General features: G+C 56.9%; 45 protein-coding genes (2 of these 45 running past the window's edge). 24 read left to right on the top strand and 21 right to left on the bottom strand.

The window, feature by feature from the left end; translation table 11 throughout:
* Window positions 1-963, top strand: partial view of a cyclopropane fatty acyl phospholipid synthase gene (gene cfa / locus ACHZBF_RS03315; RefSeq protein ID WP_051301914.1) — the 3' portion only. The gene continues 234 nt to the left of window position 1, outside the view; 963 of the gene's 1,197 nt are visible here — the last part of the coding sequence; its start codon lies beyond the left edge, outside the window; its stop codon occupies window positions 961-963.
* 63 nt (window positions 964-1,026) lie between these two features.
* On the opposite strand, the gene ACHZBF_RS03320 is transcribed toward cfa, so the two are convergent.
* The 3 genes from ACHZBF_RS03320 to ACHZBF_RS03330 form a co-directional block, all read right to left on the bottom strand.
* On the bottom strand, window positions 1,027-1,701 hold the full coding sequence (locus tag ACHZBF_RS03320) for a VOC family protein (RefSeq protein WP_321527675.1): 675 nt from the start codon (window positions 1,699-1,701) through the stop codon (window positions 1,027-1,029).
* Window positions 1,702-1,920: 219 nt separating this feature from the next.
* Complete coding sequence (locus ACHZBF_RS03325; RefSeq protein WP_029132783.1) at window positions 1,921-2,502, bottom strand: beta-class carbonic anhydrase; 582 nt, start codon at window positions 2,500-2,502, stop codon at window positions 1,921-1,923.
* Window positions 2,503-2,895: 393 nt separating this feature from the next.
* Window positions 2,896-3,480, bottom strand: coding sequence for an RBBP9/YdeN family alpha/beta hydrolase (locus tag ACHZBF_RS03330; RefSeq protein WP_321527676.1), 585 nt, complete (start codon window positions 3,478-3,480; stop codon window positions 2,896-2,898).
* Between the two features lie 524 nt (window positions 3,481-4,004).
* On the opposite strand from ACHZBF_RS03330, the gene pckA reads away from it, so the two are divergent.
* Window positions 4,005-5,630, top strand: coding sequence for a phosphoenolpyruvate carboxykinase (ATP) (pckA, locus tag ACHZBF_RS03335; protein WP_321527677.1), 1,626 nt, complete (start codon window positions 4,005-4,007; stop codon window positions 5,628-5,630).
* Window positions 5,631-6,101: 471 nt separating this feature from the next.
* Here the strand turns inward: pckA and ACHZBF_RS03340 are convergent, their stop codons facing one another.
* The 3 genes from ACHZBF_RS03340 to ACHZBF_RS03350 form a co-directional block, all read right to left on the bottom strand.
* On the bottom strand, window positions 6,102-6,692 hold the full coding sequence (locus ACHZBF_RS03340) for a PEP-CTERM sorting domain-containing protein (RefSeq protein ID WP_084609870.1): 591 nt from the start codon (window positions 6,690-6,692) through the stop codon (window positions 6,102-6,104).
* A 379-nt stretch (window positions 6,693-7,071) separates the two neighbouring features.
* Complete coding sequence (locus tag ACHZBF_RS03345; RefSeq protein ID WP_321527678.1) at window positions 7,072-9,249, bottom strand: malate synthase G; 2,178 nt, start codon at window positions 9,247-9,249, stop codon at window positions 7,072-7,074.
* Between the two features lie 170 nt (window positions 9,250-9,419).
* Window positions 9,420-10,652 carry an MFS transporter gene (locus ACHZBF_RS03350; protein ID WP_321527679.1) on the bottom strand — a complete coding sequence of 411 codons (1,233 nt, stop codon included), beginning with the start codon at window positions 10,650-10,652 and terminating at the stop codon, window positions 9,420-9,422.
* 233 nt (window positions 10,653-10,885) lie between these two features.
* Between ACHZBF_RS03350 and ACHZBF_RS03355 the strand changes: the two genes are divergently transcribed.
* Together ACHZBF_RS03355 and ACHZBF_RS03360 are read left to right on the top strand one after the other, a co-directional pair.
* Window positions 10,886-11,503 carry a LysE family translocator gene (locus ACHZBF_RS03355; protein WP_321527680.1) on the top strand — a complete coding sequence of 206 codons (618 nt, stop codon included), beginning with the start codon at window positions 10,886-10,888 and terminating at the stop codon, window positions 11,501-11,503.
* A 47-nt stretch (window positions 11,504-11,550) separates the two neighbouring features.
* Window positions 11,551-12,483: a DMT family transporter gene (locus ACHZBF_RS03360; RefSeq protein ID WP_029132777.1), complete on the top strand. Its 933-nt coding sequence runs from the start codon at window positions 11,551-11,553 to the stop codon at window positions 12,481-12,483.
* 66 nt (window positions 12,484-12,549) lie between these two features.
* Here the strand turns inward: ACHZBF_RS03360 and ACHZBF_RS03365 are convergent, their stop codons facing one another.
* Window positions 12,550-13,512, bottom strand: coding sequence for a YbgA family protein (locus ACHZBF_RS03365; protein ID WP_321527681.1), 963 nt, complete (start codon window positions 13,510-13,512; stop codon window positions 12,550-12,552).
* Between the two features lie 77 nt (window positions 13,513-13,589).
* On the bottom strand, window positions 13,590-14,453 hold the full coding sequence (locus tag ACHZBF_RS03370) for a TIGR01777 family oxidoreductase (protein WP_321527682.1): 864 nt from the start codon (window positions 14,451-14,453) through the stop codon (window positions 13,590-13,592).
* A gap of 177 nt (window positions 14,454-14,630) precedes the next feature.
* On the opposite strand from ACHZBF_RS03370, the gene ACHZBF_RS03375 reads away from it, so the two are divergent.
* Complete coding sequence (locus ACHZBF_RS03375; RefSeq protein WP_273437155.1) at window positions 14,631-15,563, top strand: DMT family transporter; 933 nt, start codon at window positions 14,631-14,633, stop codon at window positions 15,561-15,563.
* 14 nt (window positions 15,564-15,577) lie between these two features.
* Here ACHZBF_RS03375 and ACHZBF_RS03380 read toward each other — a convergent pair whose 3' ends face one another.
* The gene (locus ACHZBF_RS03380) at window positions 15,578-16,465 is read right to left on the bottom strand and encodes a DMT family transporter (protein ID WP_321527683.1); all 888 of its coding nucleotides are present in this window, start codon (window positions 16,463-16,465) and stop codon (window positions 15,578-15,580) included.
* 189 nt (window positions 16,466-16,654) lie between these two features.
* Here ACHZBF_RS03380 and ACHZBF_RS03385 point away from each other — a divergent pair, with 189 nt between their 5' ends.
* The 4 genes from ACHZBF_RS03385 to ACHZBF_RS03400 are packed head-to-tail and all read left to right on the top strand — an operon-like array spanning window position 16,655 to window position 19,706.
* Complete coding sequence (locus ACHZBF_RS03385; RefSeq protein WP_037374833.1) at window positions 16,655-17,443, top strand: ATP-binding cassette domain-containing protein; 789 nt, start codon at window positions 16,655-16,657, stop codon at window positions 17,441-17,443.
* A gap of 57 nt (window positions 17,444-17,500) precedes the next feature.
* Window positions 17,501-18,277, top strand: a complete 777-nt coding sequence (locus tag ACHZBF_RS03390) for an ABC transporter substrate-binding protein (protein ID WP_029132772.1) — start codon at window positions 17,501-17,503, stop codon at window positions 18,275-18,277.
* Between the two features lie 53 nt (window positions 18,278-18,330).
* On the top strand, window positions 18,331-19,023 hold the full coding sequence (locus tag ACHZBF_RS03395; RefSeq protein ID WP_029132771.1) for an ABC transporter permease: 693 nt from the start codon (window positions 18,331-18,333) through the stop codon (window positions 19,021-19,023).
* The gene (locus ACHZBF_RS03400; RefSeq protein WP_029132770.1) at window positions 19,023-19,706 is read left to right on the top strand and encodes an ABC transporter permease; all 684 of its coding nucleotides are present in this window, start codon (window positions 19,023-19,025) and stop codon (window positions 19,704-19,706) included. Before ACHZBF_RS03395 ends, ACHZBF_RS03400 begins: the two co-directional genes overlap by 1 nt.
* A 25-nt stretch (window positions 19,707-19,731) precedes the next feature.
* Here ACHZBF_RS03400 and ACHZBF_RS03405 read toward each other — a convergent pair whose 3' ends face one another.
* From ACHZBF_RS03405 to aceE, 7 genes are all read right to left on the bottom strand, one after another.
* Complete coding sequence (locus ACHZBF_RS03405; RefSeq protein WP_321527684.1) at window positions 19,732-20,505, bottom strand: TSUP family transporter; 774 nt, start codon at window positions 20,503-20,505, stop codon at window positions 19,732-19,734.
* Window positions 20,506-20,780: 275 nt separating this feature from the next.
* Window positions 20,781-20,921: a hypothetical protein gene (locus tag ACHZBF_RS03410; RefSeq protein ID WP_321527685.1), complete on the bottom strand. Its 141-nt coding sequence runs from the start codon at window positions 20,919-20,921 to the stop codon at window positions 20,781-20,783.
* Between the two features lie 76 nt (window positions 20,922-20,997).
* Window positions 20,998-21,507, bottom strand: a complete 510-nt coding sequence (locus ACHZBF_RS03415) for a c-type cytochrome (protein WP_321527686.1) — start codon at window positions 21,505-21,507, stop codon at window positions 20,998-21,000.
* A gap of 176 nt (window positions 21,508-21,683) precedes the next feature.
* Complete coding sequence (lipA, locus tag ACHZBF_RS03420; RefSeq protein ID WP_321527687.1) at window positions 21,684-22,646, bottom strand: lipoyl synthase; 963 nt, start codon at window positions 22,644-22,646, stop codon at window positions 21,684-21,686.
* A 17-nt stretch (window positions 22,647-22,663) separates the two neighbouring features.
* The gene (gene lpdA / locus ACHZBF_RS03425; RefSeq protein ID WP_321527688.1) at window positions 22,664-24,748 is read right to left on the bottom strand and encodes a dihydrolipoyl dehydrogenase; all 2,085 of its coding nucleotides are present in this window, start codon (window positions 24,746-24,748) and stop codon (window positions 22,664-22,666) included.
* A 34-nt stretch (window positions 24,749-24,782) separates the two neighbouring features.
* Entirely contained in the window at window positions 24,783-26,102 is a 1,320-nt protein-coding gene (aceF, locus tag ACHZBF_RS03430) for a dihydrolipoyllysine-residue acetyltransferase (protein ID WP_321527689.1), read from the bottom strand.
* A gap of 28 nt (window positions 26,103-26,130) precedes the next feature.
* On the bottom strand, window positions 26,131-28,818 hold the full coding sequence (gene aceE, locus ACHZBF_RS03435; protein ID WP_321527690.1) for a pyruvate dehydrogenase (acetyl-transferring), homodimeric type: 2,688 nt from the start codon (window positions 28,816-28,818) through the stop codon (window positions 26,131-26,133).
* Between the two features lie 453 nt (window positions 28,819-29,271).
* On the opposite strand from aceE, the gene ACHZBF_RS03440 reads away from it, so the two are divergent.
* Entirely contained in the window at window positions 29,272-29,982 is a 711-nt protein-coding gene (locus ACHZBF_RS03440; protein WP_051301911.1) for a GntR family transcriptional regulator, read from the top strand.
* Between the two features lie 2 nt (window positions 29,983-29,984).
* On the opposite strand, the gene ACHZBF_RS03445 is transcribed toward ACHZBF_RS03440, so the two are convergent.
* Together ACHZBF_RS03445 and ACHZBF_RS03450 are read right to left on the bottom strand one after the other, a co-directional pair.
* Window positions 29,985-32,981, bottom strand: a complete 2,997-nt coding sequence (locus ACHZBF_RS03445) for an ATP-binding protein (protein WP_321527691.1) — start codon at window positions 32,979-32,981, stop codon at window positions 29,985-29,987.
* A 123-nt stretch (window positions 32,982-33,104) separates the two neighbouring features.
* Complete coding sequence (locus ACHZBF_RS03450) at window positions 33,105-34,064, bottom strand: diguanylate cyclase (RefSeq protein WP_037374828.1); 960 nt, start codon at window positions 34,062-34,064, stop codon at window positions 33,105-33,107.
* A gap of 395 nt (window positions 34,065-34,459) precedes the next feature.
* On the opposite strand from ACHZBF_RS03450, the gene ACHZBF_RS03455 reads away from it, so the two are divergent.
* The 7 genes from ACHZBF_RS03455 (at window position 34,460) to ACHZBF_RS03485 (ending at window position 44,834) form a co-directional block, all read left to right on the top strand.
* Window positions 34,460-35,695, top strand: coding sequence for an efflux RND transporter periplasmic adaptor subunit (locus tag ACHZBF_RS03455; RefSeq protein WP_321527692.1), 1,236 nt, complete (start codon window positions 34,460-34,462; stop codon window positions 35,693-35,695).
* Window positions 35,696-35,704: 9 nt separating this feature from the next.
* Window positions 35,705-38,806, top strand: a complete 3,102-nt coding sequence (locus tag ACHZBF_RS03460) for an efflux RND transporter permease subunit (protein ID WP_321527693.1) — start codon at window positions 35,705-35,707, stop codon at window positions 38,804-38,806.
* Window positions 38,803-39,948: an exonuclease SbcCD subunit D gene (locus tag ACHZBF_RS03465; RefSeq protein ID WP_321527694.1), complete on the top strand. Its 1,146-nt coding sequence runs from the start codon at window positions 38,803-38,805 to the stop codon at window positions 39,946-39,948. The genes ACHZBF_RS03460 and ACHZBF_RS03465 overlap by 4 nt, the downstream gene beginning before the upstream one ends.
* Window position 39,949: 1 nt before the next feature.
* Window positions 39,950-43,006 carry an SMC family ATPase gene (locus ACHZBF_RS03470; RefSeq protein ID WP_321527695.1) on the top strand — a complete coding sequence of 1,019 codons (3,057 nt, stop codon included), beginning with the start codon at window positions 39,950-39,952 and terminating at the stop codon, window positions 43,004-43,006.
* A 142-nt stretch (window positions 43,007-43,148) separates the two neighbouring features.
* Complete coding sequence (locus ACHZBF_RS03475) at window positions 43,149-43,487, top strand: hypothetical protein (protein WP_273437177.1); 339 nt, start codon at window positions 43,149-43,151, stop codon at window positions 43,485-43,487.
* A gap of 200 nt (window positions 43,488-43,687) precedes the next feature.
* Window positions 43,688-44,017 carry a glucosamine--fructose-6-phosphate aminotransferase gene (locus tag ACHZBF_RS03480; protein WP_273437179.1) on the top strand — a complete coding sequence of 110 codons (330 nt, stop codon included), beginning with the start codon at window positions 43,688-43,690 and terminating at the stop codon, window positions 44,015-44,017.
* Between the two features lie 115 nt (window positions 44,018-44,132).
* Window positions 44,133-44,834, top strand: a complete 702-nt coding sequence (locus ACHZBF_RS03485; protein ID WP_321527696.1) for an MgtC/SapB family protein — start codon at window positions 44,133-44,135, stop codon at window positions 44,832-44,834.
* 846 nt (window positions 44,835-45,680) lie between these two features.
* On the opposite strand, the gene ACHZBF_RS03490 is transcribed toward ACHZBF_RS03485, so the two are convergent.
* Window positions 45,681-46,652: a calcium/sodium antiporter gene (locus ACHZBF_RS03490; RefSeq protein ID WP_321527697.1), complete on the bottom strand. Its 972-nt coding sequence runs from the start codon at window positions 46,650-46,652 to the stop codon at window positions 45,681-45,683.
* Window positions 46,653-46,811: 159 nt separating this feature from the next.
* On the opposite strand from ACHZBF_RS03490, the gene ACHZBF_RS03495 reads away from it, so the two are divergent.
* Complete coding sequence (locus ACHZBF_RS03495) at window positions 46,812-47,483, top strand: cysteine hydrolase family protein (RefSeq protein WP_321527698.1); 672 nt, start codon at window positions 46,812-46,814, stop codon at window positions 47,481-47,483.
* A gap of 243 nt (window positions 47,484-47,726) precedes the next feature.
* The gene (locus tag ACHZBF_RS03500) at window positions 47,727-48,452 is read left to right on the top strand and encodes a DUF169 domain-containing protein (RefSeq protein WP_321527699.1); all 726 of its coding nucleotides are present in this window, start codon (window positions 47,727-47,729) and stop codon (window positions 48,450-48,452) included.
* Here ACHZBF_RS03500 and ACHZBF_RS03505 read toward each other — a convergent pair whose 3' ends face one another.
* Window positions 48,453-48,836, bottom strand: coding sequence for an EF-hand domain-containing protein (locus ACHZBF_RS03505; protein ID WP_321527700.1), 384 nt, complete (start codon window positions 48,834-48,836; stop codon window positions 48,453-48,455).
* Between the two features lie 10 nt (window positions 48,837-48,846).
* Window positions 48,847-50,040: a hydrogenase small subunit gene (locus ACHZBF_RS03510; protein WP_321527701.1), complete on the bottom strand. Its 1,194-nt coding sequence runs from the start codon at window positions 50,038-50,040 to the stop codon at window positions 48,847-48,849.
* Between the two features lie 534 nt (window positions 50,041-50,574).
* Here ACHZBF_RS03510 and ACHZBF_RS03515 point away from each other — a divergent pair.
* The 5 genes from ACHZBF_RS03515 to ACHZBF_RS03535 form a co-directional block, all read left to right on the top strand.
* On the top strand, window positions 50,575-52,203 hold the full coding sequence (locus ACHZBF_RS03515) for a methyl-accepting chemotaxis protein (RefSeq protein WP_321527702.1): 1,629 nt from the start codon (window positions 50,575-50,577) through the stop codon (window positions 52,201-52,203).
* Between the two features lie 280 nt (window positions 52,204-52,483).
* Window positions 52,484-55,051, top strand: a complete 2,568-nt coding sequence (locus tag ACHZBF_RS03520) for an acyl-CoA dehydrogenase (RefSeq protein ID WP_321527703.1) — start codon at window positions 52,484-52,486, stop codon at window positions 55,049-55,051.
* A 178-nt stretch (window positions 55,052-55,229) separates the two neighbouring features.
* Window positions 55,230-55,769: a DUF3750 domain-containing protein gene (locus ACHZBF_RS03525; protein WP_029132751.1), complete on the top strand. Its 540-nt coding sequence runs from the start codon at window positions 55,230-55,232 to the stop codon at window positions 55,767-55,769.
* Between the two features lie 260 nt (window positions 55,770-56,029).
* Complete coding sequence (locus tag ACHZBF_RS03530; protein ID WP_029132750.1) at window positions 56,030-56,446, top strand: rubrerythrin family protein; 417 nt, start codon at window positions 56,030-56,032, stop codon at window positions 56,444-56,446.
* Window positions 56,447-56,527: 81 nt separating this feature from the next.
* Window positions 56,528-57,671 carry the 5' portion of a heterodisulfide reductase-related iron-sulfur binding cluster gene (locus ACHZBF_RS03535; protein WP_029132749.1) on the top strand. It continues 188 nt past the right edge of the window, so only the first 1,144 of its 1,332 coding nucleotides appear in the window; the start codon lies at window positions 56,528-56,530; the stop codon falls past the right edge of the window.

Genomic DNA, 57,671 nt, shown 5'->3' on the forward strand with positions numbered 1-57,671 from the left:
CTGTGGACTTCGCAACGACTCGATGAAACCATCAGCCGGTTGCTCTCGAGGGATGTGGAGCAGCGGGTCAACCGTCGCACCCGGCTACGCTGGCTCTCGGCCCTGCTGAAGAATATCCTGTTCAACCGTCAGTCACGCCGACGCGCATTCCAGGTTGGTGAGCGGCATTATGATATCGGCAATGATGTTTATACCGCCATGCTTGATCCAACCATGAGCTATAGCTGCGGTTACTGGGCCCGGGCGGATAATCTGCAACAGGCGCAACGGGCCAAACTGGACCTCATCTGTCGCAAACTGAATCTGCGACCCGGATTGCGCCTGTTGGATGTCGGCTTTGGTTGGGGTGGTTTGGCCCGGCATGCTGCTGAACATTACGGTGTGACGGTTGACGGCATCACCGTCTCCCGCGAGCAGTTGATCCTGGCGCGGGAACGCTGCCGTGGCCTGCCGGTGCGTCTTGAACTGATGGATTACCGGGATCTCAAGGGATGCTATGACCGGGTGGTATCGGTTGGTATGTTCGAGCATGTTGGACCGAAGAATTACACGGCCTATTTCGAAACCATCAACCGCGTGCTCAATGACCAGGGTATTTTTCTGCTACACACCATCGGCGAGCACGCTGACAGCACCGTCACCGATCCCTGGATCGACAAGTACATTTTCCCGAATGGAAAAATTCCGTCGCCGCAACGTCTTGCTACGGCCTTCCAACCGTACTTCGTGCTGGAGGATTGGCATAATTTTGGCGGGGACTATGATCGCACCCTGATGGCGTGGTGGAAACGATTTGATGCCGCCTGGCCGTCGTTGAGGGCGCGCTATGACGCCTGTTTTTACCGCATGTGGAAATACTATCTGCACAGTTGTGCCGGTTTTTTCCGCTCCCGTCAGGGGCACCTGTGGCAACTGGTTCTCACCAAGCGCAAGCGTCCCGCAACCTATCGTTCACTGCGTTGAGGGGCAGCAGGGCTTTATCAGTTTGTACATGACAGAGTCTGTTCCGCGAAGTGACCGCCGAGTTTATTCCGTACTCCAGAATCCAGCGTGGCTTCTCAATACACGCGGGCCGGAGGGTGTTTCAATATGGGCTTCCAGAAACGCCTGGCTGTTTTTGGGGAGTGGATGTATTCGTGCCAGATCCGCGGCGCCGATGGACTCCAGAATAGAATCCAGCCATGCCGGATAAGGGTGATAGATATCCAGGCCCTGAAACCGGCACCCCGCATCCGCCATCTGTTTGGCCGGGTGTGAATCGACCTGCCAATCAATAATGTAGGGTAACATTCCACCCGCCAGAAGACGTCCGTCGTCCGGCAGTCCAAAATACCAGCTCAGTTTGCCTCGGCTGATTAAGGTGGCCTCGCCAAACGCACCCCGGGTTTTCTGCAGCAACTTGTTGATATTTTCCGTATTGACGACCCAGGACAACAAGGCGGGGCGGTTATACAGCGACTGTCGGACATGGGGGTCATCCAGACCGTACCAGCGGGGTCTGTTCGGCGGTTCCCTGTTGGGATTTAAGGCAATGACTTCGAGAAACAGTTCATCGCCAAGCCGCATCAGGTGATTGTGGGTGCCCATCGTATCGTGTGCACCGCCGTAGGGGATATCAACGCCCAACTGTTCTTTAACATAGGCGGCTCCCTGTTCAAGATTCGACGCACCTATGACGAGATGGTCTATTCGCGTGCCCATGAGCTGTCCCAATGCCGTTTCTTGCATTCATCATTGATCATGCTTCGCGCGCTGCAGGTATCCATCCCGGTCAGAATATCCACCCTTAACAAAACCCTGGCAATGACGCCTTGTTTTATTACCATTGTGGTATCGCCCGGTTGACCGGATTCAACAGTTGCGGAAAGCTGCCGGAAGAACCGAGCAACTTCCCGCAGGGGCATAATAAAGGAGGGGGCCTTAACTGGCCTTGCCCGCAGTGGTTGCCTCAGGGACTTCCATCAATTTTCCGGTTTTGCAATCGTAGATATAACCGTAGATCGGGATATCCGAGGGTACCATGGGGCTGCTCCTGATACGCTGTACATCCTCCACCACGCTCTTTGCATTGTCACTGATAGTCAGCCAGTTGATGTACTTGCCATCGGTGGTTCCGCCGCCCGCATTGCTGTCATGCCAGCCGCTCGCATCGATGCTGGCGGATTTCAGGCTGCGTGACAGCAGATCCCCCATGATCTCATTGGTAAATGTCTCCATACCGCAGTCAGTGTGGTGGATGACAAACCACTCCCGGGTCCCAAGCAGTTTATAGGAGATCACCAGGGAGCGAATCGCATCATCGCTGGCCCTGCCGCCTGCGTTACGGATGACATGGGCATCGCCCTCGGACAGGCCGGCATATTTTGCCGGGTCCAGCCGGGCATCCATACAAGTCAATATGGCAAACTTACGCCCGGGCGGCATGGGCAACTCTCCCTTGTCGCCAAAGTTCGCGACATAAGCAGCATTAGCTGATATCACCTCTTTAACGGTTTTACTCATTTTCCCGCTCCTCCGGTTAACCGCATCCTGTTCCGTCAGGTTCCCCAGCGGTGGTATCCGGAACCTGAAGGCCAACCCGGGGCAGGCTGCAACTGGCTGAATGCCAACGTCCAACTTGCCGGCCCCTTTGTATGGTTCGTATATATAGGTCGTTAGTGAACTGGTTCCACTCCATGATCGTGGGAAATGGAAGGTCAGTACCAACAACCATCAGTATAGGAACAATTGACGCCGGGTGGTGAAGGGAGTTTCGGCGGGAATTGAGAAAGGCAACGGGTGCGGGTCGGGTTGTCTGCAAGGCGTTATCTGAAATAGATCTTGATGAGGTGTGGAAATTGCTGTCCGACTAGCCGGTACAAAGGAGACATACAACTCTGTCGCCGAAGGTTTGGTTTAGTCGGCGGTCTCCTGTACAGGGTGATGTCGGGCTGCCGTCGCACCCAGTTCATCCAGCCACTTCAGACCCTCTTCCCATTCACCCAGTCCTGATTCGTGATTGATGTGGCCGTAGTCGCCGAGGGTTTCTATACGAGCGCCGAGCTGCTCGGCGAACAATCGTCCGCGTTTCAGGGCGCAGTAGGGGTCGTCGCTGCTTAAAACCGCGATGGAAGGGAAAGGCAGCGGGCTGAGTCTTGGGTTGGCGAAGCCCTGGATGGCATCCGGGAGATCGGGTCGCTGGACGTCGGGGATGGCGACCAGCAGGGCGCCGATGATCCTGTCACCGGGGTGTTCACTGGCCCATTCAGCCACGGTGATGGTGCCCAGGCTGTGGGCGATCAGGATAATCGGTCCCTCGGTGGCGGTGATTTCCCGGTCCAGCGCGGCGATCCAGTCATCATGCTCGGGGAAGTCCCAGCTGGCGGGTTGGGTGCGGCGGCTGTTGGGTAGTCGCCGTTGCCAGCAGGTCTGCCAGTGCTCTGCGCCGGAGTTGCCATAGCCGGGAACAATAATGTGGTGAATAGTGCTGTCAGTTGTCATGGTTGGGTTGGATCACAAAGCCGTTCAAGGTGTGTGACCGAGTATAGGCCGCCGGGAAATGACGGAAAAGAATGGTTGGCTATGTCGTCAGTCTATTCTGTTATGACGGTTCAAGTCTTGTTCTGAGTACAAGCCTGTAACATAATGACCTTATAAGCATAATTTATTATTAGAGTTTTACTTTCTATTAAGGCCAGCCAGTCCTGCACTAACAGATGAGACATTCCCGTCACCCGGCAAGGGTGGAAGGAGCGGCTATTCTTGTTTAAGTGGTACCGAAATTAGGGGCTGGGACTGAATGAAACATCCAGGTAACTGAGGTTCAGCGTGGTGGTGAGTTTTATCTGATTGTATTAACAGTGATTTATACATTAACAACTGTAACGCAAGTTGACGGGTGGATGCTTCAGCAGCTCGATTGGGGTACTTGCGACAGCGGGAGCTTCAGTGCAGTGGGGTGCTGCAACTCCGCGTGGAATATGTACCCGATTTCCCAATATTAAGATATAGCTTCAGGAGATAGTATGGATATGGCGATCAGCGACCTTTCAGTCAAAGTGGATCTCAGTCAGTACGGCATCACCGACGTGGCGGAGATCGTGCACAACCCCTCCTATGAGCTGTTGTTCGAGGAGGAGACGCGTCCGGACCTCGAAGGGTACGAGCGGGGTGTGGTTACCGAACTGGGTGCTGTAAACGTCAATACAGGAATCTTTACCGGTCGTTCTCCGAAAGACAAGTACATCGTCAGTGACGCCATGACTGGCGATGTCCTCTGGTGGTCACATCAGGGCAAGAATGACAATAAGATGCTCTCGCAGGAAACGTGGGGGGAGTTGAAGACCCTGGTGACCAAGCAACTCTCGAACAAGCGGTTATTCGTGGTGGATGCCTTCTGCGGGGCCAATGTGAATACCCGACTTGGTGTACGCATTATTACCGAGGTGGCGTGGCAAGCGCATTTCGTGAAGAACATGTTCATCCGCCCCAGCGAGGAGGAGCTAAAGAACTTCAAACCTGATTTCGTGGTGCTGAATGGAGCCAAGACAACCAATCCCAATTGGGAACGTCAGGGTCTCAACAGCGAGAACTTTGTAGCCTTCAATATGACCGAAAAGATGCAGCTGATCGGGGGTACCTGGTACGGCGGCGAGATGAAAAAGGGTATGTTCTCGGTGATGAACTTCCTGCTGCCGCTGCGTGGTATCGCCTCCATGCACTGTTCCGCCAATGTGGGTGAGAAGGGAGATGTGGCCATCTTCTTCGGTCTCTCCGGAACCGGCAAGACCACCCTGTCGGCCGACCCGAAAAGGGCGTTAATCGGTGACGATGAACACGGCTGGGATGATGACGGCATCTTCAACTTCGAGGGTGGCTGTTATGCCAAGACCATCAACCTGAGCGAGGAGAACGAACCGGACATCTACCATGCCATCAAGCGCGATGCCCTGCTGGAGAATGTCACTGTCGATGAGAGCGGCAAGATCGATTTCAGCGACGGCTCAAGGACCGAGAATACCCGGGTCAGTTACCCGATCTATCACATCGAGAATATTGTCAAACCGGTCTCCAAGGCGGGCCATGCCAAGAAGGTGATCTTCCTGACCGCTGATGCCTTCGGTGTGCTGCCCCCGGTCTCCAGGTTGACCCCGGATCAGACCGAATATCACTTCCTGTCGGGATTCACCGCCAAACTGGCGGGTACCGAGCGCGGCATTACAGAGCCGACCCCGACTTTCTCCGCCTGTTTTGGTGCGGCCTTCCTGAAACTGCACCCCACCAAGTACGCCAGGGAGCTGGTCAAGCGCATGCAGGCGGTGGGAGCGACCGCCTATCTGGTGAATACCGGCTGGAACGGTTCCGGCAAGCGCATCTCCATCAAGGACACTCGCGTCATTATCGATGCGATTCTGGATGGCTCGATTGAGCATGCAGCGAGCAAAACCATCCCTGTGTTCAATCTGCAAGTGCCGACCGAACTCCCCGGCTGTGATAGCGGCATTCTGGATCCCCGCAAAACCTACAGTGATGTGGAGGAGTGGAACCGCAAGGCACAGGATCTTGCCTACCTGTTCGCCGAAAACTTCGGCCGCTATACCGATACCGCCGAGGGCAAACGCCTGGTGGCTGCCGGTCCGCAGATCGACTGATTCGAGGATACGCAGGTGGAGACGGGCATTGTCTATCCGCACTCGTTGCCACTATGGCTAGGGATCGCCGGATAATCGTTGGGTATTTTGATTTGTGCCTCACGGCGGTTGGGGGCTGGCATCTTTATCCAGGGGTTCTGTTTGCACCGATTTCCCGATCCCGAAAGAGGCCGGTTGCGCTTGTGGCTCGGCCGGATAGGGAGAATGCATATGCAGCCACTTCTTCAGTACGGGCCGCTGCCCGGAGCCTGCCATCCGCCGATACTGCGCGAACAGCCTGTTGATGTTTCCCCGATTGCTCCTGGGGTTTAGGGGGCAGGCGAGTTCTATCCGTGTTCGGTACTGATCACAAGGCAGTATCTGAGTTACGGATTTGTTCACCCTTTAACGTGCGGATGCCGCCTGACAAGACAACCGGTCAGGATTCTCCCTGGCGGGTTGTCTTGTCAGTTGATCTATCGTTCTCCTGCTTTATGCGGAAAGATTGCTGCGACGCCGTTTCTGGTAACCCATACCCACGAGGCCAAGACCTATTAGTGCCAGAGTGGCCGGGACCGGGACTGATTCGTAACTAATCGAAACGGTGACCAGATCCCCATCGCCGAAGGTCGATACGTCATCACCAAACAGCACGCCGACGGATATGCTGTTGTCAATAAGAAGGGTCTCCATTGCGACTTGGCTCAGGTTGAATGGCAGTGAAAAATCGCAGTTGTTGAAGTTGCCCGAATTGTCCACAGCACCGGCAATGGGAGTTGAGCCGTTGTTGGAAGGTCCACCGCAGCTGTAGAAGCCCTGTGACAGGCCATCAAAGATGACCTCAAAATTTTCATCCTCTGCTGGGAAGGCGCCGCTGAGATCGAGACCCAACGTACCCTGGCCCTGCGCGGGAGCAATAGAGATGATCCCGGGGCCGCTGGTTGCCGGCAGTGCGTTGAAGTTGAAAATCATGTCCTGACCATCGGCAGTCAGGGCCTGTGTCTGTGTGATCAGGAGAGCGTGTGACGCAAACGAAGTCATTGAGAGTGCTGTAGCCGCAGCTAAGAGGAGCGTTTTTTTCATGGTTTTGATCTTCCTTGCTTGAGTTAGAAAGTTATTATTGTGCTTGCGGCTAATGAAGATTCCTTAAACCACTACACTAACACAGCAGTTAAGCAATTAATGCGCCATTTATTTTTAGTTGGTATTAACTTTTTAATAAACAAAGTGTTATATGGTGTTTTGTGCAATCGGCACAAGCGTGAATCGACTCGGCTGTAAAATCTTGTGACACTTTCCAGGAGCAAGACAGGCGAAGGCGCGGTCTGTTGAAAATCAACGTAAGTCAGATCAATTCTACTGAAAAGTGTTTGGCGGGCGATCAAGCAACGAACAACACCGGTGCAGCCCAAGACATACACCGGTGTACCTTCTCACGACTGACGAAGGTCAGTCGGGTCGTTTAGCGCTGACCGTACTTCGTCTTGGCCTCTCGCCGCCGTGCGTGCAGTACCGGCTCGGTGTAGCCGCTGGGCTGTTCGCAACCCTTGAACACCAGATCACAGGCGGCGGCAAAGGCGACTCCGTCAAAATCGGGTGCCATGTTGCGGTAGTTCGGATCACCGGCATTCTGCCGGTCCACCACGGCGGCCATGCGTTTCAGGGTCTCCATCACCTGCTCTTTCGAGCAGATGCCGTGGCGCAGCCAGTTGGCGATGTGCTGGCTGGAAATGCGCAGGGTGGCGCGGTCCTCCATCAGGCCGACGTCGTTGATGTCGGGCACCTTGGAGCAGCCCACGCCCTGGTCGATCCAGCGCACGACGTAACCGAGGATACCCTGGGAGTTGTTGTCCAGCTCTTGCTGGATCTCCTCGGCGCTGTAGGTTTGATCCCCCATCAGCGGAATATCCAGGATCTCATCCAGGCTGGCCATTTTACGCTTCGCCAGTTCATTCTGGCGCTCCGCCACGTTCACCTTGTGATAGTGGATGGCGTGCAGGGTGGCGGCAGTAGGCGAGGGGACCCAGGCGGTGTTGGCGCCGGCCATGGGATGGGCGATCTTGGCCTGCAGCATGCTGGCCATCTGGTCGGGGATGGGCCACATACCCTTGCCGATCTGCGCCTTGCCGCGCAGGCCGCAGCGCAGACCGTTGTCCACGTTCCAGTCCTCGTAGGCCTTGATCCAGGGGAGCTGTTTCATTGCTTCCTTGCGCGCCACCGGGCCGGCCTCCATGCTGGTGTGGATCTCATCACCGGTGCGATCCAGGAAGCCGGTGTTGATGAACACCACTCGTTCTTTGGCCGCCTGGATGCAGGCTTTCAGGTTGACCGTGGTGCGACGCTCCTCATCCATGATGCCGACCTTCATGGTGTTGCGTGACAGTCCCAGGGCATCCTCAATGCGGCTGAACAGCTCGCAGGTAAAGGCGACCTCTTCCGGTCCGTGCATTTTCGGCTTCACGATGTAGATACTGCCGCTGCGACTATTGCGGTATTTGCCGTTGCCCTTCAGGTCATGCAGTGCGATCAATGCGGTCATCATGCCGTCCAGGATGCCTTCGGGGATCTCGTCGCCGTTGCGGTCGAGGATTGCCTCGTTGGTCATCAGGTGGCCGACATTGCGGATGAACAGCAGGCTGCGACCCGGCAGGGTCAGACTGCCGCCAGCCGGGGTGGTATAGGTGCGGTCCGGATTCAGGTGACGGGTGATCGTCTTGCCGCCCTTCTCCATTTCGGCAGTCAGGTCTCCCATGAACAGGCCCAGCATGTTGCGGTAGACCACGGCCTTGTCTTCCGCATCCACGGCGGTGACCGAATCCTCACAGTCCTGGATGGTGGTGATGGCCGCTTCCAGGACCAGGTCCTTGATGCCTGCGGCATCCTCCATGCCGATCATGGATTGACGATCGATCTGGATCTCGATATGCAGACCATTGTTTTTCAGCAGGATGGCGCTGGGCGCCTCGGCGTCACCGTTGAAGCCCACCAGCTTTTCCGGCTGGGCCAGCCCGGTACGGCTGTCATCACTCAGGGTCACCGACAGTTTTCCGGTAATGATCTGGTATTCAGTGGCGTCCTTGTGGCTGCCACTCGCCAGTGGTACCACCTCATCCAGCAGATTGCGTGCGGTTTCGATCACCTTGGCGCCGCGGGTTGGATTGTAGCCGGCGGTAATTGCCAGGTCGCCGCTCTGATCGATAGCATCGGTGCCGTAGAGGGCATCGTACAGGCTGCCCCAGCGGGCGTTGGTGGCATTCAGGGCATAGCGTGCGTTGTTGATGGGCACCACCAACTGGGGACCGGCCATCTGGGCGATTTCCGGATCGACATTTTCGGTCTCGATAGTGAAGTCGGCGACCTCCGGGAGCAGATAGCCGATTTCGATCAGAAACGCCTTGTAGGCCGCGGCATCCAGAGGTTGGCCAGCCCGCTGCCGATGCCATTGGTCGATCCGGGCCTGCAGTTCCTCGCGCCTGGCCAGCAGGGCACGGTTTTTCGGGGTCAGGTCGTTAACAATCTTCTCCAGTTCACTCCAGAAGGTTGCGCTGCTGACACCGCTTTCCGGTGCGATCTTGTTCTCTACTAACTCTTTGATCACGTTGGCGATTTGCAGGCCGCCGATCTGTGTGCGTGCTGTCATGTAATGCCCTTGTTGCAGTTAATCAATACGGATGCCGTCACTCATGCCCGCAGTGCGGAGTGCCCACACTGTATTTTGTAAACAAATTCGCCGGTTCAGGAGATAACGGTAAATAATCAGTCTATCAAAATCGTGTATGGAATGTACCCCATGAAAATATGGAATTATTTTCAGTTACTCTCTGGCGCCAGCCGGGCCAGTGGGCGTTCGTTGATCGGCAGATGGATAATGGCCGCCAGCAGTCCCAGTACCACGCCGGCCCACCACACCGCGTTGTAGGTACCCGTGGTGTCATACAGACGCCCACCGAGCCAGACACCGAGGAAACTGCCCACCTGGTGGCTGAAGAAGACAATGCCGAACAGGGTGGCCATGTAGCGCACGCCGAACACCTGGGCCACGATGCCGGAGGTAAGAGGGACGGTGGAGAGCCAGAGTATGCCCATGGCGGCGGCGAACAAATAGATGGTCAGGGCGGTTTTTGGCGCCAGCAGCATCGCGGTGATGACAATCGCCCGGCTGAAGTAGATGAACGCGAGCCCGCCTTTCTTGCTCCAACGGGTGCCGACAGCACCGGAGAGAAAAGAGCCGGCGATATTGAACAGGCCGATGAGGGCCAGCGCATAGGCGCCCACCTCCGGTGCCAGCCCCAGATCCTTCACGTAGGAGGGGAAGTGGACCGTGATGAAGGCGACATGAAAGCCGCAGACGAAGAAACCGGTGGTGAGCAACACGAACCCGCGGTGTCCCGCCGCCTCCCGCAGTGCCTCGCCGAGCGACTGATCGAACGCCGGTTCACCCTGATGAGTATGGCTGTCGGGCAGTGCCAGGGCCAGTGGAATAATCAACAACGCCGTGGCGGCCAGGATCAGCAGGGCCGACTGCCAGCCAAAGGCGGCAATGAACTGCTGGCCGAGCGGGGAGAAGACCACCTGTCCCAATGATCCGGCGGCGGTGCCGAGTCCCAGCACCAGGGTGCGCCGTTCCGGCCCCACCACCTTGGCCATGGCGGCCAGGGCGATGGAGAAGGCAGAGAAGGCGATACCGAGCCCGGTCAGCACGCCACCAAACAGATGCAGCCCCATAGTGCTGCCGGTGGTGGCCATGCCCCAGACGCCGAAGCCGTAGAGCAGGGCACCGAAGGAGAGCACTCTCATCGGGCCGTAGCGGTCGGCCATCGCCCCGGCTACCGGCACACCGATGCCCCAGAGCAGGTTCTGGATCGCCATGGCGATGGCGAAGGTCTCCCGGCTCCAGCCGTGGGCCAGGGTCATTGGCTCCAGAAACAGACCGAATACCGAGCGGATGCCGAAGCCGATCATGGCGATCAGGCAGCCGGCGACGATGACCAGTAGTGGTGTGCGCCAGCTGTGCGTATTCGGGCCTGGAGTGAGATCGCGCATGGTGGATGCCTTTCGGGATCGACGGATTCGACATAGTACATGATCCAGTCGGAATAAATAACAGAGCCCGGCGAGGGTTAATTTCATCTGCAACTGAAAATGCCAGTGTCGGATCAGGCGTCAGTAATACGCAGCTGTGGCGCTGAGTAGATTGTCATTTTGGCGACTGTTCTGGCCAAGCAAATGGGTTATGATTCGGCAAGTCAAGTTGCTGGGGTAGCGGTAAAAAAATCATGTCGGCGGAAAGTGCTCTGGCTTTTTTTGTGGCCATCTTCATCTTCTCCATCACCCCGGGCCCGGGGGTGTTTGCCATTCTGGCACGTGCCATGACCGAGGGTGCGGGAGCCTGCGTCACGCTGTCACTGGGGATGGCGATCAGCGACATCATCTACCTGGTATTCGCCTGCTATGGTCTGGCGGCCATCGCCGAACACTGGGGCGGGCTGTTTACCGTGATACGCATACTGGGTGCCGCTTATCTGCTCTATCTCGGTTGGCAGATGTGGCGTGCCCGCCCCACTCTGGCAACGGAAGCCGCAACCCTGAAATCGAGCGATCAGCTCAAGAGTTTCATCCAGGGCTTTCTGATCTCCGCCTCCAACCCGAAGGTGATTCTGTTCTACATCGCTTTTCTACCGACCTTTATGGATCTGTCCGTGTTAACTGCGCAGGATATTGTGCTCGTGTCGCTGATCGCCCTGGTCGGACTGATGCTGGGCCTGATGCTGATCGCAGTCTCCGCCTCCTGGGCACGTAGAAAGTTTCGTTCCGAGAGGGCCATGCGTGGTCTCAACCGAGTGGCCGGTTCCATTATGATGGCGGCCGGCACATATCTTGGTTTGCGTCACTGATCCACCCTTTCGTCAACCAATCTCCATTCAAAACCGGAGCTTGATGCATGCCTGATCGCAAGACCCATCTTGACTTGCTGGCGATGGCCATTCTGCTGGTACTCTGCGCCAGTTGGGGACTGCAACAAGTGGCGGTCAAGCTGGCTGGCGTCGGTGTATCGCCGTTTTTTCAGGCCGGTATCCGTTCGTTGGGTGCAACGGTCCTGCTGCTGGCCTGGATGTGGCTGCGCCGTATCCCGATCCTGCAACGGGACGGCTCCGCCGGGTGGGGTGTGCTGGCCGGACTGTTGTTTGGTGGCGAGTTTCTGCTGATCTTCTGGGGACTGGAGTTTACCAACGCCTCGCGGGCCGTGATTTTTCTCTATCTCTCACCCTTTGTCGTGGCGATTGGCGCCCACTATTTTGTCGAGGGTGAGCGGCTGCGCTGGGTTCAGGTGATCGGCCTGATGGGGGCCTTTGCCGGAATCCTGCTGGCCTTTGGTGAATCATTCACCTTTCCATCAAGGGAGATGCTGATCGGTGATAGCATGCTGGTGGCGGCCGCAATCCTCTGGGGATCAACCACGGTGGTAATCAAGGCTTCGGTGCTGCGCAGTCTGGCGCCGAGCAAGGTTCTGCTCTATCAACTCGGTGTTTCCGCCATCCTGCTGTTGGGTGCCGCCTGGGTCGTGGATGAGCCGGGTATTACACAAATGACTCCGTTGATTCTGGGCAGCCTGCTGTTCCAGGCAGTCTGGGTTGCCTTTGTCACCTATCTGGCCTGGTTCTGGTTGGTCAGGCACTATCCGGCCGGACGCCTTTCCGCCTTCACCTTTCTGACCCCCCTGTTCGGCGTGCTGGCGGGGCACTGGATACTGGATGAACCGCTCTCCCTGGTGTTGCTGGTGGCGCTGCTGTTTGTCGGACTGGGGATCTATCTGGTGAACCGGCCGCAGCCCGGCAGGACAGAATTACCAGCGGGAGTTGAGGAAAAGCTCTAGTCGCGATTGTGTAAGGTCCGCGCTCCGTGCGCATCTCCACAACGATGCGCTGTGATTGCCATCTGTTCAAAGTTGATTTCGAAGCCCCAGCTTCTGTGGATGAGGCTGCAGATAGACCTGGCGGGAGATGTAAGGATCGGGATGCAGCCGGAAATAGTGCCGGAACAGGGTGATTGGCACCACCAGCGGTATCTCGCCCTGCCGGTAGCGCTCAATGCTCTCCCCCAGTTCCTGCTTGTCATGAGTGTCGATGTTGCGCTTCAGGTAACCCATGATGTGTTGCAGTACATTGGTGTGACCCTTGCGGTTGACCGGCCGCTGTAGCGCGCTCATCAGCTCGCTGAAGTAGTCCTGGCTGATACGCCTCAGTGCATTTTTCGGTACATTCGACAACAACCGCCCCATGCGTTTGTAAGCCGCCTGGGAGTGGGCCATCACCAGGTATTTATGCCGGGCATGGAAGTCGATCAGCCGGGCCGGCGTCAGCCCTTCGTCGGTGAGCTGCTGCCAGTGGTGATAGACGAATACCCGGTTGATGAAATTCTCCCGCAACACCGGGTCGTTGAGGCGGCCTTCATCCTCCACCGGCAGGTTAGGCAGATGGCTCATCAGCGTGTGGGCAAAGATGCCGGAACCCTGACGCTGGGCACTACCGCCCTGTTCCGGATACACCTTGACCCGTTTCATGCCGCAGCTGGGTGAGTCCTTCTTCAGTATGTAGCCGCTGATGCCGTCCAGGTTGGCGAGCGCTTTTGTCGAGTATGTCCGGAGCTGACGAGTCACATCCACGTCCGGATTGTCCACGCCGACGGCACGGGGATTGTCCGGGTCGCCCACCAGTCGGATGGGAGGGCGGGGCGTTGGCATGCCGCTGCCCATCTCTGGGCAGACCGGAATAAATCGCATGTATTTTGAGAGCTCACCGGTGATGAAACGGTCCCGTTTGTGGCCGCCGTCATAGCGTACATTCTCCCCCAGCAGGCAACTGCTGATGCCGATGGTGACCGGGCTGAAAGGTTTATCTGTCATGAAGGGGGATTGGCTCCTCTACTTTAATATTTAATAGGCACGCAGCGCTTTGCCCCATCTTACTGGCGAACTTTATATTATGGGGCGCTGGTGATCTTCGCCAGCGCCTTGGGCAGGGTATCATATTGAAAATGGAATCCCGCCTCGGGCAGACGTTCCGCGATCAGGTACTGTCCCGACGCCAGGGCTTCGGCACCTTTGCCAAAGAGCAGCTTCAGGGCAAACAGAGGCACGGGGAGCAGGACGGGACGGTGCAGTTGCTGGCCGAGTGCGCGGGCGAACCGCAGATTGGTGGTGGAATCAGGCGCGCTGAGGTGATAGATGCCGGTCATCTCCGGATGCGACAGCGCATAGCTGTAGGCGCGAATCAGATCATCGATGTGTATCCATGAAAATGGCTGGCTGCCATCGCCGATCGGGCCGCCCAGGCCCAGTCTAAATGGCAGCAGCAGCTGTTTCATCATGCCCCCATCCCGACCCAGTACCAGGCTCAAACGGAAGATCAGGGTGCGAACACCAACGGCTTCCGCCTGCCGGGCGGCCTGCTCCCAGTCGCGGGTAAGCCGGCCGAAAAAGCCGCCGGCATTGGGTGCATCGGATTCCTTGTAGCGTCCCTTGCTGTCAAAAGCGCCCATGGCGGAGGTGGAAATGAACAGCCCCGGACGCTGCTCCATCCGGGTCATCGCTTCCACCAGTGCGCGGGTGGTGAGCACACGGCTGTCATACAGCGCCTGCATGTACTTTTCGCTCCAGCGGCGACTGATATTTTCCCCCGCCAGATTGATTACCGCATCGCAGTTCTGGAGTTGACTGGCCAATCGTGCGCTGTCTGTGCGAACGTCGGCGCGTCCCAGTTGGACCAGCTGATGATCTTCACGGTTGAGTGCCCGGCAGAGGTGGCTGCCGATAAAGCCGGTGGCTCCGGTGATGGCGATTTTCATGGCGGTTCCTGATAACAGGGATATCTCTGTCAGTCTGCTTTAAGCATAGCCCAGCGCAGACGGCTTTGATCCGGCCGGACGCGTTGCGGTAATAGCCATGGCAAAATCCATTTTATTAATCTGCCGCAGACGCGTATAAGTCAACCTTTATCAGCACGCGCGAAGCTACGCCCAATCATGCTCACACACTCCGTCAGTCTCTATTTCGCCGCCGTCTTCATCTGGGGCTCCACCTGGTATGCCATCAAGTTTCAGCTGGGCACGGTTCCGGCAGAGCTTTCGGTGGCCTACCGCTTTGCCCTGGCGGCACTGATCCTCTTTGTCTGGTGCTGGGTACGCGGGCTGCCGCTCCGTTTTGACCGGCGAGAACACCTCTGGATGGCGCTGCAGGGATTCATGTTGTTCTGCCTCAACTACGTGATTTTCTACTGGGCCACGGCGGAACTGACCAGTGGTCTGATCGCTGTGATCTTCTCCACCATTGTGCTGATGAATATCCTCAATAGCGCGTTGTTCTTCCGCAAACCGATAGACGCCTCGATGGTGGTCGGTGCCCTCATCGGACTGATTGGAATCACCCTGGTGTTCTGGCCGGAGGTTGCCAATCTGCAGCACAATAGTGGCGCCCTGAAGGGGCTGCTTCTTAGTCTGCTGGGGACCTTTATCGCCTCATTGGGCAACATGATTTCGGCCAGAAACCAGCAGCAGCGCCTACCGGTAATTCAGAGCAACGCCTTCGGCATGGCCTATGGGGCGCTGATTCTGTTTCTGTATGCCGCGTTTCAGGGGGTGGGGCTCACCTACGATTGGTCTATCCCCTATAACCTTTCGCTGCTCTACCTGGCCCTGTTCGGTTCCGTACTCGCCTTCGGCAGCTATCTTACCCTGCTGGGACGGATCGGCCCGGAAAAGGCCGCCTATGCCACGGTGCTGTTCCCCCTGGTGGCACTGGGTATCTCGACGCTGTTTGAAAACTATCACTGGAGCCTGGTGGCGGCCGGCGGCGTGGCCCTGGTGTTGGCGGGGAATGTGCTGATCATTATGCCGAAACGGTTGCTGCTGCGCCTGGTTTCACCGCGCCGCATCGACCCGACGGAGGGGCATCCCTGACTCCGGCGCCCTGTTTACACCGCTTCCGGAGGGGGCTTTCTGTGCATCGCCGGCAATTGGGATATCAACATACCCACCAGCATGATCGCGCAGCCCAACAGTCCACGCGGCCCGAGGGATTCGTCCAGCAACAGCCAGCCTCCCAGCGCCGCAAAAACCGATTCCAGGCTGAGGATAATGGCGGCATGGGCCGCCGGTGCATGGCGTTGCGCCACCACCTGCAGGGTATAGGCGACGCCCACTGACAGAACACCGGCATAGGCGATGGGAATCCAGACGGTTGTGATGGCCTGTATTTCAAACCGTTCCCAGATCAGTGCCGAGCCAAGGCTGAGCAGGGTGCAGACTAGAAATTGCCCCAGCGCCAGACGAATGGCATCGATCCGACGGCACAGCCAGCCGATCAACAGAACATGCCCCGCCCAGAACAGGGCCCCGATCAGCTCCAGCAGATCTCCAAAAGCCAGTGTCAGGTCGTCCGTCATACTCAGAATGAATAATCCGATAACCGCAAGAGTGGCGCCGAACCAGGTATAGGGTGCTGTTTTTTGTCTCCAAAACAGTGCAATGATTGGTACCAGGACGATATAGAGGCCGGTGATAAATCCGGCGTTGCCGGCCGTAGTGTAGATGAGTCCAATCTGTTGCAGTGATGAGCCGCCAAACAGCAGTATGCCCGCGGCCAGGCTGCCGCCCAGCAGGGGAAGCAGGGGTTGATGGCGATCCGGCCTGCGCAACCAGACCAGTGGCAATAGTGACAGGCAACCGAGGGCGAAACGGGCCGTGTTAAATACAAAGGGGCCGATGTGTTCCATGCCGGCGCGCTGGGCTACAAAGGCCAGTCCCCAGATAATAGCGGTGACCAGCAGCAGGCCATCGGCTTGCCAGGTATTTGATTTCATCAGGAGGACTCGCGAAAGCAGTGGTGAGCAGTCTGCCTGGCAGATGCTTACAGTAGCAACAATTCTACAGTTTATAGTGGCTTTGTTCTATAATCCCGGCGAAGTGGATCTGCATGACTGCTCACAAGTTGTATCCGTGTCATCCAGTGATACTGAGTAATTACCGTTAACCAGACCCCGGACTTGTTGATGCCTGATGTGACAGCTGGTAATAATGACCCTGTTATGGTGGTCAAGGATCTCCACAAGCGTTTTTCCAGTCTGGAAGTTCTCAAGGGCATCACGCTGTCTGCTGACGAGGGTGATGTGATCTCGCTGATCGGCTCCAGCGGTTCCGGAAAAAGCACGCTCCTTCGGTGTATAAACCTTCTGGAAATACCCGATGCCGGCTCGGTCTACATTCATGGTGAGCTGATTCAGATGACCCGGAACCGCCGTGGTGAGCCGCTGGCTTCGGATCCGAGACAGGTCGATCGTATCCGTTCACGTCTGGGGATGGTATTTCAGAACTTCAATCTCTGGAGTCACATGAGCGTGCTGGAAAACGTCATGGAGGCCCCGGTGCACGTCCTTAAGGTGCCGAAAAAGGAAGCCAGGGAGCGGGCCATTGCGATGCTGGAGAAGGTCGGCATCGGAAATAAACTGAACGACTACCCGGCACAGCTCTCCGGTGGTCAGCAGCAGCGGGCGGCGATTGCACGGGCACTGGCCGTGGAGCCGGAATTGATGTTGTTTGATGAACCCACATCCGCACTGGACCCGGAAATGGTCGGGGAAGTGTTGCGGGTCATGCGCCAGTTGGCCGAAGAGGGGCGCACCATGCTGGTGGTAACCCATGAGATGGGGTTCGCCCGGGAGGTCTCTTCAAAAGTCCTGTTTTTACACCAGGGTCAGATCGAAGAGCAGGGCACCCCCGGCCAGGTATTCAACAACCCGGAATCGGAACGTTGCCGTCAATTTCTCACAAGTCATCTCTGAAGATTATCGCCGAGTGATACCACACACGACACAGTCAACCCTAAACAAGGAACGCTTATGAAACCGATCAGCATGCGCGCAATACTTCTCACCCTGCTTCTCTGTACCAGCGGATGGGCGACAGCCGATTCGATGAAGATCCGCATGGGTACCGAGGGAGCCTATCCCCCATTCAATCTTATTGATAAGAATGGCGAATTGGCCGGGTTTGATATCGAAATCGGTAATGCCCTCTGCGAGGCGATGAAGGCAGATTGTGAGTGGGTGACCTCGGATTGGGATGGCATCATTCCCGCCCTGCTGGCGAAAAAATTCGACACCATTATCGCCTCCATGTCGATTACCAACGAGCGCAAGGAGAAAGTCGCGTTCACCGATAAATACTACACCACCCCGGTCCGGTTCGCCCGTGCCAAGGGAACCGACTTCGAGATCTCGGAGAAGGCTCTGGAAGGCAAAATCGTTGGCGTGCAGGGCTCAACCGTCGCCGAGAACTTTTTACGGGGCCGCTTTGGTGAGATTGTAGAGGTGCGCGCCTACGGAACCCAGGATGAGGCCAATCTGGATCTGCTCTCCGGTCGCGTTGATCTGCTGCTGGCCGATTCTTTCGTGCTGGGTGAGTTTCTGAAATCCGAGAGTGGCCAGCCGGCTGAGTTTGTCGGACCCGGCTTCACGGACAAAAAATATCTGGGTGAAGGGATTGGTATCGCCGTGAGAAAGGAAGATACGGCCCTGTTGGAGAAGCTCAACCAGGCGATCAAACAGATTCGTGCAGATGGCACTTACGCCCGGATCAATGCCAAATACTTCGATTTCGATGTGTATGGTGAATAACGCCGGATTGACAGGCGGTTACCGGACCGGTCGAACCCATTCCCGGCGGGCGCATGTTTGATCTGAAAGGCTATGGCGGCATGCTGCTGGACGGGCTCTGGCTAACCGTGGCGGTGGGGCTCAGTTCAATGCTGCTGGCCGTGTTGCTCGGCCTGTTGGGGTCCTGGGGCAAGCTCTCCCGAAACCGACTGGCCAACTTTATCGCTGACACCTATACCACTGTGGTGCGCGGCATTCCGGAGTTGATCCTGCTGCTGTTGGTCTACTTTGGCGTGCCCACCCTGCTGCAGGATATTGCCAAACGATTGGGTCATGATATCCGCATAGACCTGGACCCGTTTCTGGCCGGGACTCTGGCAATTGGCTTCATTTATGGGGCGTTCAGTACCGAGGTGTTCAGAGGGGCGTTTATCTCCATTCCGTCAGGACAGTTGGAGGCGGCCAGGGCAATGGGGATGAGCCGGATACTCACCTTCCGGCGTATCCTGCTACCGCAGGCGATGCGATTTGCCCTGCCGGGACTGGGCAATGTCTGGATGGTGTTGCTGAAGGCGACCGCCCTGATATCGATCATTCAACTTGATGAGCTGATGCGCAAGACCAAGATCGCCGCCAATGCAACGCACCAGCCATTCACTTTCTACCTGCTCGCGTCCATTATCTTTCTTGGCCTGACCGTCGTCTCCATGCTACTGCAACACAGAGCGGAAAAGTGGGCGAATCGGGGCATCGCCGGGAAGCCGTGATGGATCTGCAAGTGGTCTGGGAAAATCTGCCGAAGCTGCTTCAGGGAGCACAACTGACCCTGGAGATTACCGTCACCAGTCTGTTGATCGGCCTGCTGATCGCAGTACCCGTGGCGCTGATGCGGTTGTCCAAGCACGCCGTATTCTGGATGCCGGCCTATGCCTATATCCTCTACTTTCGCGGTACCCCCCTGCTGGTGCAGTTGTTTCTGATCTATTATGGGAGTGGGCAATTTCGCGCCGAGTTGAGTGATCTGGGATTGTGGGGTTTCTTTCGCGATGCCTATTTCTGCGGCGTCCTGGCTCTGACCCTGAATACCGGTGCCTACACGGCTGAGATACTGCGCGGTGCGATTCAGGCGGTGCCGTCAGGCGATATCGAAGCGGCCCGCGCCTGCGGCATGGGTAGGGCCTTGATGTATCGCCGAATCATCCTTCCCAAGGCGATGCGACTCGCCTGGCCCATGTATGGCAACGAGGTGGTGTTTCTGATGCAGGCGACCTCCCTTGTCAGTGTGATCACCCTGCTCGATCTGACCGGGGTAGCCGGACGCATCATTTCCAAAACCTTTGCCGTTTATGAGATCTATATCGCCACGGCCTTGCTCTACCTGGTCATAACCTACGTTATTGTATTCCTGTTCAAGAGGATTGAGCGGCGGCTTAATCGCCATCTGGCGTGAAGGCCGGCCCGACAACCGGTTCCCGCTACTGACTTAAAAGCAGTTTCACCGCCATGGCGATGGTTGCGAGGATGATTGCCGGTCGCACCAGCGCCGCGCCACGGCGGATCACCATGCTGGAGCCCAGGCGTGCGCCGATAATCTGTCCCAACGCCATGACGATGGCGGCACTCCAGATCACCTGACCACTCCACAGAAAAATCACCAGCGACGTAGTGTTGGTCATCAGCACCAGGGGTTTGGTGTTGGCGGTAGCGCGGCGCATGTTGTAACCCAGCAGGCTGGTGAATGCGAAGGCAAAAAAAGAGCCAATGCCGGGGCCGAAAAATCCACCGTAGAAACCGATGCCGCCACCCACTGTCCAGTTGAACTTGCCCTGGCTGATCCTTGGATGTGAATCGTGATCATCCACCCGGGGTGAGAACCAGAAGTACAGTGCAATGCCGATCAGTAGGAAGGGAATAAGCCGTTGCAGAAAATCGGCGCTCATGTTCTGCACCGCAAAGGTGCCGACCGCCGCCCCCACACCGGCGCACAGCAGGGCCGGATAGAGCCGGGAAAAATCGATATGTCCCTTACGGAAATAGTTGATGGTGGAGGAGAGGGTGCCGAACACACTCTGGAATTTGTTGGTGGCCAGGGCGTTGATCGGCGGAATGCCGACGGAGAGCAGCACCGGCAGGGCGATCAGGCCGCCGGCACCGGCGATTGAACTGACGAATCCGGCGCTGAATCCGACCAGGGCCAGCAGTGCCAGCAGTTGTAATGAGAGTTCGATGATGCTGTCCCCGAATGGCAAATAGCCGCGAATAATTCCAGGTGATTTCGCAGGATGTGGTGACTTGGATGAACTGCATCGGTGGCGACTGATGCGCATCGTCCTGCTGGGTGGCTATTCTGACAACACACCGACCGTGGAGCAACCGCAATAGGTCGGGAATGTTTCGGAGTGGGGGTCGGAGTCAAACCGGCCAGGCATGTATTAAGCGGATCCCGAACGTAGGCGGATTGAATCCGGCCCCGGCATGTCCTGCGGCGGGCACCGCCTGCCCTATGGCTTGAATTGCGAGGGGGCTACTGATTCAAGGATTCAAAATAATCCTGTACCTGTTCGTCATCCAGATCATCCAGGTCGTCCAGATCGATATAACTGTAGTCGAACTCGTCATGTTCGAAACAGGCTTCGGAAAAGCCGATAGCGAGTTTGTCATTCATTGTCCTGTCTCCTGTAGTTGCCGTTTCAGGGCACAGGCTAGTCGACGAATGCGTCAGCTTGATGACAGAGTCAGGACTACTCTTTTTTCTGCCCGGTAATCATCCACAGCATCTGCAGTAACAGAGTATTGTCGAGGCGCGACTGCTGGCAGGTTTCGAGCTGCTTCTCTTCGTGACAGATCTTGTCGAACAGCAGGACGGATTGCCCGTCATACTCGACAAACAGCAGCCGGCTGCGGTCAACCACGTAGGCGACGGCGGCGGAAACGTCACGCTCGGTAAGATCCTCAAGCCCGCCTTTTGGAGGCATCTTCCCATGTCCGTTAATTGCGTGGCTGATCAGGGTCGCCAGCGGAGTCTTCAGACGTTCCTCCCAGTCATTCACGGATCCCAGCTGGGGGGCGCCGGAGTCGGGTTCGCCATGGCATTTGATGCACTCACCGGAAAAAACTGCCCGTCCCAGACCGAGGTTGTATTGCTGCGGCTGGGTCTTTTCCGGACCCGGATCGACAGCCGCCGCACTGCAGGCCATCAGGGTGCCGAACAGGGCAAACAGCAGTTGTTGTGTAAAACCGAAGCGGTGCATGGTATTTGATTCCGATGTTGGAAAAGAGTCCGTGACTGAAGCCGGTGAGCTGTCCAGCCGTCTTGGTTTAATGCTACATCCAACTATAGTCGGCCGCCTTGATTCAGGTCGCTAAAACCGCTGAACCGTTTCTGATTGGAGACAGCTGTCTCTATCTGCTGAACAATCGACAGGCGTTATTCGACCAGTCCGGCGGCCTGAATGTCTGCGTGATAGGAGGAGCGTACAAAAGGCCCGCTCGCCACGTGGGAGAAGCCGAGCGATTCACCGAACGTCTTCAACTGTTCGAACTCCGCCGGGGTGACATAGCGACTGACCGGCAGATGGTGCGGGCTGGGTTGCAGGTACTGACCCAGGGTCAGCAGTTCACAGCCGTGCAGACGCAGATCCTGCATCACTTGTCGGATCTCTTCCAGGGTTTCTCCCAGTCCCAGCATCAGGCCGGACTTGGTCGGTATCCCGGGGTTGTCCTGCTTGAACCGCTGCAACAGATCGAGTGACCACTGGTAATCGGCACCCGGGCGTACCGATTTGTAGAGTCGTGGCACGGTTTCCAGGTTGTGGTTGAGCACGTCCGGCGGGGTGGCGCCGAGCATCTCCAGGGCCTGTTCCATACGGCCGCGGAAATCCGGCACCAGGATCTCCACCTTGATACCGGGATTGGCCGCGCGTACTGCCTGGATACAGGCGGCGTAGTGACCGGCACCGCCATCCATCAGATCATCCCGGTCCACCGAGGTGATCACCACATAGCGCAGACGCATCTTGCGGACCGCGCCGGCGAGGCGCGCCGGTTCGTCCTGATCGAGGGCCAGCGGCCGGCCGTGCGCCACATCGCAAAAGGGACAGCGGCGGGTGCAGATGTCCCCCATGATCATGAAAGTGGCGGTGCCGTGGTGAAAGCACTCCGCCAGGTTGGGGCAGGCCGCCTCCTGACAGACCGTGTGCAGACCGGTCTCCGCCACCAGCGCCTCGACCCGGCGCCGCTGCGCCGGGTCGGGCAGCTTGATGCGCAGCCACTCCGGCTTCGGCAGCGGTGCGGCGGCAGGCACCACCTTGATCGGGATGCGCGATACCTTGTCGGCATCGCGCAGCTTCTCGCCCGCCACCACTTTGCGTTTTACACTGGAGTCTGTCATTTGGCTGGCCTTGTCCGTTACTTCTTGCGTTTCGGGATAAACAGATCGGTGATGGTGCCTTCAAACGCCTCGGCCGCCATCGCCACCGTCTCCGACAGGGTCGGGTGCGGGTGCACCGTCAGTCCGATGTCGGAAGCATCACAACCCATCTCGATCGCCAGACAGACCTCGGCAATCAGATCCCCGGCGTTGGGGCCGACAATGCCGGCGCCGATCACCTGTCCGCTCTCCTCGTCGAAGATCATCTTGGTGAGTCCTTCATCCCGTCCCAGGGAGAGGGAGCGACCGCTGGCCGCCCAGGGGAAGGCTCCTTTGCCGAACTTGATCCCTTCGGCCTTGGCCTCCGCCTCGGTCTTGCCGACCCAGGCAATCTCGGGATCGGTGTAGGCGACCGATGGGATGACCCAGGCGTCGAAGAAAGTGCTGAGTCCGGCGCACACCTCGGCCGCCACCTTGCCTTCATGCACTGCCTTGTGCGCCAGCATCGGCTGACCCACCACATCGCCAATGGCGAAGATGTGCGGCACATTGGTGCGCTGCTGCTTGTCCACATGGATAAAGCCGTGATCATCCACCGCCACGCCGGCGTTCCGGGCGTCGATCTTGTTGCCGTTGGGTGAACGGCCCACCGCCACCAGGATCGCGTCATAGAGCTGGGGTTCAAGGGCCTTGGCACCCTCGAAAGTGACGCGCAGCCCCTCTTTCAGGGCCTCCACCCGGGTTACGCGGGTCTGGGTGAGTATGGACTCGTACTGCTTCTCCAGCTTTTTGTGCAGCGGCTTGACGATGTCCTTGTCGGCACCGGTGATCAGGCTGTCAAGCATCTCCACGACGGTGATTTTACTGCCCAGGGCGTGATAGACGGTGGCCATCTCCAGGCCGATGATGCCGCCGCCGATCACCAGCATGCGCTTGGGAATCTCCCTCAACGCCAGGGCACCGGTGGAGTCGATGATGCGCGGATCATCCGGCAGGAACGGCAGTTTCACCGGTGCCGAACCGGCGGCGATGATGCACTGGGTGAAACCGACCGTGGTGCTGTTGCCCTCTGCATCGGTCACTTCGATATTGCTCTGGTCAATGAACTTGCCGTAGCCGTTCACTACCTGCACCTTGCGCTGTTTGGCCAGTCCCATCAGGCCACCGGTGAGGCGGGTAACCACACCGTTCTTCCAGTCGCGCAGGGCATCCAGATCCACTTCCGGTTCAATGAACTTGAGACCGTGTTTGCGAAAATCGCGCGACTCCTCCAGCACCTTGGCGGCATGCAGCAGCGCCTTGGAGGGAATGCATCCTACATTCAGACAGACCCCGCCCAGGCTGCTGTGACGTTCGATCAGGATCACCTTCTTGCCCAGGTCGGCGGCACGGAAGGCGGCGGTATAACCGCCGGGACCCGCGCCCAGCACCACCACGTCGGCCTGGATATCGGCATTGCCGATATAGGCTGTCGGCTCCTGGCTGGCGGCTACCTTCGGGGCGGCCGGTGGCGGACTGGCAGCCGTCGATGCGGCCTTGGCCCCGGCGGCGCCGGGACTCGCTACCTCCAGGGTGAGCACCAGGTCACCCTGGGATACCTGCTCGCCCACCTTGACATGCACCGAGTGGACCGTACCACTGCTGGGGGAGGGGACCTCCATGGAGGCCTTGTCGCTCTCCAGCGTGAGCATCGGCGTCTCGACATTGATCTTGTCGCCTGGCATCACCAGCACTTCAATGACATCCACGTCCTGGAAGTCTCCGATATCGGGGACGTACACATCCTGCAACACGGTTTTGCCGGCATCACCCGGTGCCGCACCGCTTTTGGCGCTGCCCTGTACCAGTGGGTGCGGTTCCTCTGCCGCCACCTTGGGTTCAACCGCTTTATCCAGGCTCAGGATCAGGCTACCCCTGGATACCTTGTCACCCAGCTTGACGAGAATTTCCTGCACCGTACCCGATAGCGGTGAGGGGATCTCCATGGAGGCCTTGTCGCTCTCCAGGGTAATCAGGGGGTCGTCAATATTGATTGCATCACCCACCGACACCAGGATCTCGATAATCTCCACATCTTCGAACTCCCCGATATCGGGGACGTGAATCTGTTCTATGTTGCTCATGGTCTTATTCCGTTTGTTTTGGTGTTGGGGATGTTCAGAGCAGCAACCGCCGCACGTCGTTCATCAGCACGCCGAGGTGACGCACGAAGTGCGCGGCCTGGGCGCCGTCGATAACCCGATGATCGTAGGAGAGTGACATCGGCTGCATCAGGCGGGGGATGAACTCACTACCGTTCCAGACCGGCTTCATCTGTGAACGGGTGAGACCGAGAATGGCTACCTCCGGCGCGTTGACGATCGGGGTAAAGGCAGTGCCGCCGATGCCGCCAAGGCTGGAGATGGTAAAGGTGGCACCCTGCATGTCGCCGGGTTTCAACTTCTTGTCCCGTGCCTTGGCGCTCATCTCCATCAGCTCGGCAGAAATCTCGAAGATGCTCTTCTGGTCCACATCCCGGATCACCGGCACCACCAGCCCGTTCGGTGTATCGACTGCCACGCCAATATTGATGTACTTCTTCAGGATCAGGTTTTCGCCGCTGCCATCCAGGGATGAGTTGAAGGTCGGATAGGCCTTCAGGGTGGCGGCACACGCCTTCATGAAGAAACTCAACAGGGTGACCCGCACGCCCTGTTTCTCGGTCTCCGCCTTGAGTGATTTGCGGAACGCCTCCACTTCGGTGATATCGGTCTCGTCGTGGTGGGTGACGTGGGGGACGTTCAGCCAGGCACGACTCAGATTGATGCCGGTGAGTCGCTTGATTTTGCTTAGCGGTTGGAACTCCACCTCGCCGAACCTGGAGAAGTCCTGCTCCGGAATGGCGGGAATGCCGGACCCGGCCGCTGCGGCGGCTGCCGGCCTGGGCTCTTCAAATTGTCCGCTGGCCAGTGCCTGCAGTACCCGCTGACCCGCATTGGAGAGATCTTCCTGGGTGATACGGCCCTTGCGGCCGGTACCCTGCAGGGTATTCAGATCAATGCCCTTTTCGCGGGCGATACGCCGTACCGACGGGCTGGCATGGGTGCGCTCGAATGAGACATGGCGCAAATCGGCGGCGGGTTCGGTGACCGGGGCGGCGCTGCCGGGTGCCGGCTTCGCTGCAACCGGAGCGGCTGTGGGCGCCGGGGCCGCTGCCGGAGCCGGTTCTGCCGCCGCTGGTTTGTCTGCCGCTGCGGCGCCTTCAACCTCCAGCAACAGGATCAGACTCCCTTCGGAGACCTTATCTCCCAGGGATACTTTCAGCTCCTTCACCACGCCGGCATCGGAGGAGGGGATCTCCATGGAGGCCTTGTCACTCTCCAGGGTAATCAGCGGGTCATCCACGGCGATGGTGTCACCGGGGGCTACCAGGATCTCGATCAATTCAACGTCGCTGAAGTCACCGATATCCGGTACAAGAATTTCTTTAATAGTCACGTCTGTTTCTCCTTGTTCTGTGCGCGGCTTAAACGGTTACCGGATTGGGTTTGTCGGCGTCGATGCCGTACTGCTTGATCGCCTGACTCACCAGCTTGACCGGTATGACGCCTTCATCAGCCAGTGCCTTTAGGGCGGTGACGGCGACATAATAGCGGTCCACCTCGAAGTGGCGGCGCAGGCCTTCACGGCTGTCGGAACGACCGAATCCATCGGTGCCCAGAACATGATAGCGGGCGGGCACGAAGGGGCGGATCTGCTCGGCAAAGGCCTTCATATAGTCACTGGCGGCGATCACCGGACCCTCGCGGTCCTTCAGGCACGCCTCCACGTGGCTGACCCGTGCGGTCTGTTCCGGATGCAGACGGTTCCAGCGCTCCACATCCTGCCCGTCGCGGCACAGTTCATTGAAACTGGTGGCGCTCCAGATGTCGGCCGAGATGTTGAAGTCGTTCTTCAGCAGTTCCGCACCGGCGATCACCTCGTTGAGGATAGTGCCGCAGCCCAGTAATTGTACCCGTGGGTTTTTCTTCTTGCCCTTCTTCTCCACTTCGCTGCTTTGCAGGTGGTAGAGCCCCTTGAGAATGCCTTCCTCGGCGCCTTCCGGCATGTCGGGGTGGCTGTAGTTCTCGTTCATGGTGGTCAGGTAGTAGAAGACGTTTTCCTGCTCCTGGAACATGCGCCGCATGCCTTCATGCACAATCACCGCCACTTCGTAGTGGTAGGTGGGGTCGTAGGAGACGCAGTTGGGGATGAAGCTGGCGAACAGCTGGCTGTGGCCATCCTGATGCTGCAGTCCCTCGCCATTGAGCGTGGTGCGACCGGCGGTGCCGCCCACCAGGAAGCCGCGTGCCTGCAGGTCGCCGGCGGCCCAGGCCAGGTCGCCGACACGCTGGAAACCAAACATGGAGTAGTAGATATAGAACGGAATCATGGTGACGCCGTGGCTGCTGTAGGCGCTGGAGGCGGCAATCCAGGACGACATAGCGCCGGCCTCGTTAATGCCCTCCTGCAGCAGCTGGCCCTTTTTATCCTCGCGGTAGGGCATGATGTCGCCGGAGTCCATGGGCGTGTAGAGCTGTCCCTCCGGGGCGTAGATGCCCATCTGGCGGAACATGCCCTCCATACCGAAGGTGCGCGCCTCGTCCGGTACGATTGGGACCAGGCGCGGACCGATCTCCTTGTTGCGGGAGATGGCGACCATGGCCCTTACCAGCGCCATGGTGGTGGACATGGTGCGCTGTCCCGTGCCTTTTAGCAGCAGGTCGAACATGGAGAGATCGGGAATGGTCAGGACATCACCCTGGGTGCGCCGTTCCGGCAGGTAGCCGCCCAATTTCTGGCGGTGGTTGTGCAGGTACTGCATCTCCGGGCTGCCATCGGCCGGTTTCAGGAAGTTGGCCTCCAGGACATCCTCTTCGGAGATATCGAGATCGAGTCGGGCGCGGAATTTCTTTAGCTGATCATTACCCAGCTTCTTCTGCTGGTGGGAGATGTTCTGTCCTTCGCCGGCCTCACCCATGCCGTAACCCTTGACGGTCTTGGCCAGAATCAGGGTCGGTTGGCCCTCGGTATTGACCGCCTCGGAGTAGGCGGCGAACACCTTCTGTGGATCGTGGCCACCACGGATCAGGTCGTGGTAGATCTGGTCGTCGGTCATGTGCTCCACCATCTTCTTCAGCTCGGGGTATTTGCCGAAGAAGTACTCACGCACATAGGCACCGTCCTTCGCCTTGAAGCTCTGGTACTCGCCATCCACACACTCTTCCATGCGTTTGCGCAGCAGACCGTTGTGGTCCTGTGCCAGCAGTTTGTCCCAGGCTGCACCCCAGATCACCTTGATCACATTCCAGCCGGTGCCGCGGAAGTTGCCTTCCAGCTCCTGGATGATCTTGCCGTTGCCGCGTACCGGGCCGTCCAGTCGCTGCAGATTACAGTTGATCACAAAGATCAGGTTGTCCAGCTTTTCGCGCACGGCGAGCGCGATGGCGCCCTGCGCCTCCGGCTCGTCGGTCTCGCCGTCACCCAGGAATACCCACACCTTGCGATTGGATTTGGGAATCAGGCCACGATTCTCCAGATATTTCATGAAGCGTGCCTGGTAGATCGCCATGATCGGTCCCAGGCCCATGGAAACGGTAGGGAATTGCCAGAAGTTCTTCATCAACCAGGGATGGGGGTAGGAGGGGATGCCCTTGCCGCCGGTCTCCATTCGGTAGTTGTCCAACTGCTCTTCGCTGATGCGGCCTTCCAGGAAGGCGCGGGCGTAGATGCCCGGTGCCGCATGGCCCTGGAAGTAGATCAGATCGCCGCCGTGCGCATCACTGGCGGCACGCCAGAAGTGGTTGAAGCCGGTCTCGTAGAGCACGGCGGAGGACTGGAAGCTGGCGATGTGCCCACCCGGGGCGGCCGGCTTGCGGTTGGCCCGCACCACCATGGCCATGGCGTTCCAGCGGACGATGTCACGCAGCCTGGCTTCAACTGCGGGGTCTCCCGGCAGGCTCGGCTCGCGGCTGACCGGGATTGAGTTTAGATAAGGGGTTCGGGAGCAGTCGGGTGGCTCGACGCCTGCGGCCGTGGCCTTGTCGATGGTACGTTTGATCAGGAATTTCGCACGTTCCGTGCCTTCCCGCTCCAGTACCACATCGATTGCTTCCATCCACTCCAGGGTCTCCTGGGGGTCCACGTCCCGGTATTCACTTGAACGATCGCTCATTTGATCTCTTCCTCGACTGGTTTAGTGCTGTGCTCGGATTATTGGTGGCACATTGTTAGTAGTATTAATGGTCTGACCATTAAAAGGTATGTTAATAAACATGTCAAATAATTTTATGGTATGTATAACAAGGATTTAAGAAGTTACAGTGGTAATGGAATTAAATATTTAAAAAACAAATATTTATTATTGCTTCGTTATTTATGCTGATTAGTGTTAAAACAATGGTCAGACAAATAATTGGTTGTATATAATGTAAACGTTTCTCCGTTGTTCGGGTGAAGACGGTAGAAATTCAGTGTAGTGCATGGATGCCAAACTGTTTTCGATTGCCACTGGGGCTACGGCCGCGGGCAGTTGATAAATCAGGGATCGGGACAGTTTTTTTCCGATTCCTTGGAGGTGGCGTCCCGGGACAGGGGCATCTACCGCCAATTAATCCGGAGAAGTACCATGCAGTTACAACCCATCAAACCGGCCAGGGTCTCGGACTCGATCGTCGAGCAGCTGAAAACCCAGATTATCAAAGGTGTATTAAAGCCCGGTGACAAGCTGCCGGCAGAACGGGAGCTGGTCGAACAGCTCAAGGTGTCCCGCCCCTCGGTGCGCGAGGCGCTGCTGAAGCTGGAGGCCCAGGGTCTGATTTACAGTCGACAAGGCGAGGGTACCTTTGTGCTGGATGCACTCGGTACCACCATTACCAACCCATTGGCCAATCTGCTGAAAGATAACCCGGAGGCGCTCTCCGATGTGATGGAGTGCCGACACGGTCTGGAGGAGCTGGCGGCCAGTTATGCGGCGGCCCGGGCGACCGAAATGGACCGTGCAGTTATTCGGGAACGTTTCCAGGCGCTTCAGGCGGCCCATGAGCGGCGTGATCTGGAGTTGGAGGCACAGGCGGATGCCGCCTTCCATATGGCAATTGCCGATGCCTCGCACAATGTGGCGTTGATCCACCTTACCCAAAGTCTGTTCGATCTGCTGGGTGATATGGTGCTGCATAACTGGGAGAAGATTTACACCATGGAGGAGAGTTATCAGGCGATCCATGCCCAGCATGGAGAAATCTATCAGGCGATCTTTTCCGGTGACTCCAACCAGGCACGGCATGCCGCCCATGAGCATCTGGCCTACATCGGAAAATGCCTGCGGGGAGCAGGCTGACCTTAATGGTCGCTCTCCAGTTGCGCGATAAGCTGTTCCAGCGGCTTGATTGCCGCCGGGTAGTTGAATGCCCGTAATTGCTGTACCAGCAGCGTGATGGTTTCTGGATGGCTGGAGTTATCGATCTCCCGCTCGAGAGTATCGACAGTAACGCTCTCAACAAGGTCGTGCTGACTTATCTGCTCCCGCAATTGCCGCAATATCGGTAACAGATCGATAATGGCGTGATTGGCAGATGCTCTGTTTAGCTGGGCGTTTTTCGCCGCCAATTGCTCAGAGAGGATGCTGATACGTTTGATAACCCGGTCCAGCTCGGTCTCCAGTTCCTGGTAGTTGGCTATCAGCTGATCGGTTTCACCCCCGGCAAGGGCGGACTCCATGGCGGCGCAGCGATGGTAAAGCCCCATCGTGGCCATATTGCCGGCGACACCCTTGAGCCGGTGCAGGGACTGAGCAAGACACTGCCAATCCTGGCTTTCCAGGGAGTGTCTGATCTGCATCAGGTCGGACTGGAAGCTATCTTCAGCCTGTAACAATAAACGGAGTACACGCGCATGATCACCCTCAAAACGACCCAGTAGCGTTGCCAGATCAATAGCCGGGAGGGTGTGTGGCTGCGGTTGTACACTTGTATCCGCGATCTCGGTGTTTTCGCCGGTGAGTTGCAGGGACTGGCTCAGTGCCTTGATCAGATCGTCCCGATTTATCGGCTTGGTCAGGTATAAATCCATACCGGCTGCTAGACACTGCTCACGGTCGCCGGTCATGGCGTTGGCGGTCATGGCAATGACCGGTATGGATTTTAATAGTGGATGTTTGCGTATTCTGCGTGTGGTTTCAAAACCGTCCATGACCGGCATTTGAATATCCATCATGACGGCATCAAACTCCTCAATACCCAATTCCTCAAGTATTTTCAGTGCATCTTTTCCATTGTCTGCCAGGGAGACCGAGACGCCCAGCTGATTCAGCAGCTCGGTAACCACCTGTTGGTTCAATGCCGTATCCTCGGCAAGCAGTATGTGCATGCCGGCCAGTTGATCAATCTCCTCCAGTTGTGATGAACGGCGTTTTAAGTGTTTGTGCGGCAGGTCGGGGTTGAGCATCTTCAGCAGTGTCGCTTCCAGCTTGTCCTGGGTCAGTGGCTTTTGTATTACATTATCGAGTAACCCATTACGCTCATCCTCGAAGCTGTATAGCAGCAGGATTTGGCATTTGTTGGTTGTTGGGCAGGTATTGAGGGTTTTTTTCAATGTGGTGTCTGAATCACCGATAGCGGAAGTGTCGACAATCAGAATATCGGGTGCGGCCCGTGAATCTGATTCTATGAGGGCGTCTTCAAAATGCTCCATGCTATTGAAGTGATGAGTGGTGCAGCCAAAATCCTCGAGATATCTAAGGACAGTTTGGTTAATAAAGGGATCGTCGGAGAGCAGGGTAACGGATTTTCCCACTAATGCCGACGGGCTTGTCTCCGGGGTGTCAGGGGATTGTTCCAGTCGTTCGAAAGATGCATAGAAGCTAAAGCAGCTGCCGCCGCCCGGTTGTGATGTGACGCTGATTTCACCACCCATTTTTCTCACCAGACGCTGACAGATACTGAGTCCCAGTCCACTGCCGCCGAAGCGGCGGGTGGTTGAGGCATCCGCCTGGGTAAAGGGGCGAAACAGTCGCTCCACCTGATCCGGCGGAATTCCCGGTCCGGTATCCTCGACTGCAAATGCCAATATCAGTTGGTTCTGATCACGGTTTTGAATATTAACACGCAACATTACATGTCCCTGTCGCGTGAATTTTACCGCATTGTTGATCAGGTTGGTCAGTACCTGTTTGAGCCGCAGGCTGTCTCCAATAATCTGATCATCAATATCGGGTGAAATGTCATACGCCAACTTCAAGCGCTTTTGCGCCACCGCCGGAATCATCAGGTCGGCAATCTCCTCCAGTACCTGATTCAGATTGAAGGGGCTGTGTTCGAATTTCAATTCTCCCGCTTCAATTTTCGAGAAATCCAGGATGTCATTAATAATGACCAGCAGTGAATTGGCCGCCGCGCTGATGGTGTTGAGGTAGAGCTGTTGTTTCTGGGTAAGCGGGGTCGACTGCAGCAATTGACACATGCCAAGTACACCATTCATCGGTGTACGGATTTCGTGTGACATATTGGCGAGAAATTCACTCTTTGCCTGATTGGCAGCCTCCGCCAGCTCTTTTGAGTGACGCAGGTCGTGGGTCTGACGGTCGACGCGCTGCTCCAGGTTTGAGATGAGGTCGTTCAGCGTGTTGGCCATGCTGTTGATGCCGGACTGAACCTGACCCAGCTCGTTGTTCGCGGGATTGGCAATGCGGGTGTCCAGTCGACCCTTTTCGATCAGCTTCAAGGCCTCCAGTGTTTGCTGGATCTGTTTATAGAAGCGTTCATAGAAGATCAGGAAAAGCAGGCTGACGCTGACCAGCGGGATCAATGTCAGCAGCAGGGCGAGGAGGGCGAAGAAATTGCGCTGCATAAACATTTCGGCCTGAGTGATGGTCAGGATCAATGTCCAGTCCCATGCCGATTTGGCAAATACCGCAAACATGGAGTCGCCGCCGGAGTGGTAGCTTAAACTGCCTGTTCCCTGGTCCGACAGGGACTCGGTAATCAGGTCGAAAGCAGGTGGTGCGTGTCTATTGGCGAGCGACATCAACAACACATTGCCTTCGCCATCCAGGATGGTCAGGCCGCCAGTTTCACCAAACCTGTAGCGCTTCAGTTTGGAAATCAGGTGCTCTTTTTCGGCCTTGAGATAGTCCTCCTGCGAAAGTATGCCGGTGGGTTTAAGTCGGATTACGCTCTCCCTGATGGTGTTGTTAATGTTTGCCACTTCTCGTGTGAAGCTGTCTTCATACAGATGGAAAACAATCCGGTTGATAATCCAGTAGCCGCCGGTGGCGACTGGTAGCATGAGCATAATGACCATGCTGAGAGTGAACAGGATGAACTTCAACTTGATACTCATACAATACGCAGGGTCCTGGTGTGGTGCATGGATCAATAAAGGACGGTGGACAGTTCCAGACGTGCGACAGCTTGGTTAATTGTATAGTTGATTGTTAAACGTATTGCCGTGAATAGCGTCATACTAGACGCTTTCCGGATTTGTCTGGAAACTTGTTTCATTGCTGAATATTTTGCCCCTGACGCAGTTTCGTCCGGCGTTTTTTGCGGCATAGAGCATTTTGTCCGCCAGCTGCACAAGGGTGCGCGGAGTGCTCCGGGAATTGGGTGTGTTCGTGGTCACCCCGAGGCTGATGCTGATATAAGGGTGGGTACTGATGCCACGGGCATGGGGAATCAACAATTTGGCGACCTGGACGCGCATCTTTTCAGCCAGGTTCAGCGCCACGCTGTGTTCGGTTTCGGGCAGGACCGCGATGAACTCCTCTCCGCCGTACCGGAAGATGCTGTCGGCGGGTCGTTTCAGCGGTATCGGCAGCGCCTGGGCGACCCGGCTCAGGCAGCGGTCTCCCGCCAGATGGCCGTAGTGATCATTAAACTGTTTGAAGTGATCGATATCGAGAATGATGATCGATATCGGTTCTTGCGACCGACGACAGCGGGCCCACTCACGCTTCAGTATCTGCTCAAAACGTCGGCGATTCGGCAAATTGGTCAGGGCATCGATCAGCGCCAGTTTTTCCAATAGATCGCTGTTGTGCTTCAGTTGAATATGCGTTCTTACACGTGCTCTTACGATGGGTGTCCGGAAGGGCTTGGTGATGTAGTCGACAGCACCCAGTTCGAGTCCGCGCGTCTCGTCTTCTATCTCATTTTTGGTGGTGATGAAAATAATGGGTATTTTACGCGTCCCATCGCTGGCCTTCAGGTGGCGGCAAACCTCGTATCCATCCATGTTCGGCATGACAATATCCAGCAGTATCAGATCAGGCTGCTGATTACGCGCCGCCTCTATACCGGATTCACCACTATTGGCCACCTTGATATGGTATTCCGACTTAAGCACCTGTGCCAGGTACTCGATATTGATCGGACTGTCGTCAATAATCAGAACGGTCTTTTCCTTACGTACTTCTGTCTGCATATCGGGTGGCAACCTTTGGATTAAGATGATTGATATTCCATTCCCCCCATCTCACAGAATAGTAAAAATATGTGGCGGCAGAAAGGAATAGGAAAAATAGGAAATAATCTATCGATTAAGCGATATGCCGGGATTACGGCTACAGGCTGATTGAGGATTTGGGGCGAAAAGTGGTTACGATCCCCGGTTTAATGGCCGGGCAGGCTGTGCTCATTTGTCATCAGGCGTGGAACCCAAGTGGAAAGCCGGTGTCTTTTCATGGGAGGAGGAAGGGCCTAGAATGACCTGTTTAGCGCCGTGTGCCATGCTGCCTGGACGGCGGGTGTGTATACACGGACCGTTACAATCCGTTGTAGCGTCACAAATACAATAATATCTATCTGTTGAGTATGATAATGCGCAAGCTATTGCCGCTGCTTTTGTTGGCCCTGTTTATTGGCATCACTCAGTTGATCTCCCACTTCAAACCGGTTGCGGCAGTACGCGATACGCCTCCCACCCCCGTTATCACCGTAGAGACCCAGCAATTGACGCCTCGGGACTATACCGTGGTAGTCAACTCCTTCGGCCGGGTACAACCGCGCACCGAGGGCGAACTGGTGGCCCAGGTATCCGGACAGATTATCGATGTCAGTCCCAACTTTCGTGATGGAGGTTTTTTTGAGGCGGGGGAGACCCTGATCACCATCGATCCCCGCGATTACAAGATTCAGGTGGATATCGCCGCGGCGGAGCTGGCCAATGCCAAGGTGAATCTTGAGGAGCAGCAGGCACTGGCAGATCAGGCCAGAAAGGATCGGGAGATCCTCAACAAAAAGGGGTTGGCATCGGACTACGCCTTGCGCAAACCGCAACTCGCAGCGGCCCGCTCACAGATCGACGCAGCCCAGGCAAAACTGGCCCAGGCCAGACTGGCGGTTGAAAGAACCGAGATCAAGGCGCCCTACGCCGGGCGGATTCTTTCCCGCAACGTGGATCGTGGCGTGGTGGTATCGACAAACCAGGCGTTGGCAAGAATCTACGCTACCGACCGGGTGGAGGTGCGGCTGCCACTGAAAAACAGTGAACTCGGTTATGTGGAGTTGCCGGAAAATTATCGCAATGCAGGTTCCGACCAGAGTCATCTGCCCTCGGTGACTATTATTAACAATCTGGGTACTACCCCGGAGCGGTGGCCTGCCACCCTGGTACGCACCGCCGGCGCCATCGACGAGCAGAGTCAGCAGCTCTATGTGACCGCACAGATTGAAAATCCCTATGTGGAGAACAAGGATGGACGGCGGCCATTGAAGATTGGTCAGTATGTCACCGCGCAGATTGAGGGGCGCACCCTGCCGAATGCCATCGTCATTCCAAACTCGGCCATTTATCAGGGCAGCTATGTCTATCTGTTTGATCAAGGGCTGTTGCAGCGCACGGAGATAGAGGTGGCCTGGCAGAACAGCCGTGAGTCGCTCATCAACATGGGTCTCAAGCCTGGAAATCAGCTGGTACTGACCCCTCTTGGGCAGGTCAGCAGCGGCACACCGGTAAAAAACATGGCAGGCGGCAAACCGGATAGCGCCAAGCGGACTGCCGAGCAGGGTAATAAATCCAACAGGCGGTCATCCGATGCCGCTACAGTTAACTAGGTTTCGCCCATGATCGCCTGGTTTGCACGTAACCATGTGGCCGCCAATCTGCTGATGGTGAGTCTGCTGATTTTGGGGCTGTCGTCGCTTTATTTTCGCATCCCGCTCGAAGTGTTTCCGACCCTGGAGGCGCAGCAGGTCAATGTGGAGATCAGCCTGCCCGGCGCCACCCCGGAGGATGCGGAGCAGGGTATAGCCATCCTGGTCGAGGAGGCGGTACAGGATCTGGAAGGGATCAAGGAGATCACCAGTCGTTCGTCCGAGGGTACTGCCAGCGTCGGTCTGGAGATTGACAACGGTTATGATCCCCGGGAGATGCTGGCCGATATCAAGAGCCGCGTCGACTCCATCAACAACCTGCCGGTCGATGCGGAGAAGCCGGTGGTCAGCCTGGCAACCTGGCGACGGGAGGTGATTACCGTCGCGATAGCGGGCCACTATCCGGAGCGGGAGATCCGCGGATTGACCGAACAGGTACGTGATGATCTGTTGCGTATCCCCGGCATCACCCAGGTAGAGCTGGATTCGGTGCGCGCCTATGAAATCGCGATTGAGATGTCCGAGGATAGTTTGCGCCAGTATGGCATCAGCCTGCGTGAGGTGGCGCAGGCGATTTCCAACAGTGCGCTGGATCTTTCAGCGGGGAATATCAAGGCCGATGCCGGAGAGATCCTGATCCGTTCCAAGGGGCAGGCCTACCGCCGCGATCAGTTTGACAGCATCATTGTGCTGACCCATCCGGACGGCAGTATTGTCCGGGTGAAGGACCTGGCCCGGGTCAACGACGGGTTCGAGGAGTCGCCGCTGCGCAGCCGCTTCAACGGCAAGATGGCCGGCTTTGTGGATGTGTTCCGGGTGGGGGATCAGAGCGCCATTGACGTGGCGGACAAGGTGAAGGCCTATGTGGCGGAGCGTCAGGCCTCACTGCCACAGGGGGTTGAGATGACCACCTGGCGGGACCGTTCCCGCATTGTGAAGAAGCGCCTGCAGACCCTGACCAACAATGCCATTCAGGGTGGTGTCCTGGTGCTGCTGCTGTTGACCCTGTTCCTGCGGCCATCCATCGCCTTCTGGGTGTTTATCGGCGTGCCCGTCAGCTTCATGGGGGCGTTCGTCGCCATGCCCTTTTTTGATGTCAGCCTGAATGTGTTCAGTCTGTTCGCCTTTCTGCTGGTGCTGGGTATCGTGGTGGACGATGCCATCGTCACCGGTGAGAACGTCTACACCCACCTGCGGCATGCCGAGAATGGACTGGAAGCGGCGATACGGGGTACCAGGGAGGTTGCCGTGCCGGTCACCTTCGGTATTCTCACCACCATCGCCGCGTTTCTGCCGCTGGCCTTTATCGAGGGGCGCCGGGGCCTGCTGTTTGCCCAGATCCCCATCGTGGTGATTCCGATCTTCCTGTTCTCGTTGATCGAGTCCAAGTTTGTCCTGCCGGCTCACCTCAAACATATCAAGCTGCGCTCGGAACGCCATCAACCCGGATTGCTGGAACGATTCCAGCAGGGCTTTGCCGATGGTTTTGAGCGGGCAATCCTGCGCTATTACCGGCCAGTGTTGAAAACGGCGTTGGATCACCGGTGGAGCACCCTGGTGCTGTTCTGCGGTATTCTGCTGATCATGGTAACCCTGGCGACCACCGGCTGGACCCGGTTTACCTTCTGGCCACGGGTACAGAGTGAGCTGGCGCGCGCTTCCCTGACTATGCCCACCGGCACGCCCTTTGAAGTGACCGATCGCTACATCCGCAAGATTACCGATGCCGCCTTTAGCCTGAAACAGAAGTACCGGGATGACGAGGGGGTCGATCTGGTGCTGGATATTCAATCCACCACCGGCTCCAGTGGAGCGCGGGGTTCCGGCTCCCATACCGGACTGGTGATGTTTGAGATCGTGGCGCCGGAAGATCGTATATCCCAGGTCACCAGTATCGAACTGGTGCGGGAGTGGCGCAAGATGATTGGGGTGATCCCCGGTGCCGAGAGTCTCACCTTCCGGGCCGAGATAGGCCGTATCTCCGACCCGATCGAGATCCAGTTCTCCGGTGTCAATTTTGCCACGCTCTCGGAAGTGGCGGACAAGGCGAAGGAGCGCCTGGCGCTCTACCCGGCGGTGTTCGATATCAGCGATACCCTGTCGGATGGCAAGCAGGAGTTGCAGATCGAACTGAAGGATGAGGCGCATGCTCTCGGGCTGACCCGTTCGGATGTGCTCAACCAGATCCGCAATGCCTTCTACGGGTTTCAGGTGCAGAGGATACAGCGTGGTCGGGAAGATATCCGGGTAATGGTGCGTTACCCCGAATCCGAGCGCAAATCGGTAGCCAATCTGGAGGATCTGCGCATCACCAGCGCCAACGGGCTGAGCGTACCGCTGGGCCAGGTGGTGACACTCAAGCCGGGAAAGAGTCCCACTTCCATTATCCGCATTAACCGCTACCGCACTGTCAAGGTGGCTGCCGACATCAATAAGGCGACGGCCAACATGACCGTACTGCAGGGCGAGCTGAGCGACTTCCTTGACAATCTGCTGTTGCAGTATCCGGGCGTCAGTTACAGCTTCGAGGGCGAGATGAGGGAGCAGCAGGAGTCGTTCGGCTCCATGGGTATAGGGCTGGGGATTATGCTGTTTGTTATTTACGGCCTGTTGGCGATCCCCTTCAAATCCTATCTGCAGCCTTTGGTCGTTATGTCGATTATTCCGTTCGGCGCCATCGGCGCACTGGGCGGGCACTGGATCATGGGCATGGACCTCACCATGCTCAGCCTGCTGGGAATGATGGCCCTGGTGGGCGTGGTGGTGAACGACAGTCTGGTGCTGGTGGACTTCATCAATAACCACAAGCAATCCAGCAATCTACAGGAGGCCATTATGAATGCCGGCGTGGCACGTTTCCGGCCGGTCATGCTCACCTCCCTGACCACTTTCATGGGACTGATGCCACTGCTGTTTGAACAGTCCACCCAGGCGCAGTTCCTGATCCCGATGGCGGTTTCGCTCGGCTTTGGCATCCTGTTTGCCACCTTTATCACGCTAATACTGGTGCCGGTGAACTATCTGTTGATGGAGCGGGGCATAGCCGGCTGGAAGCGGTTGATGGAGCGATGAGGATACTGCATACCGCCGACTGGCATATCGGTCGTCAGTTGCACAATCTTTCCCTGCTGGAAGACCAGCGCCATGTACTGCAGCAGATTACCGAACTGATCGAGGCGCGTCGGGTGGATGTGGTGCTGGTGGCCGGTGATATCTACGACCGTTCGGTGCCGCCGGCCGCCGCCGTGGCACTGCTGGATGAGGTACTGAACCACATCTGCCTGGAACTGGCGGTGCCGGTGATCATGATCGCCGGCAATCACGACGGACCGGAGCGGCTGGCGTTCGGCGCACGGCACCTGACCAGGGCTGGACTGCACATCGTTGGCCATCTGACGGCCGAGCCGGAACCGATCCTGCTCGGTCCACCGGGCGATGAAGTGGCCTTCTACGCCATTCCCTATGCCGATCCGCCCAGTGTTCGGCAACTGTTCGATAGTGAGGTCTCCAGCCATGACGAGGCGATGGCCTTTCTCACCCGCCAGATCCTGGAACATAACGCAGGGCGCTCCCCCTGTGTGTTGCTGAGTCACTGCTTCCTGGCCGGTGGCGAGGTCTCTGAATCTGAACGGCCGCTCTCTATCGGCGGTGCCGAGTGGGTCTCTCCTGGCCATTTTCAGCCCTTCGACTATGTCGCCCTGGGCCATCTGCATGGCCGCCAGTTCCGGGGGGCTGAGCATATCCGCTACGCCGGCTCGATCCTTAAATACTCCTTCTCCGAGGCCCGGCACCACAAGTCGGTGACCCTGGTGGAGTTGGACGGGTCCGGTGTCTGCCAGATCGAGCAGGTGGATCTCAATCCGCTGCACGATATGCGCATCCTGGAGGGCGAACTGGAACAACTGCTGGCACAGGGTCGGAATGATCCGCAGCGCGATGACTATCTGCTGGTGCGCCTGACCGACAGTCATGCCATCCTCGACATCATGGGCAAGCTGCGGGCGGTCTATCCCAACGTGCTGCACCTGGAGCGGCCGGGGCTGATGGCGAGTGGTGAACAGCACACCCTGCAGCGGGATCAGTTGAAGCGCGGTGAACTGGCCATGTTCCAGGACTTCTACCGGCAGGTTCGGGGAGACTCGCTGACACCGGAACAGCAGGCCCTGATTACCGATCTGCTGGAGCAGATACACCGGGAAGAGGGAGAGGGCTGAGATGCGGCCCCTGAGTCTCACCATGTGTGCCTTCGGGCCTTTTCAGGCATCCGAAACCATCCCGTTTGAACGGCTGGGTGAACACCCCCTGTTCCTGATCAATGGTCCCACCGGTTCGGGTAAGACCACCATCCTCGATGCCATCTGCTTCGCCCTCTATGGCCGCACCACCGGTGATGAGCGGGAGGGGAGCCAGATGCGCTGTGATTATGCCGCTGACGACACCCTGACCGAGGTGATCTTCAGTTTTGAGCTGGCCGGGCGGGACTATCGTATCCGCCGGGTGCCGGAACAGCAGCGGCCCAAGGCGCGGGGCGAAGGGACCACCACCCAGTCAACCGAGGCCCAGCTCTGGGCCATTGACCCGGATGGTAGCGAGCGCCTGCTGGTCCCCAGCAAGGTGAGCGAGGCGACCCGGGAGATTGAACAGCTTACCGGTCTCAGCGTGGAGCAGTTTCGCCAGGTAATGGTGTTGCCCCAGGGAAAGTTCCGGGAGCTGCTGCTGGCGGAGTCGAGACAGCGGGAGGAGATCTTCAGCCAACTGTTCCAGACCCGGACCTACCGACAACTGGAGGAGCGGTTGAAGGCACAGTCGGCCGGAATCCGGCGTGAGGTGGAAAAGGGGCGACAGATCCAGCAGGGCATCCTGCAGGGGATCGGTCTTGAGACAGCGGCACAGTTGGATGAGGCGCTGCAGGCACTGCAACCGGAGCTGGAACAGGCCCAGGCGCGGCAACGGGTGGCGGAGAGTCAACATGCAGAGGCCGTGCAGGCGCTACAGCAAGCGCGGCATCTTCAAGACGGGTTTGCGCGGCTGGTAAAACTGCAACAGCAGCAGGCCGGACTCGAACTGCGGCAGGATGAGATCAAGCTGATGCAGCAGCGACTGCAGCGGGCAGAACAGGCCGGGCGACTCGAACCGCTGTTCGATCGCTGGTCGACAGCCCGTGAGGCAGTGCAGGAAGCGCGACAAAAACAGCAGCAGGCGGGGCAGGCCCAGGAGAAGGCCCGACAGGCGCTGACAGACGCGGAAGCGGTGCTGAAACAGAGCGAGGCACTGAGTGAAACCCTGGATCAGCAGAAGCGGCAGTTGGCTACCCTGCAGGGGTATCAACAGCGTGCTGTCCGGTTGGTCCATGCGGTTAAACAGCTGAAAACGGCGGAAGCGGCCGAGCAGGAAGTTCTGGCTGCACAGCAGAAGGTACAGGCTGAACTGCGACAGATTCTCCAGCAACGGGAGCAGTTCCAGCATGAGCTGAGTCAGCAGCAGGCGCAGCTCAACCAGTTGCACGATGCCCCGTTGCGGCTCAAGCAGATCAGCGATCAGCTCAGGGACAAAACCACCCTGGATAGCTGGCTCCAACAGCGTGAGCGACAGCGGCAGGCGCTGGATCAGGCCGGGCAGGCGGGCAAGCGGTTGGCGGCGGAGCTCCAGGACCAGGCCGATGCCTGCAAGCGCGTCGAACTGGCCTGGCACCAGGGGCAGGCGGCCCTGCTGGCCCGGGAGCTGCAGGTGGATCAACCCTGCCCGGTCTGTGGCAGCCGGGAGCATCCGGCGCCGGCCGGGTTCGCCGGCGATCTGCCGGGCCAGTCAACCCTGGAGCAGGCACGTCAGGCGGTGCAGGCGGCTCAGGAGCGGCTGAATGTGGCGCGTGATGACTACACCCGAAAAAAGAGTGAAATCGCGAGCCTGGATGACCGTATCGGCGAGCTGACACAGCAGCTGGGCGAAGTGAAGGATGCGTCGCTGCAGGAGCTTCAGCAGCAACAGCAGGCACTCCAGCAGGCTGTGGAGAAACAGGCGTCCATTCGACAAAATTTGCAGTCACTGGATACCCGGGATGGTGAGCAGAAACTGAATGAGGAGAAACGACGCAACCATCTGGAGCAACTCAATGCCCAGGTAATGGCGCAGCGTTCCGCGGCGGCCGCTGCCAGTAGTGAGCTGAAGAGTGCCGAGCAGGAGTTACCCGCCGATTATCGCGAGCCGGGCGTACTTGACCGAGCGATCCGCGAAACCGGCATGGAAGTAGAGCGGCTGGATCGAGCCATCGGTAGTGCCCGTTCCGGGTACCACCAAGCCAGCAGCACCCATGCCTCCGCCAAGGCCACCTGCCAGTCGGCGGAAGAGTCCCGCATGGCGGCGCAGGCGGCCGCACAACAGGCCGAGAGGCAATGGAGTGAAGCCCTGAAGATCAGCCCCATTGCCGATGAGGCGGGATTTCTCGAGGCCTTGCTCAGCGAAGACGAATGGTCCCGGCTGCAGCAGACGGTGCGCGACTATGAACAGATGGTCCAACAAACCAGTGGGGCGCTGCAACAGCAACAGGTTGCCCTGGAGGGTCATGCGGCACCGGACATTCCAGGCCTGGAGCGGCAATTGGCTTCAGTGACCGAAACCAGGGCAGCCGCCGACCAGGTGTGGCGTCAACTGGATAAACGGCAGGGCCAGTTACAGGATGCCAGGGAAACACTGCAGCAGAGCGAACGCCAGTGCGTGGAGTTGGAGCAGCAGTACGCCCTGATCGGTACCCTCAGCGATGTGGCCAATGGCCAGACCGGCGACAAGGTCAGCCTGCAGCGCTTCGTGCTCAGCGTGTTGCTGGACGATGTGCTGGTGGAGGCGAGTCGACGTCTGCAATTGATGAGCAAAGGACGCTACCAATTGTTGCGCAAGAGTGAGAGGGCCAAGGGCAACCGGGCATCGGGCCTGGAACTGGAGGTGGAGGATGCCTACACCGGCAAGTGCCGTCCGGTGGCCACCCTCTCCGGTGGTGAGAGCTTTCTGGCCGCGCTCTCCCTGGCGCTGGGCCTCTCCGATGTGGTGCAGGCCTACTCCGGCGGTATCCGGCTCGACACCCTGTTCATTGACGAGGGATTTGGTTCACTTGATCCCGAATCCCTGGATCTGGCGATCCGCGCCCTGATTGATCTGCAGTCATCCGGACGCATGATCGGCGTTATCTCCCATGTGGCCGAACTGAAGGAGCAGATGCCGCTGCGCCTGGATATCGACAGCAGCCGGGAGGGGAGCCGGATAAAGCTGGTCACACTCTGAATGCTTCCGTACCCAACTACCCGAAGAACTGATCTACAATGGTAAAACCAGTCGGGTCTAGCCTGACTGGTTTTGTGCTGAGTGGTCGGTGACAAATCATCCAGCCACCGATCCTGTATATAGAAATGACAGAGGAGTGGTCATGAGCAGAATATGGATAAGTCTACCCCTGCTGGCATTGCTGACCGGCACAGTGCTTGCCGCAAGCGGTGTCAGTGTCATCAGCGTCAACGGTGTCAACGGCGCCTGGATTGGTTATAGCGACGGCAGCGTGCGTTTCTGCAACGGTGGCGGTGGGACCGCCGTGCCCTACTGGACAACTTGTACCACGGCAATCAAAGCGAATGGCTCCGCCGTAACCGATATCAGCAACAGTGATCGACGCGCCTGGATCGGCCATGCCGACGGTCGGTTGCGGTATTGTAAAGATAGCGGTAGTGAGCAGGACCCGGTGACTGAATGCGTAGATGTGAAACCGTGATTCGGGTGTGCATGAAAACCGTGCTTGCGTTTGCACCTCTCATCCCTCTGCGAGGCGACTGCATGGATGCAGGAGATAGAGTAGCATGCAGCGGCTAACGAGGGATGGGAGGCGCGACTGGTCTGCACCGGTATTTGCCTATTGCACACGTCAGGTCAAAAAATTAATCACCCCATATCAAGAGCACAACAGGATACCCCTTGATAAAACTGCAACAAGCCCTGTACGACTGGCCGACCAAATCATTTGAACAGTCACTGAAAAATGAACTGCTGGCCCTTGCGCCGGGCATCCTGCCGCTACAGCAGGGGGTTGCACAGGGTGGCTATGTGGATGATTCCGATCTGCAGTTCACCTTGCTGGATAAATCGGCAACTGCGCACCAGATTGTCGTCAAGGTCGGTGTGTTTTTCAGTGAGATCATTGCCGGTTGCAGTTGTGGTGACGATCCGGTGTCGGAACATGTCTATTGTGAAATCAGTATACATATTGACCGGCAAAACGCCGAGGCCTGGTTTTACCTGGTGTAACTGTTGTTGAATGTGATTCATGGATCGATCTGCACTGTCCCGGCACGGTTGTGTTGTCAGGAAGTGTGCCTACACTTTCGGTATACGCAACATTAACAGGACTATTTCGGCAAAAATGAGTGACCTGGACACCACTGGTTTAATCATTATTGGCCATCTTGTGGGCGCAATGGTCGTTGGGGGTGCCATAGGTCTTGAACGGAGTTTTCATGCCAGGCCGGCCGGGTTCCGTACCCATGTGCTGGTCTGTATGGCGTCCAGCACATTGATGCTGGTGACCTATTTTCAGTGGAAATGGCTGCCCCAGACACTCGTGGATACGGTGCGTGCCGATCCAGCCCGAATGGCCCAAGGCATTATGACCGGAATCGGCTTTCTGGGTGCCGGGGTGATATTCAAGGAAGGGCTGAGTGTCAGGGGACTGACCACAGCGGCGTCGATCTGGATCACGGCCGCCATCGGCATTCTGATTGGCATTGGGTTTTACTTTCCGGCAGTTGTCGCTACTTTGTTGACGTTGGGGACCTTGTCGGTATTCCGTTGGATTGAAACCAAGCTGCCTTCCCAGTTTTATGCGCACTATCACATACGTTTTGATCGCAATACCGCGTTGCCGGAAAGTGAGATAAGGCGGGTATTGCAGGAACATGGTTTTACGGTGGCGAATATGAGCTATCGGGTTGGAGATAACACAACGTCATTCGAGTATCGGATGATCATTCGCACCACGAATTCCGCAAACATGGCCACATTGGCAGAATCATTACGCATGCAGAATAACGTATGCTCATTCAAGATTTCGCCGACCGGGGACTAGGTCGGGTCACTTGGTGAGTACGTGTTTTTTTCTTAATGCGATTTCCATTTTAAAGTGCAGATCAGCTGAGTCGGTAGTGTAAGCGCCTTAATCATGACATATCCCGCTCTCACTATTTCGTTAGGCACTCAGTAACTCTGCCGGGATGTCATTCTCTTTCTTGATTGTGTCCGGTGTGCAGTTAAGTCTGTGAGATTTTTACCCGACTCCTTCCTTGGTTAATCGGCGCACAAAACTGTGCTGAGTAGGAACATATTTTTTTGGGTTGCTCGTCATCACGGTACTGGTAAGGAAGCTGGCTGTGCGGGGTTTAATTCATCATGGGTATCCCGGGAAAATAATGCCCGCCAATAATTCTGTCTTGTGCAGTATCTCCCCTTTGATCAATAAAACATTGCGTCGATACAGTTAACAGGCGAGAAAAAACAGTCGACTGATCTACATTATTTGCAATAGTTCACTGAACAATTCTATTTATTAAAAAATACGACAAAGCCATCACACTTTCTCCACAAAGCAGAATATTGGTGGAAGTAGTTCACTAAAAAAATACCACCCATCTATATCATCCTGCCACGATTAATTGAGCAGAGGAGACGACGTTTTGCAAGTATATATCGCGTCGATCGATGGTCGGTGTGTGAATGAAGTAATTATAAATAGAGTTCCGGAGTTACAAAACAGAAGGCGATTATTAATTGAATTATGCATAGGAAAAATATTATCCGGGTCGCGCGACGCTCCCCGCAGCAGCTGAAAGCTAGAAAGGCGTACCGGCCACCAGGCGTCTGCATCATTTACAGTTCGCGGTGACGAATAGCGGGTTGATGGACGGGTCTACGCCCCTCACTGATTGAAGGTAGTGAGCACCAGGTAGACTGTGTAGCCGACATAGCTGATCAGCAGGAAGGCGCCTTCATAGCGGTTGATTCGGCCCGGGGCGCGAAACCCGTAGCCAATCAGGAAAAGTGAGAGGGTCAGAGATGCCATAACCAGAATATCCCGTGACAGTGCTTCTGGTCCTACCGACATCGGTTGGATCAAACCGGCGATTCCCACCACCGCCAAGGTATTGAACAGATTGGAGCCGAGAATATTGCCGAGTGCAATGTCGTGCTCCTTTTTTCGCGCGGCGACGATCGACGTGGCCAACTCGGGGAGCGAGGTACCGACTGCCACGATGGTCAGCCCGATAATGAGGTCGCTGACGCCAAAGCCATGGGCGATATTAACTGCGCCCCAGACCAGGATGCGTGAGCCCACAATCAGAAGCAGCAGGCCGACCACCAGCCTGACGATTGCCCGGTTTACCGGTATGTTGTTGATGTTCAACTCTCTATCTATCCCGCTACCCAGCGCGTCGATCCTGTCCCGCATGCCGTGCCAGAAGGTCCAGGTCATCAATCCGCCAAACAGGGCCAGCAGCACCAGTGCGTCGCTACGGGTGATCTCTCCGTCCCGTAGTTGCCAGGCGGCCAACAGCGTAACCGCGCTGAGAATTGGCAGTTCCCTGTGCAACACGCGTGATTGGACAACTATAGGACTGATCAATGCAGTCAATCCCAGAATGAGACCGATGTTCGAAATATTCGAACCGTAGGCGTTCCCGAGGGCAATCCCCGGGTTTCCTTGAGATGCAGCGAGCGCTGAAACCACCATTTCGGGTGCTGATGTTCCGAAACCGACGATGACCATGCCGATCAGGAGCGGGGGCATGCGGAAATGGCGCGCAGTGGAGGCGGCGCCCTCGATAAAGCGGTCGGCGCCCCAGACAAGCAGTGTCAGCCCAAAAGTGACGGCAAGAACTGCGCTAACCATGGAACTCCCAAACCAGGATACAATAAGCTTGGTGACATTTTCCGGTTCTGACTGCGTCTGGTCAACTGGCTGCCCAGCGGGGTAGTCGGAATCTATCCATATGCCGGCCAGGCAGAGTGTACTACGCTTAGAATCTGAACAGTCAGCAACGGGGGGAGTATGGGCTGGAAAACCGATTATCGTTCATTCTATTACCAGGGAGCGCCCGAACCCGAGGATCTTATACTCTCCCCGCAAGAGACGGTGTTGCTGACTATCGATATTCAGAACGTCTACCTGCAGTTGGCGGATGATCCTGCCGGGCAGGAACGCTGGGCACCGTTTATTCAGCGCATGCGTGAGATCGTCATCCCGACCGTGCAGCAATTGCAGACCCGCTTCCGTGCCCAGGGCATGGATGTGCTGCATGCCCGGATCGCCTGTCTGCTGGCGGATGGGCGGGACCGCTCCCTGAGCCAGAAAAAGCCGGGCTGGAACTACCTGCTGTTGCCCAAGGATGAGAAAAGTTCCCAGATCATTCCGGAGCTGGCTCCCCGACCCGGGGAGGTGGTAGTCACCAAAACCACCGACAGTGCCCTGACCGGCACCAACTTGCGTCTGATACTGCAGAACATGGGTGTCAGAAACGTGGTGATGACGGGAATTTTCACCGATCAGTGTGTCTCGTCCACGGTGCGCAGTCTGGCAGATGAGAGTTTCAATGTGATCGTGATCGAGGACGGTTGTGCCGCGGGCACCGATGAACTGCACTACCGGGAGCTGGAGATCATGAACATGATCTATTGTCAGGTGCTTGGCAGCGGTGAACTGTTGGAGATCATGGGGATCTAGCAGTTCTTCGCCATATTCAGAAAAATAATAGCCGTGAATGGCTGAAAATGAACACGGATAGTGTTATTCCGCCAATACTTCATTCCCTGTCCTGGTGGGCATTCAGCAAGGATGAAACTGTTTGTGTCTCCTATACTCCACCAAGGAGTGTCCTGTGAAGTTGTACTTCATGACACCTTAAATGATCGCTCAGGGCATCAACCTGAGCAATCATCTCCAATAATCTTGGTCAGGGAGAGAGCGATGTCACAACAGAATAATCAAAAACTGGCTGAGGATCTGGTGAGCGCATTGGCGTTGCAGCACCAGCCGCTGGCGATCAGTTTTACCCAGGAACCAATGCCCGGGATTGACCTTTTTTCTGACGCCATGCCAACACCAACAGAAGACGGTCGTACCGGGCGTGTTCCTGCCGGTTGTGTTTTCTGGATGAAGGCTGCAACTAACACCTTCAGCACGGTGGCGGAAGATCATGCCAACTGCAGCGTGGGCAGCGTGACCCACGGCTTCAAGACACTGGAAGAGGTCGGCAGCAAGTCGGATGTGGGTGCGCTGGTGGGAGCTGGATGGGTGGCGCCGGAGATGTTCCCGCAGATACCGGTTGTTAAGGAGCGGTTCCGTTATGTGACTTATGGCCCATTAAAGGATTCGCAGAGCGTGCCCGACGTGGTGTTCCTGCGCATCAATGCCAAGCAGGCGATGACCCTGTCGGACGCCCTCCCGGGTCTGCGTTTTGAGGGCAAACCGCAGTGCCACATCATCGCCATTGCCAAGGAGCAGGAGACGGTTGCCGTCAGTGTCGGCTGCATGCTCAGTCGCGTACGGACCGGTCTGCCGAATAGTGAAATGACCTGTGCGATACCGGGCAGCCGCCTGGCCGAGGTGGTGCAGATGATCAAGACCACGGCGGTCATAGACAGCACGGTGGCAAACTATGCCAGTGAGGATTCCAGGCGTTTCAGCTCGTAATCACCAGCGGCCGCTGCGGTTGCGGTATCGCTTGTGCCGCTCAAGCCGTCTGTTCAGCGCGGAGATCATCTCATCCTCGCTGAGATAACCGTCGGCGTTACGGTCGATCTCCTCGAAACGGAGAGGCGGCGGGTAACTCTTGCCGGACCCGTCCGCCGCTTTGCGACGCTGTTCAAGCGCTGTAAGAAACTGGCCATATTCCTCGCGGCTCAATATTCCGTTCCGATCCAGGTCATGGATGGAGAATGGACCGGCGTGGGGTCCAATGTCGGCGTTGGGGAGCTGTTCCGGTGGTGCCGCAAACGATATGCCCAGGCCGAGTGCGCCGGCAATTATCAGTGCCGTCGCCAGTTGTGAAGGCCATCGGGTGTTGCGCCTTTTCATTTCCCCTCCATCATTTTTTTGAGCCCAGGAATTTTTCCAGGATATCGAGCTGGTCATCAGAAAAGTCCAGCCGCTTGTGTGAGCGGATGGTTTCTGAACGCAACAGAGTGGGGATCTTTTCTGCCGCTGTCACAAACTGCGAAGGATCGGCCGAATGGCAGTAGATACAGTTCTCTTCATAGAGTCGCTGTCCGGCTTCTATGGCCGCCTCGGGTGTCTCGTTGCCTGGTGGTACCGGTGGCAGTATCTGGTCCAGGTTGACATAGAAACCACCCTTGTCCCAGAAGCCTGGCTCTGAACAGCCCAGGCAGGGATGGCCTGATTCAATCGGAAAACTGGTTCCCTCATTCCATTTATAGACAGCGCAGGCATTGTGGGTAATCGGTCCCTTGCAACCCAGTTTATACAGGCACCAGCCTTGGCGGGCACCTTCATCATCAAACTGTTCGGCAAACTTCTGTTCCTCGTAGTAGTGGTAGCGGGAACAGCGTTCATGCACCGTGCGGCCATAAAAGCTCACTGGACGACGCAAGGCGTCCAGTGCCGGGAATTGTTCGAAAACCAGGTAGTGGGCCAGTACGCTGCTAATAGCGATGGGAATGGGCGGGCAGCCGGGCAGATTGATCAGTGGTTTGGTTTCAATCTGGCCACTTTCCATCAGGTCTGCCACACCGCTGGCGCCGGTTGGATTGGGGCTGGCGGCCGGCAGACCGCCAAAGGCGGCGCAGCTGCCGACGGCAAAAACGGCCGCCGCCCCGGCCACACACTCCTGCAGCATCTGTAGATTGGTCGTGCCGGCGATGGTGGAGTAGATGCCTTCATCGGCAACGGGGATGGAGCCGTCCACGACCAGCAGGTAATGGCCGAAGTGTCTTTCCATGGCCTCCAGCCGGGCTGCTTCCGCGGCCTCACCGGCGGCGGCCTGCAGGGTGTGATGGTAGTCCAGTGAGATGTAATCAAAAATCAGTGATTCAATGGTGGGTGCATGTGAGCGGGTAAATGATTCGGTGCAGCCTGTGCACTCCTGGAAGGAGAGCCAGATCACCGACGGCCTACGGGCCTTGTTGAGCTGTTCAGCGAACGCGGGTACGACCCCGGCAGGCAGGGCGAGCATAGATACCATCGCGCTGCAGAATTTGAGTAGTCCCCGGCGGCTGATGTCGTGTTGAATTAGTGGATGTTCTCCGATGCCTTGACCCTGCATGGTAGTGCTTTCCTAGATTGTCTCGACAATGTGGAAGACGGCTGGTGTGAGGTCGATTAGGATCCCCCCGTTCCAGAATCGGGTGGCGTACTCATTCTAGGGTATACAGGCTGAGCATTACACTATCTGTCGGTGGGATATTATCCGTGATGTTGATTTGGATCAAACCTGGATCTGTCTCTGTCATGCGTCCCGGTGCCTGGTGCAGCGCTGCTCATTGCGTCCAAAATGAATTTTAATTCGCAAGCATGTTTGAGCGCCTTGCCGGGCTTTTCTGCACTGAAGGGCGGGGCATGCCGGTACTTCGCAAGTTGTCTATATCCATACCAGAGTATGTCTCAAGGTCTTGAACAAATGGCCGATATTGAAATAGTGGAGTCTCACAACCGCTGGCTGATATGCGATGGAAGAAAAACCGATTTCGGGAAATGATTAATCGACCCACATGAATAAAACAGGCGACCGGTGTTTGTATCCGCGGCCAAATAATATAGCTACTTGCAGTAGCAGAGAGCAGTATGGGAGAAAGGTGTGATGAAATTTAAAAGCATTCGGGGGAAATTGCTGGTCCTCATATCCGTTGGAATGATTATCGTGGCGGCTGTCGTGCTTCATGGATTTAACTCGGCATGGCAAAGTATCGGGCTCTTCGAGCAGGTTATTCTTCAGGAAGTGGACAATGAACGCCAGATAACCAACATGGCGCTCGAATTCAAGAAGCAGGTGCAGGAGTGGAAGAATGTCCTGCTGCGTGGCGCGGACAGCAAGCAGTTGGAAAAGTACTGGGGCAAGTTCGAGAAAACCGAGGCAGCCATTCAGAGTTCGGGAGCTGGATTACAGCAACGCCTTGAGGGTCAGACAAAACAGCTGGTTATGGATTTTTTGCAGGCGCACAAGACCATGGGTGTCGCCTATCGCAAGGGCCTGGAAGTATTCAAAAGTTCAGGATTTGATCATCATGCCGGCGACAAGGCGGTAGCCGGTATTGATCGAGCGCCGACAGAACTGTTGGAGAATGCGGCCAAAGAGATCAGCAGGCAGGCCAGCGATACGGCTGATCTGACCATTGTCAACAGTAAGGATGATTTGTTGCTGAGTGTGATTATTCTGGTGGTCGTCTTTATATTGACGGCAGCCTTTATTGTTCTGTTTGTGAATGCACAGGTTGTCAGACCTGCGATCAAGATTCAAAACCTGCTGGAAAAAATCGCGGCAGGAGATCTGTCACGGTTCGCCAGTATCGAAAGCCGTGATGAGTTTGGGAGAATTGCCGGCAGTGTCAATCAAGTACAGAAACATCTGGGTGAAGTGATTCGGCGCCTGGTCAGTGTGGCGGGCCAGGTGAACGGATCGTCTGAAGATGTTTCCAGCATCACGGAGTCGAATCTGCAGGCGCTGTCCCGTCAACGCGGCGAGATGGAGATGGTTGCGACAGCGATGAATGAGATGACCATGACGATCCAGGAGGTAGCCAAAAACGCCACCGAAACCGCCCAGCAGGCAAAGGACGCCGATCAGCTCGCCGAGCAGGGGAACCAGAAGGTCTCTCAGGTGATTGGTGCGATCAGCCAGTTGTCGAACGAGATACAGGGACTGGCGGGAGAGGTACAGGCGCTGGAGGCGGATTCGACGGAAATCGGATCCGTGGTTGAGGTGATCCACAATATTGCCGAACAGACCAATCTGCTGGCGTTGAATGCGGCCATTGAAGCAGCGCGTGCCGGTGAGCAGGGACGCGGATTTGCCGTTGTTGCCGATGAGGTGCGTACCCTGGCCGACAGAACGCGCAAGTCCACCCAGGATATCCAGGCGATGATTGAACGTCTGCAGCAGGGTACCCGGAAAGCGGCAAGCGCCATGCAACAGGGCACCAAAAAAGTGGAATCCACTGTTGAGCTGGCAGAAGAGGCGGGTAAGGCACTGGGTCAGATCACCCGGGGGATCAACATCATCAGCGGGGCCAACATACAGATTGCCAGTGCCGCGGAAGAGCAGGGAGCGGTGGCGGAAGAGATTAACCGGAACATTGTCAGCGCCAATGACCTCGCCGTTCAGGTGCATGAGTCGGGTGCGGCAACCAGTCAATCCACCCATAAACTTGCTGAACTATCCACCGAGATGGTCGAATTAAGTGCCCATTTCAAACTTGCCGACGGAGATTAAAGCGTCTGGCAGTCGGCCGCACCAATAGTGGAGGTCGCCAACCGGGGCGGCCTCCACCTTACAATTTCTCATTGTGTGCGATAGGCTGCCTGAAGCTAACAGCCGCGCCACATCTCTATTCCTGCTTTGACTATCTGACCTCCCGTAGATGAAATGCCGGTAAAACCGGGATTCGATATGCATTTACCTCCCAACTGTTCTGGCCTACTCTAGGTTCAATAGAACCCATAACGGGTAGGTCATGGATATAACTCGATTCTGATGTTTAGGGGATATGGGGATGCTTACAACTCTTTTCTGGTTTCTGCTGTTTACGGGGGCGGCGATAACCCTGGCTTATCGGCGCGAGAGCCTCAAACGCTCCACGTTGATCATGGGTGGTCTGTTGCTCGCCTACACCCTGTTCGGGAGTGGATGGGCGCTCTGGTTGCTGCTGCTTTGGCTGATTTTTCTGGGCATGCTGCTGCTCAATTTCGACGACTTCAGACGCGACACAGTCTCCCGAAGGCTCCTCGCCATCTATCGGCAGATGCTGCCCTCCATGTCTAAAACGGAGCGGGAGGCGCTGGAAGCGGGTACGGTCTGGTGGGAGGGTGACCTGTTCTCCGGCTCACCGGACTGGGAAAAACTGCATCAAGTGCCGGCACCCCGATTGACCCGTGAAGAGCAGGCGTTTCTCGATGGTCCCACCGAGACACTCTGCCGCATGCTGGATGACTGGCAGATTACCCACGAACTGGCGGACATGCCACCGGAAGCGTGGGCCTATATCCGCCAGGAGAAGTTCTTTGCCATGATCATACCCAAACGGTATGGCGGCCTGGAGTTCTCCGCACTGGCTCAGTCCCGGGTACTGAGCAAGCTGGCCAGCCGCAGTCTGGTTGCCGCCTCCACGGTGGGTGTACCCAACTCCCTGGGGCCGGGTGAACTGCTGCTGCATTACGGCACCGAGGCGCAGAAAGATTATTATCTGCCACGCCTGGCGGCCGGCGATGAGATTCCCTGTTTTGCCCTCACCTCACCCCGGGTCGGTTCTGATGCCACGGCCATTACCGATACCGGTGTGGTCTGCCGGGGAGAATACGAGGGGCAGGAGATCATTGGAATCCGGCTCAACTGGGACAAGCGCTATATTACCCTGGCGCCGATCGCCACCGTGCTGGGGCTTGCCTTCAAGCTTTACGATCCGGACCACCTGATGGGCGAGCAGGATGAATACGGCATCACGGCCGCGCTGGTGCCGACCCGACTGCCCGGCGTAAAAGTTGGGCGTCGCCACTTTCCACTCAATATCCCGTTCCAGAACGGTCCGACCCAGGGTGAGGATGTGTTCGTGCCGCTGGATGCCATTATCGGTGGGCCGGCGCGGGCCGGGGAGGGGTGGAAGATGCTGGTGGAACAGCTCTCGGTCGGGCGTGGTATCACCTTGCCTTCCAACGCCATCGGTACCGGCAAGGCGGCGGTCTACGCCTCCGGAGCCTATGCCAGGATTCGCCGCCAGTTTGGTCTGCCGGTGGGCAAGTTTCACGGGGTCGGCGAGGTGCTGGCAAGGATGGCTGGTCGTACCTATATCATGACCGCCGCTGCCGATGTGACCATTGGCGCCATTGATGCGGGGGAGAAGCCCGCTGTTCCTGCCGCCATCCTCAAGTACCACAATACCGAGATGGGCCGTGCTATCGCCAACGATGCCATGGATGTACAGGGTGGCAAGGGGATCATGCTGGGGCCGAAAAACTATCTGGGGCGCAACTACCAGGGGATTCCCATCGCCATCACGGTGGAGGGGGCCAATATCCTCACCCGGGGCCTGATCATCTTCGGACAGGGCGCGATCCGCTGCCACCCCTACGTGCTGAAAGAGATGGAAGCAGCCGGCACCGAGGGAGAGGCGGGTTTACAGGCGTTTGACCGGGCGCTGTTCCGTCATATCGGTTATGCCATCGGTAATGCCGCCCGCTCGCTGGTGATGGCACTGACCCAGGCGCGCTACGTGACGGCCCCGACACGGGATGATACACGCCGTTATTATCAGCATATCTCCCGCTACAGCGCGTCGTTTGCCCTGGCGGCGGATGTGGCCATGTTGACGCTTGGCGGGGCACTCAAGCGCAAGGAGCTGCTTTCGGCCCGGCTGGGTGATGTGCTGAGCGCCATCTACCTAGCCTCGATGGTGTTGAAGCACCACGTCAATCAGGGCAGCCCGGAGGAGGACCTGCCGATTGTCGAGTGGGCCTGCCGTTCTCTGCTCTACGACGCCCAGGAGCAGTTGCACGGGCTGTTGCGTAATCTGCCTAACCGCTGGGTGAGTGCGCTGCTGCGGCTGTTCGTGTTTCCACGGGGCCGTACCTACTCGGCACCGTCGGACGAACTGGGTCAGCAGATTGTTGAACTGATCATGAAGCCAACCGGCAGCCGTGAGCGGCTCTGCCAGGGGATTTATGCCGCTGTCGAGCCCAACAATCCGCTCGGGCTGCTGCAGGAGGCGCTGGAACTGACCGAGTCGGTCAAGCCCCTGGAGCGCAAGGTGTTCAATGCACGTCGGCAAGGCCAGTTTGTCTCGGAAGACACCCCGTCACAAATCAATGAGGCGGAACAGAAGGGTATCCTGACTGCTGACGAAGCCGAGCAGTTGAGAAGTTTCGATGCCAAGGTAATGGCGTTGATTGCAGTGGATGACTTTTCCTCTGAAGAACTGGCGGTAAGTAAAGCATCGGCGTCTGCAGCAAGGCCCAAGGCTCCTGCGAAAAAGCGGGTGGCGAAGAAGCGAGTGAGTAAGAAAAAGGTGGCGAAAAAAGCCGTCCCTAAAAAGGCCGTTATTGATCGCGAAGATAAGCAGGGCGATTGATTTACCCGTCATGTAGCAAGAATGTCGCAAGATCGTGGATTTGGGTTGGAATCGCCAGTTGACGGCGCTGCCCTTTTTCATGCGCTAGGGGCATTCGAGATTCAACTGTACACTGAACCAACCAGGGTTCATGTCGTCCCACTGTTATTGTCTTTATAAAAAAGGGAAGTGGGGACCGATGACTGTCTTGAAACGATTATCGATATTTGTTTTGCTTGGACTGGTACTGTCCGGTTGCTCTTCGAGCAAGGACTGGCGTACCGCCAGTCGGGAATCGGCGGGAATCGCCCCCGATCCTTCAGCTACCAATGAAGCCGTTTTGCAGGTCTATGGTGCCGACGCCTGGGGCTGGCGTGGCTGGTTTGCCATTCACACCTGGATCGCCGCCAAACGAACCGGCGATGATGCCTACACAGTATTCGACGTGATCGGTTGGCGGGGTCGAAACGGCCAGCCGGTGATGCGGATTACCCAGGATGCCCCAGACCGCTATTGGTACGGGGAAAAACCCCGGATTATAAAGGAATACCGGGGAGCGGGTGTCGATCGGCTGATTGATGCGGTGGAGCAGGCTGCCCGGGAGTATCCATGGAAAAACCAGTACACCGTGTTTCCCGGTCCCAACAGCAATACCTTTACCGCCTGGATCGCCAAACGGGTGCCGGAACTTGAGCTGAATCTACCCTTGTCTGCCATCGGTAAAAGTTACGTGGAGTAGGCAAAGTCGGGTCGCGTTGAATGTGGGAAAACCAGTGGATCTAAATAATCAGTTAATCATTAGTGTCGTTCATTGCCTGCTGGAACGATTCATGGGTTGATTTTCTTCCCTGAGATGGTCGTACTGTCCAGATTAATAATCTAAAAAAACGATTATTAAATAATAAAAAATCAATTAGATAAACTATTTTTCATCATCTATCCTTTCTACACGCACTGAGATAAGTGCGCGAGTACCAGAACTATGATGAGGAGAAAGATATGGAACTGAAAGGTAGTAAGACCGAACAGAATCTGAAGGATGCATTTGCTGGTGAGTCACAAGCCAATCGTCGCTACCTCTACTTCGCCTCCAAGGCGGATGTCGAAGGATACAACGATATCTCCGCACTGTTCCGCTCTACTGCTGAAGGTGAAACCGGACACGCCCATGGCCATCTGGAATACCTGGAGAGCTGTGGTGATCCTGCAACCGGTATGCCGATTGGAGGCACTGCGGACAATCTGAAAAGTGCGGTCGCGGGTGAAACCCACGAGTACACGGATATGTACCCCGGGATGGCTAAAACCGCGCGTGATGAAGGCTTTGATGAAGTGGCCGACTGGTTTGAGACCCTGGCCAAGGCCGAGCGCTCGCATGCCAACCGTTACCAGCGTGCACTGGACGAGATGGACTGATCTCTCATACGGAACAGGACCGGGATTGGTCCAATCCCGGTCCACTCACACAGGAAAGAATGGTTACAGGAGACAGCTGACATGGCAGTGAAAGAGGGCAATCTGGAGGCACCGACAAGGCATCCTATCGATTGGAAAAATCCCGATTTTTATAATGAAACCTCGCTTATGGATGAGTTGGAGCGGGTTTATGAAATCTGCCACGGTTGCCGGCGTTGTGTCAGTCTTTGCAATGCCTTTCCGACCTTATTCGACCTGATAGATGAATCCCCGACCTATGAAATCGACGGGGTAAATAAAGATGATTTCTGGAAGGTAGTGGATCACTGCTATCTGTGCGATCTCTGCTACATGACCAAGTGTCCCTATACGCCGCCCCATGAATGGAACGTGGACTTCCCGCACCTGATGCTGCGCGCCAAGGCGGTGAAATATAAAAAAGGTGATATGCCTGTTCGTGACAAGATACTGACCAGTACCGACAGAGTCGGCTCTCTGGCAGGCATTCCAGTGGTGGCGGGAATTGTTAATGCGGCCAACAAGGCGAAGCCGACCCGCAAGCTGCTTGAGTCAGTCCTGGGTGTGCACGCGGACGCCAGACTGCCGGAGTATCACTCCAATACATTACGGAAACGCCTGCGTCAGAATGTGGGCGCTTCCGGTGAAGGTGTCCCGGCCGGGCCGACCCAGGGCAAGGTGGCGCTGTTTGCTACCTGCTATGGCAATCGTAACGAACCCATTATTGGCGAAGATCTGGTGGCGGTGTTTGAGCACAACGGTATTCCGGTAACGATGGCGCAAAAGGAGCAGTGTTGTGGCATGCCAAAGCTGGAACTGGGTAACCTGGATGCCGTGGAACAGGCAATGCAGGCCAATATTCCGGAGCTTGCAAAGCTGGTTGATGAGGGATGGGATATTGTTGCCCCGGTACCTTCCTGTGCCCTGATGTTCAAACAGGAGTTGCCGCTACTGTTCCCGGATAACGCCGAAGTAGCGAAGGTGGGCAAGGCAATCTATGACCCGTTTGAATATCTGTTTCTGCGCAATAAACACGGGAAACTGAAAGCCGATTTTAAACAGTCCCTGGGCAAGGTGGCATACCATGCCGCCTGTCACCAGCGGGTGCAGAATATCGGCTCCAAAACCCGCGATGTACTATCGCTTGTTCCTGATACCACGGTGGACGTGATCGAACGCTGCTCCGGCCATGACGGTACCTACGCGG

The organism is Sedimenticola selenatireducens (genome assembly GCF_963675335.2).
In the GTDB taxonomy this organism is placed as follows: domain Bacteria; phylum Pseudomonadota; class Gammaproteobacteria; order Chromatiales; family Chromatiaceae; genus Sedimenticola; species Sedimenticola selenatireducens.

Excerpts from the sequence above, each read along its gene's own strand:
- ACHZBF_RS03320 (WP_321527675.1), bottom strand. The coding sequence starts at position 1,701 with ATGGGCACGCGAATAGACCATCTCGTCATAGGTGCGTCGAATCTTGAA.
- ACHZBF_RS03325 (WP_029132783.1), bottom strand. The coding sequence starts at position 2,502 with ATGAGTAAAACCGTTAAAGAGGTGATATCAGCTAATGCTGCTTATGTC.
- ACHZBF_RS03330 (WP_321527676.1), bottom strand. The coding sequence starts at position 3,480 with ATGACAACTGACAGCACTATTCACCACATTATTGTTCCCGGCTATGGC.
- pckA (WP_321527677.1), top strand. The coding sequence starts at position 4,005 with ATGGATATGGCGATCAGCGACCTTTCAGTCAAAGTGGATCTCAGTCAG.
- ACHZBF_RS03340 (WP_084609870.1), bottom strand. The coding sequence starts at position 6,692 with ATGAAAAAAACGCTCCTCTTAGCTGCGGCTACAGCACTCTCAATGACT.
- ACHZBF_RS03345 (WP_321527678.1), bottom strand. The coding sequence starts at position 9,249 with ATGACAGCACGCACACAGATCGGCGGCCTGCAAATCGCCAACGTGATC.
- ACHZBF_RS03350 (WP_321527679.1), bottom strand. The coding sequence starts at position 10,652 with ATGCGCGATCTCACTCCAGGCCCGAATACGCACAGCTGGCGCACACCA.
- ACHZBF_RS03355 (WP_321527680.1), top strand. The coding sequence starts at position 10,886 with ATGTCGGCGGAAAGTGCTCTGGCTTTTTTTGTGGCCATCTTCATCTTC.
- ACHZBF_RS03360 (WP_029132777.1), top strand. The coding sequence starts at position 11,551 with ATGCCTGATCGCAAGACCCATCTTGACTTGCTGGCGATGGCCATTCTG.
- ACHZBF_RS03365 (WP_321527681.1), bottom strand. The coding sequence starts at position 13,512 with ATGACAGATAAACCTTTCAGCCCGGTCACCATCGGCATCAGCAGTTGC.
- ACHZBF_RS03370 (WP_321527682.1), bottom strand. The coding sequence starts at position 14,453 with ATGAAAATCGCCATCACCGGAGCCACCGGCTTTATCGGCAGCCACCTC.
- ACHZBF_RS03375 (WP_273437155.1), top strand. The coding sequence starts at position 14,631 with ATGCTCACACACTCCGTCAGTCTCTATTTCGCCGCCGTCTTCATCTGG.
- ACHZBF_RS03380 (WP_321527683.1), bottom strand. The coding sequence starts at position 16,465 with ATGAAATCAAATACCTGGCAAGCCGATGGCCTGCTGCTGGTCACCGCT.
- ACHZBF_RS03385 (WP_037374833.1), top strand. The coding sequence starts at position 16,655 with ATGCCTGATGTGACAGCTGGTAATAATGACCCTGTTATGGTGGTCAAG.
- ACHZBF_RS03390 (WP_029132772.1), top strand. The coding sequence starts at position 17,501 with ATGAAACCGATCAGCATGCGCGCAATACTTCTCACCCTGCTTCTCTGT.
- ACHZBF_RS03395 (WP_029132771.1), top strand. The coding sequence starts at position 18,331 with ATGTTTGATCTGAAAGGCTATGGCGGCATGCTGCTGGACGGGCTCTGG.
- ACHZBF_RS03400 (WP_029132770.1), top strand. The coding sequence starts at position 19,023 with ATGGATCTGCAAGTGGTCTGGGAAAATCTGCCGAAGCTGCTTCAGGGA.
- ACHZBF_RS03410 (WP_321527685.1), bottom strand. The coding sequence starts at position 20,921 with ATGAATGACAAACTCGCTATCGGCTTTTCCGAAGCCTGTTTCGAACAT.
- ACHZBF_RS03415 (WP_321527686.1), bottom strand. The coding sequence starts at position 21,507 with ATGCACCGCTTCGGTTTTACACAACAACTGCTGTTTGCCCTGTTCGGC.
- lipA (WP_321527687.1), bottom strand. The coding sequence starts at position 22,646 with ATGACAGACTCCAGTGTAAAACGCAAAGTGGTGGCGGGCGAGAAGCTG.
- lpdA (WP_321527688.1), bottom strand. The coding sequence starts at position 24,748 with ATGAGCAACATAGAACAGATTCACGTCCCCGATATCGGGGAGTTCGAA.
- aceE (WP_321527690.1), bottom strand. The coding sequence starts at position 28,818 with ATGAGCGATCGTTCAAGTGAATACCGGGACGTGGACCCCCAGGAGACC.
- ACHZBF_RS03440 (WP_051301911.1), top strand. The coding sequence starts at position 29,272 with ATGCAGTTACAACCCATCAAACCGGCCAGGGTCTCGGACTCGATCGTC.
- ACHZBF_RS03445 (WP_321527691.1), bottom strand. The coding sequence starts at position 32,981 with ATGAGTATCAAGTTGAAGTTCATCCTGTTCACTCTCAGCATGGTCATT.
- ACHZBF_RS03450 (WP_037374828.1), bottom strand. The coding sequence starts at position 34,064 with ATGCAGACAGAAGTACGTAAGGAAAAGACCGTTCTGATTATTGACGAC.
- ACHZBF_RS03455 (WP_321527692.1), top strand. The coding sequence starts at position 34,460 with ATGCGCAAGCTATTGCCGCTGCTTTTGTTGGCCCTGTTTATTGGCATC.
- ACHZBF_RS03460 (WP_321527693.1), top strand. The coding sequence starts at position 35,705 with ATGATCGCCTGGTTTGCACGTAACCATGTGGCCGCCAATCTGCTGATG.
- ACHZBF_RS03465 (WP_321527694.1), top strand. The coding sequence starts at position 38,803 with ATGAGGATACTGCATACCGCCGACTGGCATATCGGTCGTCAGTTGCAC.
- ACHZBF_RS03470 (WP_321527695.1), top strand. The coding sequence starts at position 39,950 with ATGCGGCCCCTGAGTCTCACCATGTGTGCCTTCGGGCCTTTTCAGGCA.
- ACHZBF_RS03475 (WP_273437177.1), top strand. The coding sequence starts at position 43,149 with ATGAGCAGAATATGGATAAGTCTACCCCTGCTGGCATTGCTGACCGGC.
- ACHZBF_RS03485 (WP_321527696.1), top strand. The coding sequence starts at position 44,133 with ATGAGTGACCTGGACACCACTGGTTTAATCATTATTGGCCATCTTGTG.
- ACHZBF_RS03490 (WP_321527697.1), bottom strand. The coding sequence starts at position 46,652 with ATGGTTAGCGCAGTTCTTGCCGTCACTTTTGGGCTGACACTGCTTGTC.
- ACHZBF_RS03495 (WP_321527698.1), top strand. The coding sequence starts at position 46,812 with ATGGGCTGGAAAACCGATTATCGTTCATTCTATTACCAGGGAGCGCCC.
- ACHZBF_RS03500 (WP_321527699.1), top strand. The coding sequence starts at position 47,727 with ATGTCACAACAGAATAATCAAAAACTGGCTGAGGATCTGGTGAGCGCA.
- ACHZBF_RS03505 (WP_321527700.1), bottom strand. The coding sequence starts at position 48,836 with ATGAAAAGGCGCAACACCCGATGGCCTTCACAACTGGCGACGGCACTG.
- ACHZBF_RS03510 (WP_321527701.1), bottom strand. The coding sequence starts at position 50,040 with ATGCAGGGTCAAGGCATCGGAGAACATCCACTAATTCAACACGACATC.
- ACHZBF_RS03515 (WP_321527702.1), top strand. The coding sequence starts at position 50,575 with ATGAAATTTAAAAGCATTCGGGGGAAATTGCTGGTCCTCATATCCGTT.
- ACHZBF_RS03520 (WP_321527703.1), top strand. The coding sequence starts at position 52,484 with ATGCTTACAACTCTTTTCTGGTTTCTGCTGTTTACGGGGGCGGCGATA.
- ACHZBF_RS03525 (WP_029132751.1), top strand. The coding sequence starts at position 55,230 with ATGACTGTCTTGAAACGATTATCGATATTTGTTTTGCTTGGACTGGTA.
- ACHZBF_RS03530 (WP_029132750.1), top strand. The coding sequence starts at position 56,030 with ATGGAACTGAAAGGTAGTAAGACCGAACAGAATCTGAAGGATGCATTT.